Source organism: Pseudomonas sp. NPDC089407 (genome assembly GCF_044900445.1).
Taxonomy (GTDB): Bacteria; Pseudomonadota; Gammaproteobacteria; order Pseudomonadales; family Pseudomonadaceae; genus Aquipseudomonas.
Map to the genome: position 1 here is coordinate 1 of NZ_JBJDNB010000040.1, position 56,374 is coordinate 56,374.

Sequence of the window (56,374 nt, forward strand, 5' to 3'; positions counted from 1 at the left end):
GTCTGGCACCGGCTTTGCCGGTGTTCGCGGGACAAGCCCGCTCCCACAAGTTTCGCTAAATCAATAAGTTAGAGTTTGTTCTATGAGAGCGGGTTTACCCGCGAAGAGGTCGGTACAGATCTACTCAGTTCCCCATGGCCAACTTGGCACTGGTTTGCCGGCGACGGTAAGCGCTGTCACGGCTGGCCAGCCACCAGTACAGCGGTGAAGTCACCGCCAGCCCCACCAGCCACGACAGGTCAGCGCCATTGATGTGCTCAGAAATCGGCCCGACATACAGCGGCGTGTTCATGAACGGGATCTGCACCACGATACCCACGGCGTAGGCGATCAGCGCCTGCGGGTTGTAACGCCCGTAGATACCGCCATCAACCTGGAAGATCGACTGGATGTCATAGTCCCCCTTGTGAATGGCATAGAAGTCGATCAGGTTGATTGCCGTCCATGGCACCAGCACCACCAGCAGCACCAGTACCATGTCGACGAAGTGGCCGATGAAGTCTGCCGAGGCGAACACTGCCACCACGCAGCAGGCCGACAGTACGATCAGCGACAGCACGGCACGGCTTTTGGCGGTAGGGATCCAGCGGTAGGCGAAGGTTTGCACCAGGGTAATGATCGACAGCACCGCGCCATACAGGTTGAGGGCGTTGTGGCTGATCACGCTGAGCAGGAACAGCACCAGCATGATCGGGCCAAGGGTGCCGGTGGCCAGCTTGACCGCGTCCATGGTGTCCATACCGGCAGGGATTGCCAGCACCGCCACGGCGCCGAAGATGAACGACAGGCTCGAACCCAGGGCCGAGCCGAGGTAGGTGGTCCAGAAGGTCGAGCTGACTTTCACGTCTGCCGGCAGGTAGCGTGAGTAGTCCGACACATAGGGCGCAAAGGCGATCTGCCACAGCGCCGCCAGCGACACCGTGGCCAGCCAGCCGGCCAGGTTGAAGCCGCCGCGGGTAAGGAAGTCGTCGCTCTGTACGTGGGTGAAGATGTAGCCGAAGCCGACCACGATACCGATGCCCAGCACCCAGGTGCCGATGCGGTTGAGGACATGGATGAAGCGGTAGCCGATGATGCCGATGATGCCCGAACCCAGCGCACCGATGACGATGCCCACCGGTACCGGCACGGCATCGACCACGCCATGCAGCGACTTGCCGGCAAGCACGATGTTGGAGGCAAAGAAACCGATGTACATCACACCGGCAATCACCACCACCAGCAGCGCGCCGAGGGTACCGAACTGGGCGCGGCTCTGGATCATTTGCGGGATGCCCATCTGTGGGCCCTGGGCCGAGTGCAGGGCCATCAGCACGCCACCGACCAGGTGGCCAACCAAGATGGCGACGATGCCCCACACCAGGTTCAGGTGAAACAATTGCACGCCGAGCGCGCCGGTAACGATGGGCAGCGGCGCGATGTTGCCGCCGAACCACAGTGTGAACAGATCCCTTACCTTTCCATGGCGGTCTTCCGGCGGCACATAGCCGATCGTGTGTTTTTCTATCAGGGGTGCCGAATTGGCTGCACTGGTCATGACTGACTCCAAGGCAAGGTAGGGCATCGGGAATTGCCCGGGGGCGTGCCGGCGAAGGGCGACGCGTTCTTGTTGGAGCGATGATGCGGGGCGCGGGGATAACGAGAAATTAGTAAATATGTACCCATAAACCTTAAAAAACCTAAGGCTGACAAAAGCTTAAGCGGGTGACGATAGCAAGGAGGGTGCCAGTTGGCTGGAGGGCTTGGGGTAGAGGGGTTGGCGGGTTTAAGGGTTGTTCTTGGTGGGCAGTGGTGGTGCGATGTGCGCGTTTTCAGGGCAGATGAAAATGTTGCCTGTGCCGGCCTCTTCGCGGGTAAACCCGCTCCTGCAACGGGCTGCGTTGCTGTTGTAGGAGCGGGTTTACCCGCGAAGAGGCCAGCACAGGAGAAAACAGCTACATCGGCAACAACCGATCCTGAATCACTTCTTTCATCACCAATGTCGAACTCAGGCGCTTCACATTGGGAATGCTGGTCAGCTGCTCGTCATACAGTTTCTGAAACGCCGGCAGGTCCTTGGCCACCACATGCAGTAGGTAATCCGGGTCACCGAACAGCCGCTGCGCCTCGACAATCTGAGGTATTTCGGCCAATGCCGCTTCAAAGTCCGCCACCGGCTGGCGGGTCACTTCGCGCAGGGTGACGAACACCAGCGCGGCGAAGTTCAGCCCCAGCGCGCTCGGCGCCAGGCGGGCGTGGTAACCCAGAATCGCCCCGCATTCCTCCAGTGCCTTCAAGCGCCGATGGCAGGGCGACAGGCTAAGCCCCACCCGGTCGGCCAGTTCGGTCACCGACAGCCGACCGTCTTTTTGCAGCTCGGCAAGGATTTTTCGATCAGTTCTGTCCAAGAGGAAGAATCTTCCATTAAATGAATGCTCAGGGGGAATATACGAAAGAAAATCCCCGGAAGGAATCCGTAATCTTTCGCTATCGCAAAGCAGTAGATAAGGAAGATTCAAGTGGCTATCAGTGTGCTGACGGCATTTTGGGCCGTGTCGATGCTGTTCGTGATTACCCCCGGTGCCGATTGGGCCTATGCCATTTCGGCAGGGATGCGCGGGCGCTGGGTGATGCCCGCGGTGGCGGGGATGTTGTCGGGGCATTTCCTTGCCACCCTGGTGGTAGCGGCCGGGGTTGGCAGCCTGCTGGCGGGCCATCCGCTGGCGCTGACGTTGCTGACCCTGGCGGGGTGCAGCTACCTGCTGTGGCTGGGCGGCAACCTGTTGCTGAGCCCGGCATTGCCGTCGGCCGGGCAGAGTGGGGCTGGGGAGTCGGGCTCGCGCTGGGCAATGAAGGGGTTCTGCGTCAGCGGCCTGAACCCCAAAGTGTTCCTGCTGTTCCTGGCTTTGCTGCCGCAATTCACCGACCCGCAATCGAGCTGGCCGGTGCCGGTGCAGATCTTGCTGCTGGGGCTGGTGCACCTGTGCAGTTCCCTGGTGATCTATTCGCTGGTGGGGTATGGCGCCAAGGCTGTGCTGAGCACCCGGCCGGGCGCGGCCAGGCTGGTCGGGCGGGTGTCGGGGGTGGCGATGATTACTGTGGCATTGGGACTGATAGCCGGGCAAATGGGTTGACCTCAGGGGCCTATCGCCGGCAAGCCAGCTCCCACAGGTAACGCACAGACGCTGGGCATTGTGGTAACCCTGTGGGAGCTGGCTTGCCGGCGATGAGGCCAGTACAGACGGAATGAAAAGCCTGGGATAAACTCGCTCGACCCAAACGCACAACCAGGATGTGCTTCATGCCCGAAACTACCCAACTGCTCACCTTCGCCCTGATCTGCCTGGGCATGGTCCTGACCCCGGGGCCGAACATGATCTACCTGATCTCTCGCTCGATCTGCCAGGGCCGCAAGGCCGGGTTGATATCGTTGGGCGGTGTAGCCCTGGGTTTTGTCATCTACATGTTCTGTGCCGCATTGGGCATTACCGCGCTGGTAATGGCGGTGCCTTTTGCCTACGACGCGCTGCGCATCGGTGGCGCGCTGTACCTGTTGTACCTGGCCTGGCAGGCGCTGCGCCCCGGTGGTCGTTTACCTTTCCAGGTCCGTGACTTGCCCGCCGACAGCCCACGGCGGCTGTTCACCATGGGCTTTGCCACCAGCCTGCTCAACCCCAAGATTGCCGTCATGTACCTGTCGCTGATGCCGCAATTCATCGAGCCGGGCCATGGCAGCGTACTGCTGCAGTCGCTGGTACTGGGTTCGACACAGATTGCCATCAGCGTCTCGGTCAACGCGCTGATCGCGGTCATGGCCGGGTCGGTCGCCGTGTTCCTGGCTGGCAGGCCGCTGTGGCAACAGGTTCAGCGCTGGCTGATGGGTACGGTGCTGGCAGGGCTGGCAGTGCGTATGCTGGCAGAGGGGCGCCGTTGAGCGCCTCCCGGCTTCAGTTGCCCAGTATTTTGCCGAGCATCTGGCACACCTGCTCTGCCGAATAGGGTTTAGCCAGAAAGGCGAACCCCTGATGGCCACCTTCGGCAATCGCTTCGCTATACCCCGAAGTCAGGATAATCGGCAGCTGCGGACGTTGGCGGCGCAGCTCACGGGCCAGCGCCAGCCCACCCATACCGGGCATGACCACATCGGTAAACACCGCATCAAAATTGCCTGCCGGGCCGGTCAGTTGTGCCAGAGCCTCTTCCGCCGAACGCGCGTAGCTGATCCGGTAGCCATGGTCTTCAAGGATTTGCGCAGTGAAGTTGCCCAGTTCGGGGGTGTCTTCTACCACCAGTATCCGCCGCCGTTCGCCCTGTGCGTGCGGCTGGCAGCTGGTTGAGGCTGCTTCGGGCGCTGCGGCAGGTGGGTCCTCCTGCGGCAGGTACAAGGTAAAGGTGGTGCCTTGGCCGGGGAGGCTGTTCACCTGCACATCGCCGCCGGACTGCTTGGCAAAACCGAACACCTGCGACAGGCCAAGGCCAGTGCCTTCGCCCGGCGCCTTGGTGGTGAAGAACGGGTCGAAGATGCGCTCAAGCAATTCGGCGGCGATGCCGGTGCCACTGTCGCTGACCGAAATCGCTGCGAACTGGCCAGGTTGTGATGGTTGGCCGCGCAGGGCCGGCAAGCGCTGGTCGGCTTGCAGGCGCAGTTGCAAGGTGCCCTCGCCAGCCATGGCATCGCGGCCATTGAGCATCAGGTTGATCACCGCGGTTTCCAGCTGACTGAGGTCGGCGCGGATGTGGCAGGGCGCATGCGGCAACTGCAACTCGATCTGGATGCGCGCGCCCGTGGCGGTGTCGAGCATGTCGGCCATGGCCTCCAGCCGCGGCCCGGCCTCGAACAGCTGCGGGCTGAGGGCCTGGCGGCGGGCAAACGCCAGTAACTGGCCGGTCAGCTTGGCGCCACGGTCGACGGTGTCGGACATGGTCTTGAGGTAGCGCTCACGGCGTTTGTCGTCGAGGCTTGGGCGGCGCAGGAAGTGCAGTGACGAGCGAATGATGGTCAGCAGGTTGTTGAAGTCATGGGCCACGCCGCCGGTCAGCTGGCCGATGGCTTCCAGCTTCTGCGTCTGGCGCAGCACGGCTTCGGTGTGCAGCAACTGGGCGGTGCGCTCGTCGACACGGTGTTCCAGGGTGGCATTCAGTGCTTCCAGCGCAGCCACCGCCTCACGGGCGGCGGCGTGTGCCTGCACCCGCTGTATATGCGCCCAGGAGCGTTCGGTGACTTCGCTGATCAGCGTCTGTTCATAGTGCGTCCATGCACGGGGCGCCTTGTCGTGGATGGCCATCAGCGCGGTCAGCCGGCCGCCCTTGATCAGTGGCATGCATATGGTTGAGGTGATACCGATCGCCTGGAAGGTGGCGGCCTCCTCGGAGGCCAGCTCGCGCAGGTTGTCATTGATTACCAGGGCCAGGCCGCTGCGCAGGCGGCTGAGTGCCAGCTTGCCGAAGTCGTGCAACTGGTATTGCCCGACCAAGTGCGGCGAGCCGGGTGCTACGGCGTCGCCACAAATGGTGAAGCCGTCTTCGTCGGGCTCCATCACTGCGTACGCGCAACTCGACAGGTGCAGGTGCTCGAGCAGCCGGCGAGTGGTGATGGCCAGAATCTGGTCCGGGTCAGTGGCGTCGGCAACGGCGCGGCCGAGGTCGTCGAGGAACTTCAGGCGCTGGTTGGCCAGCACGCTGGCCGTGGTTTCGGTAACCGTGTCGAGCATGCCCAGCACCTTGCCGTCGTGGCCGCGGATGGGGCTGTAGCAGAAGGTGAAATAGGCGCGCTCTGGGCTGCCATTACGGTTGATGATGAGCGGGAAGTCTTCGATGTACACGGCCTCGCCAGCCAGTGCACGGTCGGCCATGCTGGCGATGTCGGACCAGGCTTCTTGCCACACCTCACTGAATGGCCTGCCCAGGGCCATTGGCTTTTGCCCGAGGATCTGGGCGAAGGCATCATTGTGCAGGGTAAGCAGTTGCGGGCCCCAGAGCACGGCCTGCGGAAAGCGCGAGGCCAGGCACAGGGCCACGCTGGTTTTCAGGGCGTCGGGCCAGTGCTCCAGCGGGCCAAGGGCGGTGGTGGCCCAGTCGTGGTTGCGGATGTGTTCGGCCATCAATCCGCCGCCGTCTAGCCATTTAACCATGTGCGCTGCCGGTCCTTTTGCTCAAGGCCATTAGGGTGCACCGAGAATAGCCGGTTGGCGAGGGATTTGTGCTGGCTTCAGTGGCCCTATCGCCGGCAAGCCAGCTCCCACAGGGTCACCACAATGGCCAGCGCCTGTGCAGTACCTGTGGGAGCTGGCTTGCCGGCGATAGGGCCGGCACAGGCTAACGCATGAAGTGCACCTTGCCAGTGTCGTCATTACCCATGTAGATGCCATACACCCCAGCCTGCCGCTCGAGGATGTAACGCTCGAGAATCTGCCGGATGGCCGGGTAATAGATCTCGTCCCACGGGATTTCATCCGGCTCGAAAAACTTGTACGCCAGCGTTTCCGGCCCATACTGCCCGGTTTCTTCGGTGGCGATGGCGCGGAAGATGATGTACACCTCGGAGATCTTGGGCACGCTGAAGATCGAGTACGGCGAGACGATATCCGCGCGCACGCCGCTTTCTTCCCACACTTCGCGCAGGGCCGCCTGCTCGGTGGTCTCGCCTGCCTCCATGAACCCTGCCGGCAAGGTCCAGGTGCCCGGGCGCGGCGGGATGGCGCGCTGGCACAGCAGGTACTTGCCTTCGCGTTCGATGATGCAGCCGGCGATGATCTTCGGGTTGATATAGTGGATAAAACCGCAGCCGGTGCAGTGCAGGCGTTCGTGGGTATCGCCTGTGGGAACGCCCCGGGCCAGTTCCGTGGTGCAGTGCGGGCAGTAGCGCGGGGCGTTGGGCATGATCAGCGGCCTATACGGTGTTTATATACGTGGATCCTTGAGGGCCAGAGGCTCGACAATGTCGCGCACCTTGGCGTTGTCATCCTGCTTCTGGCGCAGGTAGTCCAGGGCCACCTTGGCGGCGGCGCGGACGTGGTCGACCGAGGCCTGGTGGGCCACCAGCGGATCCCCGCCCTTGATCGCCTCGACGATTTTTTCCATTTCGCGGTTGCTGGCGCCGCGGCGGTTTTCCTGCGACACCGAGGTGGCGCGCAGGTAGCTGATGCGTGCCTGCAACTGGCGCAGCTGTTGCGCCGCCACCTGGTTGCCGGAGCCTTCCAGCAGCACGTCGTAGAAGCCTTGCACCGAATCCAGCACCTGTTGCAGCTCGCCTTCTTCCAGGGCTTCGCGGTTGACCTCCAGCGCGCGTTCCAGGGCACGGATGTCCTTGGCCTTGGCGTTGAGGGTGAACAGCTGCACGATCAGGCCTTCGAGCACGCAACGCAGCTCGTAGATGTCGCGGGCGTCTTCCAGGGTGATGATGGCCACGCGCGGGCCCTTGGCGTCGGCGAATTCCACCAGGCCTTCGGATTCCAGGTGGCGCAGGGCTTCGCGTACCGAGGTGCGGCTGACGCCGAGGCGGTCGCAGAGGTCGCGCTCGACCAGGCGGTCGCCGGGCAGCAGGTGGAAGTTCATGATCGCGGCGCGCAGCTTGTCGAGCACGATTTCGCGCAGGGTAACGGGGTTGCGGTTGACCTTGAAGCTGTCGTCGAGTGGCTGGCGTTTCATCAAGTGCGCTCTTAAAGAGGCGGCTCGGCCGCAACCGCAACAGCACCACGAACCTTGGGTGCTCCTTGCGTGGGTTCGAACAGCCCGGTGTTAACGGGTTGACTCCGCATCGGCTTCAGCGAACGCTTCGCGGGCCAGGCGGAAGCTGTCCACCGCCGCGGGTACGCCGCAATAAATGCCGACCTGGAGCAGGATCTCGCGAATCTGTTCACGGCTCAGGCCATTACGCAATGCGCCGCGAATGTGCAGCTTGAGCTCGTGGGGCCGGTTGAGCGCGGAAATCATGGCCAAGTTTATCATGCTGCGCTCTTTGAGCGAGAGGCCTTCGCGGCCCCAGACGTGGCCCCAGCAGTATTCGGTGACCAGCTCCTGCAGCGGCTTGGTGAACGCGTCGGCGTTCTGGATCGAGCGGTTGACGTACTCCTCGCCCAGCACCTGGGTGCGGATCTGCAGGCCTTTTTCGTACTTTTCATTGCTCATGCGCAGTACTCCGGAATAAAACAGGGGCCGCAACCGAGGGTGAGACGATTAGCGCGGCCCCTGAAAAATGGGGTGTTGCTGAAATTCTGGGGCTGCTGTGCAGCCCTTTCGCGACACAAGGCCGCTCCTACAAGTGACCGCGATCTCCTGTAGGAGCGGCCTTGCGTCGCGAAAGGGCCGCGCAGCGGCCCCAAAATCTCGAAGGTCAGCCCAAAGGCGGCAGGGCGCCGAGCTTGCCTTTGTGGTAAACCATCGGTGTCACCGGCTCGGCCGGTAACACCAGGTTCTTCACCGCACCGACGATGATCGCGTGGTCACCGCCGTCGTACTCGCGCCACAGTTCGCACTCGATGATCGCCGTGGCCTTGGTCAGCAGCGGGTTGCCCAGCTCGCTCAGTTGCCACTCGACGCCTTTGGCCTTGTCCTTGCCCTTGCCGGCAAAGGCATAGGCTTCGGCAGTCTGGTCGGCGGACAGCAGGTGAATCGCAAACTGCTTGCTGTCCCGCAGGATCGGGTAGGTGTCCGAGGCATAGTTGGGGCAGAACAGCACCAGTGCCGGGTCGATCGACAACGCGCTGAACGCGCTGGCGGTGATGCCGACGATGCCGCCGTCGGCGTCCAGGGTGGTGACAACCGTGACGCCGGACGGGAAGGAGCCCATCACGTCTTTGTAGATGCCGGGTTCGATCATCTCGTGCTACCTCTTAACGCATCACAAACGGGTCGGGCATCGGCGCGGTGGACAGGTTGATCCACACGGTCTTCAGCTCGGTATAGGCCAGCACCGAATCGATGCCGCTTTCACGGCCGTAGCCGCTGTTCTTGAAACCACCAATCGGCGCCATGGCCGACACGGCGCGGTAGGTGTTGACCCAAATGATCCCCGAGCGCACGTCACGGGCCAGGCGGTGGGCGCGGCCCAGGTCGCGGGTCCAGATGCCGGCCGCCAGGCCAAACTGCGAGTCGTTGGCCATTTCCAGGGCCTCCTCCTCGGTCTTGAAGCGGATCACCGCGGCCACCGGGCCGAAGACTTCTTCCTGCATGATGGTCATCGAGTTGCTGTCGCACTCGAACAGGGTCGGCTCGTAGAACCAGCCGTCACCCTCCACCTCGGCACGTTTGCCGCCCATGTGCAGCTTGGCGCCTTCGGCCTTGGCTGCGGCGACCAGGCCTTCGACCACGGCCAGTTGCTGTGCGGTGGCCATCGGGCCCATTTCGCTGGCGTCGTCCTGCGGGTTGCCGATGCGGATGCGCTTGGCGCGGGCGATGAGGCGCTCGACGAACGCGTCGAAGATCTCGTCCTGCACCAGCAGGCGTGAGCCGGCCACGCAGCTTTGCCCGGAGGCGGCATAGATGCCGGCCACGGCGCCGTTGATGGCGCTGTCCAGGTCGGCGTCGGCGAAGATGATGTTCGGCGACTTGCCGCCCAGCTCCAGCGACAGCTTGGCGAAGTTCTCGGCACTGCTGCGCACCACGTGGCGGGCGGTGGCGGCGCCGCCAGTGAAGGCGATCTTGCGCACCAGCGGGTGGCGGGTCAGCGCCGCGCCGGTGCTTGGGCCGTAACCGGTGACCACGTTGACCACGCCGGCCGGGAAGCCGGCCTCAAGGGCCAGGCGCGCCAGTTCGAGGATGGTCGCCGAGGCGTGCTCGGAAGGCTTGAGCACGATGGTGTTGCCGGCGGCCAGGGCAGGGGCCAGCTTGATTGCGGTGAGGTACAGCGGGCTGTTCCACGGGATGATCCCGGCGACCACGCCGATCGGCTCGTGCACGGTGTAGGCGAACAGATCGGGCTTGTCCAGCGGCAGGGTGCCGCCTTCGATCTTGTCGGCCAGGCCTGCGGTGTAGTGGAAGAACTCGGGCAGGTAGCCGACCTGGCCGCGGGTTTCGCGGATCAGCTTGCCGTTGTCACGGCTTTCCAGCTGGGCCAGGTGTTCCTTGTTTTCGGCAATCAGGTCGCCCAGGCGACGCAGCAGCTTGCCGCGCGCGGTGGCGGTGATGCTGCGCCATTGCTTGCTGTCAAAGGCACGCTGGGCGGCCTGTACCGCCAGCTCGACATCGGCTTCGTCGGCGTCGGGCAGTTGCGCCCAGGCCTGGGCGGTGGCCGGGTTGAGGCTGTCGAAGGTCTTGCCGCTCTGGGCATCGCGCCATTGGCCGTCGATGCACATCTGGAAACGAACGAGGGTCATGCAACAATCCCCTTGGCGGATTCGGTGAGGGTGCGGGCTTGCGCGAGGAAGTCCAGCAGCATCTTGTTGACTTCACGGGGGGCTTCCACCGGCATCATATGCCGTTGCTCGGCGAGGACCACACTGTGCGCACCCGGAATGCTGGCGGCGAGCTGGCGGGTCATGGCCGGGGTGGAGCCAGCGTCGAGTTCGCCGGTGGCGATCAACGTAGGCACCTGAATGCTGCCCAGGTCGCCTGCGCGGTACATGTCCTGGGTGGCGAACAGCGAGTAAGTGGTGTGGTAACCCTGCGGGTCGTTGCTCGCCAGCACCTGGCGAATGGCGGCGACCTGCGCCGGGTTGGCAGCCTTGTATTCACGGCTGAACCAGCGGTCGAGGGCAGCATCGACGTTGGCGTCGGGGCCAAGCTCTGCAGCCTGTGCGGCACGGGCGATGACGCCGGCACTCTGCTCGGGGCTGCGGTTGAACACGCTGTTGAGCACTACCAGCGCAGCCAGGCGCTGCGGGTAGTTGAGGGCGAATGCACGGGCAACCAGGCCGCCCATGGAGAAGCCGATCACCGTGGCCTGCGCAATCTGCAGGTGGTCGAGCAGTTCGGCGAGCTGGTCGGCGTAGCCTTCCAGCGGGGTGTCGGCGGCCGGTACGCGGCTTTGGCCGTGGCCGAGCATGTCGTAGGCGATGACGCGGTAGCCATTGGCCAGGCCAACGATCTGGCCGCCCCACATTTCTTTATTAAGGCCGACGCCGTGGATCAGTACCACGGGTTGGCCCTGGCCGACGGACAGGTAGCTGGTGCCGGCAGGTGTGCGTTCAGCGACAGGCTGAATCATGGAGGGCGCTCCTTGAAGGTCGGGCGCGGCGGGTAAGCACGCCACGCCCCGGCCCGTCTTGGTTGTTGTTATTGAGCGTTGGCTTTTTCGGCAGCCAGTTCTTCCAGGTCGATGTAGCGGTTGCCGATACGCGGGTGCAGGCGGCCGCCGTCGGCAGCGCCCAGGACCACGACGATTTCATCGGCACGCGGGGCGTCTTCGATCTGCATTTCCAGGGTGATGTAGTGCGAGCGCAGGCCTTCGTCGTCCTTCTGCATCATCGGGATCTGGATCGAAGTGCCTGGGCCGCCGCGCTTGTTGGTGAAGCTCAGGTAGCTCTTGGCCTGGACCGCTTCGCGGTAGTGGTTGCCGAAGCGCAGGGTGTGGATCACTGCCGAGGCGTGTTCGATTTCGCCGTCGGCGCCGACCACAGCAGCTTTGCCGTAGGCCTCGATCTTGTCGGCACCGCCGATGGCAGCAGTCAGGCGCTCGACCATCAGGGCACCCAGCTCCGAGCAGTTGGCACGGATTTCCGGCTTCAGATCGTCAACAAAACCGCGACCGGCCCATGGGTTCTTGATCACGACGGCCAGGCCGACCATGGTCACCGGCTTGTCGGTGGCCTTGCCGCCTTCGATGCGGGTCTCTTCGGAGTAGGTGACGATCTTGCGGATTTCGAAACTCATGGGTGGCTCCTGGTGAGGGTTATCAGCTCTTGTTGTCTGATGGTATACCATAATATTTGTTGTGCAAGAGGTGGCTGAAAATTTCTCTTGCTGGGGGACGAAAGGTGGGTGGGGCGCTGGGGTATGCCGCAGGTGTTGTGGTGTTTTTGAGATCGAGCGCCGCCCGCGCGGCGCTTCGCGGGGCAAGCCCGCTCCCACAGTTTGTTTCGGGCCAGTCATTCCTGTGAGGTCACCACTGTCCGCCTTGGTGCATGCCTCAGAACAAGTGGAGTAGCATCAGCGCCCACCGAGATACACCGGCATGCCAACAAGGCGGTCCCTGTTGGCTTCACAGGAGTAATTGGCCCGAAACAAATGTGGGAGCGGGCTTGCCCCGCGAAGCGCCGCGCGGGCGGCGCTCGATCTCGAAAACCCCAAAAACCTCAAGGTATACACCCGCAAAAAAAAGCCCGCTCACGCAGGCCACAAGGGCCCACGTGAGCGGGCTGCGTCCCGCAATGTTTCAGGCAATGGGAATTCAGGCGAACGCCGGCACCACTTCCTTGATGAACAGCTCGAGCGACTTTTTCTTCTCGGCATGTGGCAGGCTGTTGTCGCACCAGAAGCTGAACTCGTCGACGCCCAGTTCCTGGTAGTACTTGATGCGCGCGATGATTTCTTCCGGGGTACCGATCATGGTGTTCTTGCGAATGTTGTCCAGCTGGAACGCCGGCACTTCAGCAAACTTCGACTCCGGGCTTGGCTCAAGGAAGCCGTTGACCGGCATAGTCTTGTTGCCGAACCAAGCGTCGAAGGTGCGGTAGAAGCGCGAGATGGCCTGCGCACCGATCTTCCAGCCTTCCGGCTCGGCCGGGCTGTGCACGTGGGTGTGGCGCAGCACCATCAGTTGCGGGCGCGGTACATCCGGGTTGTTGTCCAGGGCAGCCTGGAACTTGTTCTTCAGGTCCAGCACCTCTTCGTCACCCTTCATCAGCGGGGTGACCATGACGTTGCAGCCGTTGGCCACGGCAAAGTTGTGCGAGTCCGGGTCGCGCGCGGCAATCCACATCGGCGGCGTGGCGTTGAACGGCTTAGGTACGCTGGTGGAAGTAGGGAACTTGTAGACTTCGCCCTCATGGGCGTAGTCGCCTTCCCACAGCTTGCGCACTACCGGCACCATCTCGCGCAGCGCCTTGCCGCCGTCGGTGGCCGGCATGCCATTGGCCATGCGGTCGAATTCGAACTGGTAGGCGCCGCGGGCCAGGCCTACTTCCATGCGGCCGTTGCTGATCACGTCGAGCAGGGCGCATTCGCCGGCGACGCGGATCGGGTTCCAGAACGGCGCGATGATGGTGCCGGCACCCAGGCGGATCTTCTCGGTGCGCGCGGCCAGGTAGGCCAGCAGCGGCATCGGGCTTGGCGAAATGGTGTACTCCATGGCGTGGTGTTCGCCGATCCACACGGTGCTGAAACCGCCGTCTTCGGCCATCAGGGTCAGTTCGGTCAGGTCTTCGAACAGCTGGCGGTGGCTGACCTGTTCATCCCAACGTTCCATGTGCACGAACAACGAAAATTTCATGGGGCTTTCCTCAACGCTTGAAAGGGGCTGGCGCCGGGCAGGGGTGGCGCCAGTTGTCTCGATTCAGAACAGGCTTCAGGCAAAGGCCGGCAGGCTGGCCATCTTGCCGCGGCAGTACACCATCGGTCGCGGCGCTTCGGCAGGGACGATCAGGTTGTGTACCTTGCCGACCATGATGGCGTGGTCGCCACCTTCATATTCACGCCACAGTTCGCACTCGATGACGGCAGTGGCGCCGGCCAGGATCGGGTTGCCCAATTCGCTCAGGGTCCACTCGATGCCGCTGGCCTTGTCCTTGCCCTTCTTGGCGAATGCATAGGCTTCAGCCTGCTGTTCACCCGAGAGCAGGTGAATGGCAAAGCGCTTCTGCTTGATCAGCACCGGGTAGGAGTCGGAGGTGTAGTTGGGGCAGAACAGCACCAGCGGCGGGTCCATCGACAGGGAGGAGAAGGCGCTGGCGGTCAGGCCGACGACCGAGCCGTCGTCGTCCAGGGTGGTGATGACAGTAACGCCGGACGGGAAGGAGCCCAGGACGTTCTTGTAGACGGTTGCGTCGATCATCTCGTGTACCTCTAAAGGGCTGCGGTGGTCCGCGGTTTTTATCGTTGATCTGTCTGATGGTATACCGTAATACCTATTTTGCAAGCAGAATTTTCAGCCTTGGGTTTTCGCGATGAATGGCTCAAAGCCACGTAAACCGTGGCCTTGAGTGGTGAGGCGGATTGTCGCAGGGGGTTTGCGAGCGGATCAGTGGCGGTTTTTTCGTGCGGATCAGTGTTGTCAAAAGCTTGGAATACCATAATATGGTCCGCAGCTGAGAGGCCGCCTAGATGCGGTTTCCTTACAAAGATAAAAACGACCTTTCGAGCTGATACCTATGTCCCAACCGTCATCGCAAAACCAGTTTGTCGAGAATCACACGGTCGATTACGTTCCACCTGCCGAGCGCCACGGGAAGGCGCGCGATCTGTTCACCCTCTGGTTCAGTACCAACATTGCGCCACTGCCAATCGTGACCGGCGCCATGGTGGTCCAGGTCTTCCACCTGAACCTGTTGTGGGGGCTGATTGCCATCGTGTTGGGCCACTTGGTCGGGGGCGTGGTCATCGCCCTGGCCTCTGCGCAGGGACCGCAGCTGGGCATTCCACAGATGGTGCAGAGCCGGGGCCAGTTTGGCCGTTACGGCGCCTTGCTGATCGTGTTCTTCACTGCGCTGATCTATGTCGGCTTCTTTATTTCCAACATCGTCCTGGCGGGCAAGACCATCCACGGTATCGCCCCGAGCGTGCCGATGCCCGGCGCGATCGTGATCGGTGCCCTGAGCGCCACGGCCATTGGCGTGATCGGCTACCGCTTTATCCATATCCTCAACCGCATCGGTACCTGGGTGATGGGCTCGGCGTTGCTGGCCGGCTTTATCATGATGTTCGTCCAGGCGCTGCCGGCCGACTTCTTCAGCCGGGGCGCGTTCAACCTGTCGGGCTTCATTGCCACCGTGTCGCTGGGTGTGATCTGGCAGATCAGCTTCTCGCCGTACACGTCCGACTACTCGCGCTACCTGCCGCGTGAAGTGGGCATTGCCAAGCCGTTCTGGGCGACGTACTTCGGCGCCACCCTGGGCACCATCCTGTGCTTCAGCTTTGGCGCGGTGGCGGTGCTGTGCGTACCGGAAGGCACCGACGCGATGGACGCGGTGCGGCAGGCCACCGGCTGGCTGGGCCCGATCCTGACGGTGCTGTTCCTGCTCAACATCATCAGCCACAACGCCCTCAACCTGTATGGCGCGGTGCTGTCGATCGTGACGGCAATCCAGACCTTCATGGCCGAGTGGACACCGAGCATCAAGGTACGGGTGATTTTGGCATCGGTGATTCTGGTGGGCTGCGCGATGGTGGCGCTGAACGCCTCGGCGGACTTCATCGGCCACTTCATCGGCCTGATCCTGGCGCTGCTGCTGGTATTGGTGCCATGGGCTTCGATCAACCTGATCGACTTCTACCTGATCAAGAAGGGCCAGTACGACATCGCCTCGATCTTCAGTGCTGACGGCGGTATCTATGGCCGCTTCAACCACCACGCGATCATTGCCTATGCCTGCGGCATCCTGGTGCAGCTGCCGTTTGCCAACACGTCGCTTTATGTGGGGCCTTACTCGAACATTGTCGAAGGGGCTGACTTGTCGTGGTTGTTTGGTTTGCTGGTGACGGTGCCGCTGTATTACTGCCTGGCGACACGTGGCAAGGCGGCCGAGAAGGCAGGGCGGGTTTTGAGTGTGAATGACTGAGAGATTGGTGTTGCTGTGACAGGGGCCGCTTTGCGGCCCATCGCGACGCAAGGCCGCTCCTACAGGATTGCGCAGACTTCAAATGCTGCGCGGTCTGTGTAGGAGCGGCCTTGTGTCGCGATCGGGCTGCAAAGCAGCCCCGGCTATGTCAGATCAAACCTTGAACTGCGCCACCATGCCATTCAAATCCACTGCCAACCGCGACAGGTCCTGCGCCGCCGCACTGGTCTGATTCGCCCCCGCCGACGTCTGCATCGCCAGATCACGAATATTCACCAGGTTCCGGTCCACCTCACGCGCCACCTGCGCCTGTTCCTCCGAAGCGCTGGCAATCACCAGGTTACGCTGGTTGATCGAAGCAATTGCCTCGGCAATCACCTCCAACGCCTGCCCCGCACCCTGAGCCACCTCCAGCGTGCCCGTGGCACGCCCCTGGCTGCTGTGCATCGCCGTGACTGCTCGCTCGGTGCCGTTCTGGATCCCGGCAATCATCTGCTCGATCTCCGCCGTCGACTGCTGGGTGCGGTGGGCGAGGGCGCGCACTTCGTCTGCCACCACGGCAAACCCACGGCCCGCTTCACCGGCGCGTGCCGCTTCGATGGCGGCGTTCAGCGCCAGCAGGTTGGTCTGCCCGGCAATCGCACCAATCACGTCCAGCACGCGACTGATCTCGTTGGCATTGCTGGCCAACTGTTCGATCTCGGCCGAGGTGCCGGTCACGTCTGCCACCAGGTGTTGAATGGACGCCAGCGCCTGGTTGACCCGGTCGCGGCCATCGCGGGTGGTCTGGTCGGCGCCTTTCGAGGCATCGGCTGTGCTCACGGCGTTGTTGGCCACTTCCTCGACCGCCGCCGTCATCTGGTTCACTGCCGTGGCGGCCTGGTCGATTTCCGCGCTTTGCTGGTGCAGGCCGCGGCTGGTGTCTTCGGTGACGGTGTGCAGCTCTTCCGAGGCCGAGGCCAGTTGGTCGGATGAGGCGGCGATCTTGCGGAGGGTGTCGCGCAAGCGGCCTTGCATGCGGCTCAGGGCACGCAGCAGCAGGGCCGGTTCATCACGACCGATAACCCGAATGTCCTGGGTCAGGTCGCCGGTCGCCACGCGCTCGGCAACGGCCAGCGCATCGGCCAGCGGCACGACGATACTGCGGGTGAGTACGGTAGCAATGGCGGCCAGGGCCAGCATGATCACCAGCAGTGCGGCAATCAGTGCAGTGAGCGCTTCGTCTGCCACATCACTGCTGCGCTGCGAGGCTTGCTCGGCACCCTTGCCGTTGTAGGCGATCAACGCTGCCATGGCCTGCATCATGTTGTCGGCGCGCTGGGTCAACGGGCCGCTGATCTGCTGCTTGGCATCGTCCATGCGGCCAGCAGTAATGTCCTGCAGCACGCGCACTTGCAGTTCCACATATTGCTGGTGGGCCGTGTTGAAGGTATTGAACAGGGCGCGGTCATCGGCAGCGATGATGGTATCGCCATAGTCCTTGAGCCGTCCTTGAGCCGTCCTTGAGCTCGGCATTGAACAGTTATTCACTGTAATCACATGTGCTGACAAAACCGTCAATTGTTGACGGTTTTGTCAGGAAAATGCCGTTAAACGATGGCGATCAACGGGTCGGCTGCAGTCAGGGCCAAGGAGCGGTCAGCCGCAGGCGGGTAGATCCACACCGAGTTGATCTGGCGCTTCAGCTCCTTGCCTTCCTGGCCGTGCAGCTTTAGTTCGCGCTCCCAACCTTCGCTGAAGGCGGCGCCCCAATCGCCCAGGTCCAGGCAGGTGACGTACTTGGGCTGGCGGTACAGCACCGGCTGCAGGCCGAGCAGGTCGGCGGCGGCATTGTTGCCGGAGTGGCGGCCCATGGGGATGGCGTGCTGGCAGGTCATCAGGGCGTGGTTGCCCAGGTCGTCCACCGCAGCCCAGGCCGTATCACCGGTGGCGTAAACGTGGTCCTGGCCCAGTACTTTCAGGTGGCCGTCCACTTTCAGCCGGCCGAAGGTGTCGCGCTCTCCGGCAACTTGCGCCGTCAACGGGCTGGCCTTGACGCCAACGGTCCAGATCACCGTGTTGCTGGGGATGTGCTCGCCGTTGTCCAAAGTGACACCCGCAGCATCGACCGCCACCACCGAAGCACCGGCCAGCCACTCGACCCCGGCCTGTTCACAGGCGGCGACGATCGACGGGGTGATACCAGCACCCAGCGCCGCACCCACATGCGCACCCCGGTCGACCACCACCACCCGCAATGCGGCGTCGGTACCGAGGATCGAGCGCAGGCGGGCAGGCATTTCGGTCGCGGTTTCGATACCGGTGAAGCCGCCGCCGCACACCACTACCGTATTACGGGCTGGCGAAGCGGGCAGGGCAGCCAGGCCAACCAGGTGCTGCTCCAGGCGCATGGCCGATTCCAGCTGGTCGACATCGAACGCATGTTCGGCCAGGCCGGGAACTGCGGGGCGCGCAACCTGGCTGCCGGCGGCCAGAATCAGCCGGTCGTAAACGATGCGCTGAGGTTGGCCGTTGGCATCGGTGTAGCTGACGCTGCGCCCTTCGGTATCGATGCTGTCGGCGTTGCCCGGGATGAAGTGAATACCAACGGCTTCGAACAGTTCACCCAGCGGTGCCTTCATGCTGGACCTGGCCATGCGCTTCGGGCGCAAGGCTCCGGCCGAGTTCGGCCAGCAGGTCGATGCCTGGATGGGGGAGCGGCGGGAGGGTAAAGGGGCTGGGGATATTCCGGTCAGCCAGGTCTGAATCGGTTGCCTGTACCGGCCCTATCGCCGGCAAGCCAGCTCCCACAAGTACGCCAAATTCCACCGACGGTGCAGGACTTGTGGGCGCTGGCTTGCCGGCGATAGGGCCATGACAGGACTGCGGTGATCAACGCCCCTCATGTTGCCGCCGATAAGCCCCCGGCTGCACACCCACCGCCTTGGCAAACGCACGGGTAAATGCTGCCACCGACTGATACCCCACCTGCGCACCCACCTGCTCAACGGTGTGCCCCGCACGCAGCAACTGGCTTGCATGGCGCATGCGCAGCGCCAGCAGCACTTGCCCCGGCGATTGCCCGGCCACTTCGCTGAAGCGCTTGAAAAACGCCGAGCGGGATAACCCGGCGCAAGCGGCCATGCTCTCCAGTGACCAGGCCTGCCCCGGTTGCTCGATCAACTGCTCCAGCAAACCGGCAAACGCTGGCTGGCGAGCGAGGGCGACCAGCCCGCCCAATGATTGCCCCGCGTGTACCTGCTGGCGCAGCACATACAGAAACAACAAATGTGTCAGCCGCTCCAGCAGTGCCTGTGAGGGCCCGGCATCGCGCCGGCATTCCTCCAGAATCAGCTCGAACAGCGCCCGCGCCGCACTGCCGGCGGGGTCTTCGGCGCGCAGCAGGATCCAGTCAGCCAAGCCCTCGACTATCAGCGAAGACAGGCCCGACTGAAAATGAAAGAAACCACAGACCAGCCCGACCCCGTCGCTGGCCTCGCTGTCCAGTGCCTGCATCACCTGGCGCGGTTGCGCGCAAGCGTCGGCCGGGTCCTGGTCGCTGGACAAGCGATAAGCCAGGTCGCGCAACAAGAACACCGCATCACCTTTTTCCAGGCGCACCGGTTGCGGCTGGCCATCGATATGCAGCCAGCAATGACCCTGCACCACCAGGTGAAAGCTGGCCCGGCCCATGCCTTGGGTGCTGGCGTGCCAGCCACCGCAGTAGCGGCCGACGTGAAACAAGCTGGCATCGAGCTGCAGGCCTTCTAATAACCAATCGACAAGCGGGCTGGACGAAATCATCTAATGCAAAGACTCAGGAGCAAGGAAAGGCGACTGACGAATATGGAGGGTAATTCTTATAACCAACAGACTGTAGTGACACCCATCAAGGAGACCACTCCATGTCCTCGCGCATTACTTTACACACCCTGCAGAGCGCCCCGGAAGCGGCACGTCCGTTCCTTGAAAATGCGCAGAAGAATTCCGGCTTCATCCCCAACCTGCTCGGTGTGCTGGCCAATGCCCCGGCGGCGCTGGAAACCTACGTGACCGTTTCGGCACTGAATGGCAAATCCGACTTGAGCCTGGCCGACCGTGAAGTGGTGCAGCTGATTGCCGCTACCCAGCATGGCTGTGATTTCTGCGTGGCCGGCCACACTGCGGTGGCGCTGAACAAGGCCAAGCTGCCGCAGGAGGTAGTCGATGCACTGCGGGCCCGTGGTGAGCTGCCCAATGCCCGCTACGAAACCCTGGCCGCCTTCGCCCGTGAAGTGATCGCCACCCGCGGCAATGTCAGCGAAGCCACCTACCAGGCCTTCCGTGACGCCGGCTTCAGCGAAGGTAACGCGCTGGAGGTGATTCTTGGCGTCAGCCTCGCAACCCTGTGCAACTTTGCTAATGTGTTCGCCCAGACGCCGCTCAATGACGAGCTTGGCAAATACCGCTGGCAGCCTTCTGCTTGATCCTCGTGTGACACCGGCCTTACCACGGCCGTTGTAGAAGCGGCCTGGTGCCGTGAATGGGCCGCCAGGCGGCCCGGCGTTCTCAAAGGAGCAAGACCATGCAAGATTGTGCATTTCGACACTGGCTGGATGCCAATGCCGAGGCCATCGACCGGGGCCTGTGCGAGCCACAGCAGGTGCTGGCGCAGATCGCCGAATCGCAGCTGCTGCGTGTAGGTGTCGACCCGGCCCTGGGCGGCACGGGCGGGCAGGTGACCGACGCAGTCGAGGCCATTGCCGCCATCGCCAGCCGCTCGCTGGCAGCTGCTTTTGTCTGCTGGGGCCAGCGCGCCTTTATCGAATACTTGTTGCACAGCCCCAACCAGTCGCTGCGCGAGCGTTTGCTGCCACGCCTGCTGACCGGCGAACTGGCCGGCGCCACCGGGCTGTCCAACGCCATGAAGTTCCTTTCCGGGATCGAAGCACTGCAGGTGCGTGGCCGCCCGGCGGCGGATGGCTGGCACCTGGAAGGGCGCCTGCACTGGGTGACCAACCTGCGCAAGAGCGGTTTCGTGGTGGCGGCGGCCATCGAAGACGAAGCGGGTGGTACACCCTTCGTGCTGGCCATTCCGTCCGACGCGCAAGGCCTTGAGCGTTCCGATGACTTGCAACTGATGGGCCTGCAGTCGAGCAACACGGCCGCATTGGCCTTCCACCAGGTGCAACTGGCGCGTGACTGGCTGCTGCATGAAAATGCCCGCGAGTTCCTGCCACGGGTACGCCCGGCGTTCCTGGCGCTGCAATGCGGCATGGCCATCGGCTTGGCGCGGCGGGCACTGCAAGAGGTGCAGACGCACCTGCATGGCCGTGCCTCGTTCCTCGATGAAGCCCGCCAGGTGCTCAGCGAACGCTTGGAAAATACCGTCAGCGAGCTCAAGCAGGGCCTGCTCGATGGCCGCTTCCAGCAACAGCCGGCGGCCTTGTTCAAGCTGCGCATTACCCTGGCCGAGAGCGCTGCCGACGCGGTGCAGCTGGAGTTGCAGGCCAGTGGTGGCAAGGCCTACCTCAGCGAGTACGGCGAAGGCTTTGCGCGCCGCTGGCGCGAGTCGGCCTTTGTGCCGATCGTCACGCCCAGCCTGGTGCAACTGCGCGCCGAGCTGCAACGCCAGGCGGGCGCCGCATGAGTGCAGTATTGCTCGAGGCGCGTGATATCAGCCTGGGCTACCCGCGCGAGGGCGGCTGGCAGCAGGTGCTGGCGCAGTTCGACCTGCAATTGGCGCCGGGCGAGGTGGTGAGCATCCTTGGCCCCAGCGGTGTCGGCAAGTCCAGCTTGCTGCGGGTGCTGGCCGGCCTGCAACCGCCAGGTGGCGGCAGCGTGAGCCTGCATGGCCAGCCGCTGCAAGGCCCGCACCCACGCCTGGCGGTGGCCTTTCAGGACCCGAGCCTGCTGCCTTGGCTGAGCCTGGAAAAAAACGTTGCCTTCGGCCTGGACTTCGCCCGCCAGCCCAAGCTGGCCGCTGCCGAACGCCGTGCGCGCATTGACCATGCAATTGCCGCCGTGGGCCTGGCCCACGCCCGTGGCCAGTACCCGGCGCAGCTGTCTGGCGGCATGGCCCAGCGTACCGCGCTGGCCCGCTGCCTGGCGCGCCAGCCGCAAGTGCTATTGCTCGACGAACCGTTTGGCGCGCTGGATGAAGTGACCCGCGCCGACATGCAGCAACTGCTGCTGCAACTGATCGCCACCCATAACACGGCGGCGGTACTGATTACCCACGATATCGACGAAGCCCTGCTGCTGTCCGACCGGGTGCTGCTACTGGGCAACCACCCAGCGCACATCCTCGGGCAGTGGCACATCGACCTGCCGCAACCACGGACGCAGCGGGTCGAAGAGCTGGGCGCCTTGCGCATCGAGATTCTTAAAACCCTTCGGCGGGCAAGCCGCACAGTCGAACCCACTCCAATCCCGTTGCCCTCGGAGGCTGTCCATGTGCATGGATGACTGCTGTTCCACTTCTTCGCGTCGTGATTTCCTCAAGCTCGGTGCCATGCTGACCGCCGCGGGTGCGTTGCCGTTGCTGTCGAGCCTGCAGGCCCGCGCCGCCGCCGAGCCGGACGCGCCGGTGCGCATCGGCTACCTGCCGATCACCGACGCCACGCCATTGCTGGTGGCGCACAATAACGGCCTGTTCGAAGCTGAAGGCATCAAGGCCGAGCGACCGGTGTTGCTGCGCAGCTGGGCTCAAGTGATCGAGGCGTTCATTTCCGGCCAGGTCAATGTCATCCACCTGTTGTCGCCAATGACCGTATGGGCCCGCTACGGCAGTAAGGTACCGGCCAAGGTGGTGGCCTGGAACCACGTCGGCGGTTCGGGCCTGACCGTGGCCCCGGACATCAGCGACATGAAACAGCTCGGTGGCAAGACCGTAGCCATCCCGTTCTGGTACTCGATCCATAATGTGGTGCTGCAGCAGATGCTCAACGACAATGGCCTGACGCCAGTGTCCAGGCCAGCCAATGCGCAGTTGGCCGCCAACGAGGTCAACCTGCTGGTGTTACCGCCCTCCGACATGCCGCCGGCACTGGCCAGCAAGCGCATCGCCGGCTACATCGTCGCCGAACCGTTCAACGCCCTGGCCGAAAACCTCAAGGTCGGCCGCGTGCAACGCTTTACGGGGGATGTGTGGCGCAACCATGCCTGTTGCGTAGTGTTCATGCACGAACACGACTTGAACAACCGCCCGGAGTGGTCCCAGAAGGTGGTCAACGCCATCGTCAAGGCCCAGCATTGGACCCGTGACCACCGCGCCGAAGCTGCCGCCTTGCTGTCCAAAGCCGGCCCCAACAGGTACACGCCGCATGAGCCCGCCGTACTGACCAAGGTCCTGGCCCCGGCGGCAGAAGACCGCGCAGGCTACATTGCCAGTGGTGCGATTCGCCATCAGCAGTGGGATGAAAAGCGCATCGACTTCCAGCCATACCCGTTCCCCAGCTACACCGAAGAGCTGGTCAAGCGCCTGAAGACCACCCTGATCGAAGGCGACAATACGTTCCTCGACGGGCTGGACCCGGCGCATGCCGCTCGCGACCTGGTTGACGACCGTTTCGTACGTAATGCCATTGCTGCAGTGGGTGGGCCGTCGGTGTTCGGCATTGCCGACAACTTCGAGCGTAGCGAGGAGTTTGCTGTCTGATGCGCACGCATGTCGTACATGCCGGGCTTGGCCTGGCTGGGTTATTGGGCTTGTTGCTGTTGTGGTGGGCCGGCGTGGCCGTGTTTGGCCAGGCCGATGGCCTGTCGGCGCGATTTTCGCCGGCAGCCACCTTGGCCAGCCTGGCCGAGTTGCTGGGGCAGGGCGAGGTTTACGGGCATATCTGGGTCAGCCTCAAGCGCATCCTGATCGGGCTGTTGCTGGCGCTGCTGATAGGCGTACCGCTGGGCTTGCTGGTGGGCAGCTACCGGCACCTGGAGGCGGCAACCACGCCGGCGTTTCAGTTCCTGCGCATGATCTCGCCGTTGTCATGGATGCCGGTGGTGGTGATGCTGATGGGCGTGGGTGATCAGCCAATCTACTTTCTACTGGCGTTTGCCGCGTTGTGGCCGATCCTGCTCAACACGGCCGCCGGGGTGCGGCAGTTGGACCCGCGTTGGCTGCAACTGAGCCGCAGCTTGAGCGCCACGCGCTGGGAGACCTTGTGCAAGGTGATCGTGCCGGGCGTGATTGGCCATGTGCTGACCGGTGTGCGGCTGGCTATTGGTATTTTGTGGATCGTGCTGGTGCCGTGCGAAATGCTCGGGGTGAGTGCGGGGCTGGGGTATTTCATTCTCGATACACGTGACCGGCTGGCGTATTCCGAGCTGATGGCGATGGTGCTGCTGATTGGTGTGCTGGGCTTTATGCTCGATGCGCTGGCCCGCGGGTTGCACCGGCGCTGGGTGCATGGCTGACGGGCCAATGGGGCCTCTTCGCGGGTAAACCCGCTCCACAGGTACAACACAGGTCTCGAATTGTGGGAGCGGGTTCACCCGCGAAGAGGCCTTAAGATCAATGCACCGTCTTGCGCTGCCGCACACATTCCTGCGCTTGGGCAGCCAGCTCATCCAGCCGCTCATCTCGCATCTGTTCCGCCTCGATCATCGCATCCTCACCCTGCTGGTTAAGCAGGTAGGTATGAATCTGCAGCACTTCCGCCGTCTGGTAGATCGGCGCAATGTCCAGCCGCCCGATCAATGCACCGCTGGCTTGCCCGGTGCTGCTCATCAGCACCTGCGGGCCATTGGCGGCCACCACTTGCATGCCCATGGCCTCGAACCACGGCACCTGGTTGGCGAAGGCATTTAGTTCCACACAGGCATGACGCGCCTGCAGGTCGCCGAGCAGGGCGCGGGCAATGCCCTGGTGCCGATGGCTGGCGCGTACGGCGAGGAACTCCAGGGCGCAGGCCTGCTGATCGTCTTCGGCTGGCAGCGACAGGGCAAAGCCCAGCAACTGGTCCGGTGCGTCGGCGTCCAGTGCCAGGGTCAGCGCCACGGCCAGGCCGCGGCTGCCGTCCAGGGCTTGCAGGTACTGGTGCACCTCCATGCCGACGCCGTACTGGTACAGCGGATACAGCGGGTTGTCGACCGTGATGGCGACACTGCTCAGGTCGCCGACATTGTGGATTACCAGCTCGCGGATCTGGTTCTGGAAAGATTCGGGCGGCACGCTGTCGAGGCGGCTCAGGATGAACATCGGGGGGCAGGCTCCGGCGGGTGGGAATACAGCCCGCGCCGTGTTGGCGCGGGCTGTACAGTTTAACCGGTTTTGCCGGTTCAGCCTCGTGCCCGTAATGCACCGAGCATCAGGTCGAGGTTTTGCACCGCCGCGCCAGAGGCGCCTTTGCCCAGGTTGTCGAACACCGCGGTGAGCAAGACCTGGCCATGCTCAGGGTTGGCGTACAGCGCCAGGCGCAGGTCGTTACTGCCGTTCAGCGCTTCAGGGTCGAGGTTGGCGGCGATGCCCTGCTGGTGCAGGGGTATCACTTGGACGTGGCGGGCACCTTGGTAATGGTGCTCCAGGCAGGCTTGCAGCTGTTCGGCGCTGACCTGGCCTGGCAACAGGCGCAACTGCACAGGAATGCTCAGTACTATGCCCTGGCGGTAGGCGCCGTAGCCGGGCATGAACATTGGCCGTGCCGACAGCCCGGCGTGCTGCTGGATCTCGGGTACGTGCTTGTGTGCCAGTTCCAGCCCGTACAGTTGCAGGGTAGGCGCTTTGTCGGTGCCGGGTTGCTCATGCCGTTCAACCGCCGCGCGGCCGCCGCCGGAATAGCCAGAGATCGCGTGGATGTTCAGCGGGTAGTCGGCAGGCAGCAGGCCGGCCTTGACCAGTGGCCGAAGCAGGGCAATGGCGCCGGTGGGGTAGCAGCCGGGGTTGCTGACGCGCTTGCTTTGCGCGATGCGCTCGGCCTGCTGATCGTCCAGCTCCGGCAGGCCATAAACCCAGCCTGGGGAGGTGCGGTGCGCGGAGCTGGCGTCGATCACCCGTACCTGTGGGTTGTGGATGGCGGCCGCGGCCTCGCGGGCGGCGTCGTCCGGCAGGCACAGCAGGGCGATGTCGGCGCTGTTGATTGCTTCGCGGCGGCGATGCGGGTCTTTGCGTTCGGCCTCGGGCAGGGTCAGCAGGCGCAGGTCGGTGCGGCCTTGCAGGCGTGCATGGATCTGCAGGCCAGTGGTGCCTTGGTCGCCGTCGATGAAGACAACTGGAGTGAGCATGGTTGGGGTCCAATGGGGGAGGGTTGGCCTATGCTCGCTTGTGGCGTTGGTAATGAAAATTTGAATATGATGATTGTCGTGTTCAGGTTTTCTGAATCTGATCGTGAATCCGCGCCTACAAAGGGCGGCGCTGTTTTGACCAAATGGGGGAACCTGTGGGAGCGGGTTCACCCGCGAACAGGCCTGCACAGACAATGCGAGAAATCAGCCTCGACCGCCTCCGCACCTTGGTGGTTATCACCGACCTCGGCTCGTTTGCCGAGGCCGCCCGCCAGCTCAACCTCGCGCCACCCACCATCAGCCTGCACGTGGCGGAGCTGGAGGCGCGCATTGGCGCGCCGTTGCTTACCCGCACCCGTGGCCAGGTGCGGCCCACGGCCATTGGTGAAACCCTGCTGACCCGTGCCCGCCGCCTGCTGGCCGACGCTGACCTGGCGCTGGACGAAGTACGCCGCCAGGTCGACGGCCTGACCGGCCGAGTGCGCCTGGGGGCTTCTACCGGAGCCATCGCCCATCTGCTGCCACAGGCACTGGCGCGCCTGCGGGTGGAACACCCGGGGATCGACGTGCAAGTACAGGTGCTGACCTCCCAGGCATCACTGGCCGGCTTGCGCGAGGGTACGCTGGATATCGGCCTGGTGGCCTTGCCACAGGTGGCGGGCAAAGGGCTGACGGTCACCCCCTGGCGGCGTGACCCGATCCTGGCGTATGTGCCGGCCGACTGGCAGCCACCGGCTAAGGTCACCCCGGCCTGGCTGGCGCAACGGGCGTTGATCCTAAACGACAACAGCACCCAGCTGTCGCGGGTGACGGGTGAGTGGTTCGCGACGGCAGGGTTGTACCCGCAGCCGCGTATCGAGCTGAACTACAACGATGCGATCAAGAGCCTGGTCGGCGCCGGGTATGGGGCGACGCTGCTGCCGCAGGAGGGCGAGGCGGCAGAGCTGGACCGGCGTATCGCCCGCAGGCCGCTGCGCCCGGGGTTGTGGCGGCAGTTGGGCATTGCCTGCCGGGAAGGGCAGGTGGAGCGGGCCACGGGGTATGTGTTGCAGGCGTTGGAGCGGTTGCGCCAGTAAGGGGAGGCTGCTGTGCAGCCCAATCGCCGGCAAGCCAGCTCCCACAGGATTACCTCAGATGCAAACATTGTGCAGCCCCTGTGGGAGCTGGCATGCCGGCGAATGGGCCGCCCAGCGGCCCCTGCTTCAACCCCGCTCTCGCGCCCGCACTTTGGTCTCCGCCTCGCCCTGCTCTCTTGCCGCTGGGCTGAAGTGCGGCGGGGCAGGCACGGGGCAACTATGCTATTCCTGCGTCGAGACGCATGTACCTCGACGAACCTTAGGGTTTTCCAGGAGAACGCTCCATGAAATCCACGAAATGCATACCCTTGCTGGTGATTGCCTCTGTCCTCAGTTTTGCCGCACACGCAGACCCTGCGAGCAACTGTGCGGCCAAGATCAAGGAGCTTGAGGATTTCCACAAGGCCAGTGGTCAGGCGATGCATGGCGGCATGGCCCATGACTTCAAAGTCCATCTGCAAAATGCAAAGGATGCCCAGAGTAAGGGGGATATGGCTCAGTGTCAGGCCTCAGCGGACCAAGCCAAGTCCATCTATAACAAGGCACGTAGCAAGTAGTGGCATTGTATTTGCGTTGGCCCCATCGCGGGCAAGCCCGCGAAGAGGCCAGCGCAGGACCCAGTCAGAACCAGCGATCGTTCTTCTTCCGCCCACGGGTCAGCGCCGGCAGGATCAACCCTGCCAACAACCCCGCGCCGGCAATGCTGCCGCCATACACCATGTAGCGCATCATCACCTGTTTGTTCTCGTCCCCAAGGCGCGCCTGGGTATCGCGCAGCTCCGACTGGCTTTGATCAAACTGCTCGTTCAATGCCTTGTTGCGCGCCTCCAGCTCGTCGATCAGCTTTTTGCGCGAATCGAGCGTTTCCTGCATGCCCTGCACGCGGTTCTTCCAGCTGTCGTCGATGGTCTTCAACTGGCCGGTCAGTTCTGCGACCTGGGTGTCGAGCATCGGCAAGCGTTCGTTCTGCCCGGGTACCGACTGCAGGTCGTTGCTCAGGATCCACACCACATCACCGTTCTGCCCGCGCACCTGGCTGTAATTGCCCTGGCTGCCGATCAGGGTCAGCTTTTGTCCGGACTTGAGCGTGCCGACAATGCGGTGGCCATCGGTCGGGCCGCTACGCACATAGGTGCTCAGGCTGTCGCTGACCCAGCGCGCATCGCTGGCGGGCTCTTCGGCGTGCACCGGTGCGGCAAGGGCCACCAGGGCGGCAATCAGGCCGCCGCGCAGGGCAGGGAGGGCGGAGGCAGTTGGGCGGGATTCGGGCATGTTGGGTCTTCGCTGAAACAGGACAGAAGTAGGCCCGATGACTGGGCCGATGAACCGGTCGGTGAGTTGACCGTCAGCGAAAGACCGTATTTTTGTCAGCAGGTTCATCACCGGATATCGGAAATGTCTGCAGGATGTTGCAGGACCCGACCCGACCCGGGGCGGTGTGTTGGTGATGGCGCAGTTGTCGAAACCTTCGCGGTCCTTTGTGGGAGCGGCTTTACCCGCGAACGCCGCAAAACTGGCATCTTGTCAGGTGGGCCGATGGTTGCGGTATACACGACGCAGAGGGCTAGACTAGAAAGCCCACTCTCGATCATGGAGCAAGACCATGACTGCCAAAAACAGCATCTGCCTCTGGTACGACCACGATGCCGAAGAGGCGGCGAATTTCTATGCCAGCATATTCCCTGACAGCAAAGTGATTGCCGTGCACCAGGCGCCTGGTGATTACCCCTCTGGCAAGCAAGGTGACGTGATCACCGTAGCGTTCACTGTTATGGGTATTCCCTGCGTTGGGCTCAATGGCGGCAAGGCCTTCAGCCACTGCGAGGCGTTTTCGTTTCAGGTCAGTACCGAAGACCAGGCCGAGACCGACCGCCTGTGGCGTGCGATTGTCGATAACGGCGGCGAGGCCAGTGTGTGCGGCTGGTGCAAGGACAAATGGGGGATTTCCTGGCAGATCACCCCGCGCATCCTTATTGAAGCCATCGGCCACCCGGACCGTGCGGCGGCCAAGCGGGCGTTTGAGGCCATGATGCAGATGGGCAAGATCGATGTGGCCAGGATCGAGGCGGCGTTGAAGGGTTGAGGCCTTATGCTGCCTGCTCCCACGCCTGTGGGAGCTACTGTCCTATATCTCTCTCCTGGCCAGCACTGGCCCTTGTAGGAGCGGCCTTGTGTCGCGATGGGCTGCTTAGCAGCCCCACGGTTTGCGCACAGATGCACAAACTGCCGGGGCTGCTAAGCAGCCGATCGCGACACAAGGCCGCTCCTACAGTTGACTGCGTTAGCCTATCGGGTGAGCGCGGCATAGCCGGTGCCATCCTGATCAGGGCCTGAACGGGCTGGCTGTGCTTGACCATGCGTTTTTGTAATCAATAGGCCGTAGAAAAAGTCGATGTCATACGCTGCGGCCCCCGCCCTAGACTCAGTTGCATGCAGAAGGCTGCGCTGTTCATCGAAATGACCATTCGGATGCGGCCGCATCAAATCGCGATCAGGCCCATAGAGGCCCCGACGCACCGCTGTTTTCCAGATAACAAAAACCAGGAAATCCGCAAGCCATGATGACATCGCCGTTCTCGATCCCCGCCAGCGCCCGCCGTATCGACCCCTCCCGGCAGCGCGCCACCGCACTCAAGGCCGATGGTTCGGTCGATGACAACGACCGCACCGAAATCGGCCCTACGCCGTTGGCCTTTGCCGAGTGGGCCGCGCTTGGCCTGCAGGCGCCGCACCTGCCTACCCTGCGCGAATACCGCCTGCAACGCATCCGCGAGCAACTGGTGGCCCGCGATCTGGGTGGCATCCTGCTGTTCGACCCGCTGAACATCCGTTACGCCACGGACACCACCAACATGCAGCTGTGGACCACCCACAACCCGGCGCGTGCCTGTTTCGTCGCCGCCAGTGGCCATGTGGTGTTGTGGGACTTCCATGGCTGCGACCACCTTTCCGCGCACTTGCCGCTGGTCAGCGAGCTGCGCAGTGGTGCTTCGTTCTTCTACTTCGAAACCGGTGACCGTACCGACGAACATGCCCGGCGCTTCTGCGCCCAGGTCGACGAGCTGCTACGCACACATGCCGGCAACAACCGCCGCCTGGCCGTAGACCGGATTGAAGTCGCCGGGCTGCGTGCCCTCGATGCGCTTGGTGTGCAGGTGCATAACGGCCAGGAGGTCACCGAGTTTGCGCGGTTGATCAAAGGCCCCGACGAAATCCTCGCCATGCGCTGTGCAGTGGCCGCTTGTGACGCTTCCGTCGCGCAGATGCGCCAGGCCATGCGTGCCGGCGCTACCGAAAACGATGTCTGGGCCGCGCTGCACAGCGGCAATATCCGCCGTGGCGGCGAGTGGATCGAAACCCGCATCCTCAGTTCCGGCCCGCGAACCAACCCCTGGTTCCAGGAGTCCGGCCCGCGGGTGCTCAGCGACGGCGACCTGCTGTCATTCGACACCGACCTGATCGGCGTGTATGGCTTTTGTGTGGACATGTCGCGCAGCTGGATCTGCGGCGACCTGGAGCCAACTGCCGAGCAGAAGCGCCTGTACCGCATTGCCCATGAACATATCCATGTCAATGCCGACATGGTCAAACCCGGTGTGCGCTTCACCGAACTCACCCACAACGGCCACCGCCTGCCTGAGCGCTGCCGCGAGCAGCGCTACGGGGTGATGTTCCACGGTGTAGGGTTGTGTGACGAGTACCCGAGCATTCGTTACCCGGAGGACCTGGAGTCCTATGGCTACGAAGGCGAGCTGCAGCCAGGCATGGCGCTGTGCGTGGAGGCGTATGTAGGCGAAGTGGGCGGGCGTGACGGGATCAAGCTGGAGAACCAGTTGCTGGTGACCGAGGATGGCTATGAGCTGTTGACCCATTATCCGTTTGAGGAGAGCTTCTTGCGCGATTGATGGGCACACCGCGCGAGTTGGTGGCGCGGGTCAAGGCGGTGCTGCGCCGCAGTGGCGAGCAGCCAGGCAGCCTTTGCCTGGAGCTGGATGCCAGGGCCTCCCAGGGCCGCTATCGTGGCGTGGCGCTGGCACTCACGCCCGTGGAGTTCCGCATGCTGGCGGTGCGCCCGGGGCAGGTGCTGTCGCGTGACCAGTTGATTAACTACATCTATCAGAACCATCGGGTGGTGGCCGACTGCACCGTGGACAGCCATGTGAAGAACCTGCGGCGCAAGCTGACTGCGATCACGCCGGGGCACGACCCGATTCGCTCGGTGTATGGGGTGGGGTATAGCCTGGAGTTCGAATAGTGAGAATCTGAAAGCCTGCGTGATCCCCTGTAGGAGCGGCCTTGCGTCGCGATGGGCTGCGAAGCAGCCCCCGGCAATTTGTGCTGCGAAGCTGAAAACCTGGGGCTGCTTCACAGCCCATCGCGACGCAAGGCCGCTCCTACAGGGGACCGCGCAGGCCTGGAAGATCAGGTTTCGGATATCTCGCTTGCTGCCGCGGCCGCCTTCACCGAAGCCTTCTTTTCCTGCACCACAATGTAAAACTCCTCCCCATGCTTCACCGCCCCGTACAGCACGGCCTTTTCAATCAGCTCGTTGCCGCGCTGGTGGCGCAGCATCATCGGGTCCTTGCGCAGGTCACGGTACAGCGCCAGGCACAGCAGCACCATCACCACCACGAACGGTAGGGCAACGACGATGGTCAGGTTCTGCAGCCCGGTCAGGGCCTCGCCTGGGTCGCGCGGGTCGCCGATCGCCAGCATGATCGCCGCCACCGTACCGGTCAGCGCGCCCCAGAAAATCACCGTGCGCCTGGATGGCGCAGTGGTGCCGTGCTCCGACAGCGTGCCCATCACCAGCGAGGCTGCGTCGGCACCAGAGACGAAGAAGATGCCCACCAGCACCATCACCAGTACCGAGGTCGCCGAGGCCAGCGGGTAGCTGTCCAGCAACTGGTACAGTGCGTGGTTGCTGTTGACCGCACCGTTGGCCAGCTGGAACGCGCCTTCACGCAGGGCGTCGATGGCCGCCCCGCCGAACACGGTGAACCACACCAGGCTGACCAGGCTCGGTACCAGCAGTACCCCGGTGACGAACTGGCGAATGGTGCGGCCGCGGCTGATGCGGGCGATGAACATGCCCACGAATGGCGTCCAGGAAATCCACCAGGCCCAGTAGAACACGGTCCAGCCGGCCAGCCAGCTGTTCATCTGCTCGCCGCCGCTGGCGTTGGTACGGGCCATCATCTCCGGCAACAGCTTGATGTAGATGCCCAGAGAGGTCGGCAACAGGTTGAGCATCAGCAGGGTCGGCCCGACCATGAACACGAACACCGCCAGCACCAGCGCCAGCACCATGTTGGTGTTGGACAGCCACTGGATGCCCTTGCCGATCCCCGACACCGCCGAGGAGACAAAGGCAATGGTGAGCAGGGTAATGATCGAGATGTAGAACAGCTTGCCGGGGCTCTCGACCCAGCCGTTGTATTCCAGACCACCGGCAATCTGCAGTGCGCCCAGGCCCAGCGAAGCAGCCGAGCCGAACAATGTGGCGAAAATTGCCATCATGTCGATCAGCCGACCGAGCGGGCCATTGGCATGCTTGCCGATCAGCGGCCGAAAGGCGGCGGAAATCAACTGCGAGCGGCCACGGCGGAAGGTGCCATAGGCAATGACCAGACCGACGATGGCGTACATGGCCCAAGGGTGCAGGGTCCAGTGGAACAAGGTGGTGGCCATGGCCACCTGCATCGCTTCGCTGGTCTGCCCGGCAGCCGAGCCGGGCGGCGGCGACACGTAGTGCGACAGCGGTTCGGCGACACCGAAGAACATCAGGCCGATGCCCATGCCGGCGCTGAACATCATTGCCACCCAGGACACCGTGCGGAACTCCGGTTGTTCGCCGTCACGGCCTAGTGGCACCCGGCCATAGCGGCTGGCGGCCAGCCACAGCACAAACACCACGAACAGGGTCGAGGTGAGCACGAAAAACCAGCCGAAATTGAGAATGACCCACGACTGCGCGCTGGAGGCGCTGCTGGCGAGGCTGGCCTGGTTGAGTAGGCCCCAGAGCACGAAGGCGATGGCCAGCAGACTGGTGAAACCAAACACGATCCAGTCCAGCTTGCCCTCGAAACGCCGGTCCTGGCGGGCTTCTGCGGTTTTCGAGGGGTCGGTAACGCCTAGGTCGAGTGTTTCGCTGATGTGTTCCTTTGCCATGAATGCTGAGGCCCCTGTGTGGCTTACCTGCACGCGCAGGCTTGTTGTTGTGTGGGCTACCGAGTCCGCAGGCGAGCTCGGCGGGGTGGACTGCTGGCGCGATTATCCTGTGCCGCAAACGCCGGCTCCTGTCCCGATAACGCCGCGGGGCGTCCCTTGCGCGACCTGGCAAATACTTTTAGTTCTGGGGGCAGTGACCCTTTCTGCCTCGGCTTCTGGTACCCTGATGTGCATTACCCGGGCCCGCACATTCGAGCCGCGTAGAAGCGCTGCTGCTTGTGGGCCTGGACGTACCAGGAAACGGAGATTCGTCAAAATGGCCACTGACCGTGTGAGCCTGATTCATTTCGATAAATTGAGCATGAGCCCTGCCGCTGCCGATCGGTTCCAGAAAGCCCTCGACGCGCTGGAAGCGCTCAAGCTGCAGGACCGTTACGCGTACCTCATCGCTCCTTATCTGGGTGATATTGCTGACGCCTCCGACGCCGAACAATTGGCCACTGCCCTGGATCAGGGTTTGCGCGTGGTCGACGATCTGCTGGCTGCCCACTCGGTAACCAAGGCCAAGGCCGAGGAAGTGCGCCAGGTGTTCAACAACGCCGGCGAGCGGGCGCGGGCAGAGTTGCCTGGCTGAGTAGCGGCATGGCCAAAGACATCGACAACCCCTGCGTTTCGCTCTGCCAGCTCAACAGCGAGCTGTGCGTGAGCTGCGGCCGCACCCGTGACGAAATCCGCAAGTGGCGGGGCATGAAGCGCCCTGAGAAGATGGCCACCGTACAGCGGGCGGCTACGCGTATGAAGGCTATCGCCAAAAAGGTGGCCAAGCGGCAGAATGCCGACTGAGCCTGCGAGCGATGCACGCAACCCGTCCAGATTGTCCGATGAGCATGAAAATGGATTCTCACTCGCTGGTTGCCTTTACCCTGGTTGCCGCCATTGCGATTGCCAGCCCCGGACCCGCCACACTGATGGCCATCAACAACAGCATCGCCCATGGCCAGCGCAGCGCGATCTGGTCGTCGCTGGGCAATGGCACGGGACTGTTCTGCCTGTCGGCGGCAGCCATGCTGGGTTTGGGCGCGCTGCTCGCCAGCTCGGAAATACTGTTCAATGCCGTGAAGATCCTGGGGGCGGGCTACCTGTTCTACCTGGGCGCGCGGCAGTTGCTGAAGAAAAGCCCGATGCTCGAGCCGGACGCTGCCGAAGGGGTGGCCAAGGTGCGGCCTAGGCCCCTGAAGCTGTTCAAGTCAGCCTTCCTTACCGCAGTGACCAACCCCAAGGCGACCATGTTCTTTACTGCGCTGTTTCCGCAGTTCATTGACCAAGGGGCGGCATTGCTGCCGCAGTTTCTGACCCTGACCGGGATTTTCGTGGGGCTATCGCTGACTTCGCTGAGCCTGTATGCGGCCCTGGCGGCGCGGGCTAAAGGTGTGCTGACCCGGCCGTCGCTGTCGCGTTGGGTAAGCCGGGTGGTAGGCACGACGTTTATCGGCTTTGGCGCGGCGATTCTGGCGATGCGCCGGCAGGGGGCTTGAGCGGCCCCGGCTTTTTCTGGCCGATGAAAGGCCGGCCCTTCGTTCATTGATGGTCCAGACTGTCTTTATGCGAGTACCGATGTTTGCTGCAGTCGACCACGGGAGGTGGAGGCCTTTGGCCGCCACGCCGGGTCGGCGTCGGTTACATGTGGCGAGGGTCGTAGATGATCGAGCGTTGCTTGCGCCACGCGTTGTGCCTGTTGTGCCTGTTGCTGCTGCCTCTGACGGCGGTAGCGGATGATGCATGCCGACGGTTGACCGCCACCGGCAACCCCGAATACCCCCCCTATCTGTGGCGTGACCCACAAAACCCTCAGCAACTCATCGGCGCCAATGCCGACTTGCTCAAGTACCTTGGCAGGCAGTTGGGGCTGGAAATCGAGGTGGTCTACGGCGGCCCGTGGTCGCGAGCTCAGGAAGAGGTGCGCACCGGGCGGATCGACCTGCTGGCCGGGTATTTCCTGACCCAGCTGCGTCGACAGCAGATGGACTTTATCGCCCCGCCATTCCTGCATACCCCCAGCGTGGTCTGGGTGCGCCAGGACAATGCCTTTGCCTACCGGCAATGGGCCGACCTCAAGGGCCGCAAGGGTGGAACCTTGGTCAACAACAGCCACGGGCAGCAGTTCGATGAATACGCCCAGGCCAATCTCACCCTCGAAGCGGTACCCGGTGCCCGGCAGGCGTTCGAGAAACTGACGCACAAACGGAGCGATTACGTGGTGTACGAGCAGTACCCCGGCATGGCATTGGCACGAACGTTGGGCATTAGCGGCACGGTGCAGGTGTTGCAGCCGCCGGTGTCCAGCGAAGGTCTGTACCTGGCGATTTCGCATGAATCGCCGTGCAACCAGCCGCAGCTGCGTGAGGCGCTGGCACGGGAAATGGCGAAAATCGTGAGTGGGGCATTGCCTGAGCAGCTGCTGAAGCAGAATTTGGAACGCTGGCAATAGCAGCCTGTACGCGCACCTTTCAGGCGCTCACCCGGCCTTTCCGGGCTGCGCTATCGCGCAGGGAGCTCTGCTCGCAAGCCCGGCCCTTTCGCGGGTTAACCCGCTCTTGCGCCCACCCATGGTCGGCGGGGCAGCCTCTTCACCAATCCCGCCCCTGGCCCAGCAGCTCCAGCGCATGCTGACGCAATTCGAGCAACTGCGGGTCATCCCTATGCCGTGGGTAGCCTTGCTCAATTTTCAACTCGGCCAGCACCCGCGCCGGCCGTGGCGAAAAAACCAGCACCCGGTCACACAGCAACAGCGCCTCTTCCACATCATGGGTCACCAGCAGCGAACTGTAGCCTTGCTGCTGCCACAACCTGATCAGCTCCCCCTGCATGGCGATACGTGTCAGCGAGTCGAGCTTGCCCAACGGCTCGTCAAGCAGCAGCAGGCGCGGCTGGTTGATCAGCGCCCGGGCCAGCGCCACACGCTGGGCCATGCCTCCAGACAACTGGCGCGGGTAGGCATTGCGAAACTGCAGCAGGCCGACTTTGTGCAACGTCTCATCCACCCGCTGGCGCTGTGCCTTGAGCTGGCCGCGCGCCTGCAGGCCAAGGGCAACGTTGTCCCACACCTTGCGCCACGGGTACAGGGTCGGGTCCTGAAACACCAGCACCCGCGAGTGGTGCGGGCTGCCGATGGCCTGGCCGTCCGCCAGCAGGCTGCCGCGCTGCACGGTTTCCAGGCCGGCAATCAGCCGTAGCAGGGTGGACTTGCCGCAACCGGAAGGGCCGAGCAGGGCAACGCTCTCGCCAGGCGCCAGTTGCAGGTAGACCTTGTCCAGCACGGGCAAGCGCTCGCTGCCCAGTTCAAAGGCGTGGCTCAGCCCACGGATATCCAGTGCCATGCCCGTTTCCGCGGCCAAGGTGTGCGCGACACTTACCATTTCACGGCTCCTTTCTGCCACGACAACACACGGTCACGCACCACGAACAGCAGCGTGATCAACCCCGAGCACAGCAGCGCCATGACCAGCAGCGCCGCGTACATGTTGGCGTAGGCCGCCCAGCCCTGGGCCCATTGCAAGTACCAGCCAAGGCCCGCCTTGACCCCCATCATCTCGGCCACCACCAGCACCGAGAATGACGCCCCCAGCCCCATGAACAAACCGACGAACACATGCGGCAGGGCAGCAGGTATCGCCACCCGCCAGACCAGGAAGCGCCCGCTGGCGCCCAAGGTGCGCGCCACTTCGTAATAGGCCTTGTCCACGCTGGCCACCCCGGACCAGGTCAGCACCGTAACCGGGAACCAGGTGGCCAGGGCAATCAGGAACACGCTGGCGCTCCAGCTGGATGGAAAGAAGAAGAAGCAGATCGGCAGCAGCGCCGTCGATGGCACTGGCCCGAGGATGCGCAGTACCGGGTGCACCCAATAACCGATGCGGTGTGACCAGCCAATCGCCACACCGGCGATAAACCCGGCAATGCCACCGATGACCACGCCGTTGAGCAGCAACCACAATGAATGCAGCAAGCTTTCGCCAAGCCGTGCCCAGTCATCGACGAACACTTCGATCAACGCCTGGGGTGGTGCGAAGAACGGCACCGGCAGCAGTACCACCTTGGCCGTGACCAATAGCCAAAGGCTTAACAACAGCGGCAGCGCGGCCAGCCAGGCGCCAGCCGGGCGCAACCGCCGGACCAGGCGCTGAAATGCACCGGGCAACAGGGCGATCAGCGCCAGCAAGGCTCCCGTGCCGGCAGCGGCAAATGCCAGCTCTTGGGTAAAGGGCCAGGGCTTGCCACCGTCCGGATAGAACAGCGCGAACAGGGCAAAGGCGACCCAGGCCAGCGCAGCCATCAGGCCCCCACGCCATACGGCGAAGGCGCGCGCTTTGGCCGTATGACTTTGCTCAAGCGAATACGTCGGCATGTACGCCCTCCGCAAATTCCAGCGGGTCGGTCCGCGGGCGCAAGACTTCGATGTTCTTCAGGTCACGGGCGTAGACGGCAATTTCCTTCACGAAGGTGTTGCCCACCGAGTAATAGCCATGGCTGTGCTCGGTGAGGATGGCGCGCACTTCTTCCTTTGAGGTGTTGATGGCGAACTTGAGGAATTTTTCAGCCACTGCATCGGGGTTGTGCGATGCCCAGGCGTGCGCCTGCAGGATCGAGTGGGTGATGGCTGCGGCCACGGGCGTGTCGTCGCGCGCCAGTTTGCCGCTGACACCCACCACGCAGCAGCTCATGTTGGCGTAATCTTCGATCATGTTGGTGGCCAGTTCGCGAAAGCCTGGTTGCTGCTTGACCCGATACATCAGCGGGTCGGAGCCGCTGGCCGCCTGGATCTCACCCTTTTGCAAAGCAACGCTCAGCAGGTCGATCGGGTAGACCCGCCAGGTCACATCGCGAACCGGGTCGACACCATGGCGCTTGAGCATCAGCGAGAAGAAGTTCTTGTCGGCGGCTGCCATGTCGGTGACACCAATGGTGGTGCCTTTCAAGGCCGCGAAATCCTGCGGGCCGCCGTCCAGCGTCAGCAGGCGTAGGCAGCCGCCGTGGGTGCCGGCGGTAAGTTTCACATCAAAGCCTTGCTCCAGCGCTTTTAGCCAGCGCAGTGCCATGCCAGTGGCAGCGTCGGCCTTGCCCGTGGCCATCGATTCCAGCAGTACCTCGGTGGAGTTACCGAAGTTGACGAACTCCACGTCGAGGTTGTGGCGCTTGAAGATACCCTGGCTGTCGGCCACGGCCACCGGTGCCAGGCACACGGCATTAAGGTTGGTCGCCAACCTGACCTTGCGTGGTTCGGGCAGCACCCAACGGTTGCTGTCCAGGTCCAGGCCACTGCCGACCGGCTGCGCGGCATGGCCGCTGTGGCCAGCGTGGTTGCTGTCGGCGAAGGCCAGGCGGCCGAACAAGCTGGCCGCCGTGGCCGTGCCCGCCAGGGCCAGCAGTTTACGGCGGTTGAGTGAAGCGATGGGCATGGCGCCTCCATGTGCAATCAGGGGGCAGGCACCACGTGGTCGGGTAGCGTGCGGATAAAACCGGCAGCTCGAGGCCGGCACAATGGGCTAGACAATAAAGGGTTTCTGAAGAAGGGCAAAATTCAATTTAGGTATAACTTAATATGCAAATAGTGCATTTAAAGAATGGCTTGCCCGGGTCTGCAGCAGGAGGCGGGCTGCGCAGCAGCCCGGGTAGATCAGGCTTCGCTCACCAATTGACGCGCCAACTGGTTATGGCGCTCCAGCACGCGTGGCAGGTCGACGGTGGCCAGCTGGCCGTCCTTGACCACCACGCGGCCGTTGATCACGCTGGTGTGCACCTGGGTCGGGGTGCAGAACACCAGTGCCGCCAACGGGTCGTGCAGGCCACCGGCATAGGCCACATGGCCCAGGTCGAAGGCAACGAGGTCGGCGACCATGCCCGGGGCCAGGGCGCCGATGTCATTGCGGTTAAGCACCTTGGCGCCGCCGAGGGTGGCAATTTCCAGTGCCTCGCGCGCGGTCATGGCGTCAGGGCCGAAACCCACCCGCTGCAGCAGCAGGGCCTGGCGCACTTCGCCGATCATGCTGGCGCCGTCGTTGGATGCCGAACCGTCGACCCCCAGGCCAACCGGCACCCCGTGGTCACGCATCTTGCGCACCGGTGCGATGCCGGAGGCCAGGCGCATGTTCGAGCACGGGCAATGGGCGACACCGGTGCCGGTACGGGCAAACAGCTCGATGCCATGCTGGTCGAGTTGCACGCAGTGGGCGTGCCAGACGTCGTGGCCGACCCAGCCGAGGTCTTCGGCGTACTCGGCCGGGCTCATGCCGAACTTTTCGCGGCTGTAGGCGATGTCGTTGACATTCTCGGCCAGGTGCGTGTGCAACGACACACCATACTGGCGCGCCAGCACGGCGGCTTCGCGCATCAGGTCGCGGCTGACCGAGAACGGCGAGCAGGGCGCTACCACAATGCGGCGCATCGAGCCGTGGCTGGCGTCGTGGTAGTCCTCGATCAGGCGCTGCGACTCCTTGAGGATGTCGGCTTCCTTTTCCACCACCGAGTCAGGTGGCAGGCCACCCTGGCTTTGGCCCACGCTCATGCTGCCGCGTGCGGCGTGGAAGCGCATGCCGATTTCGGCGGCGGCATGGATGCTGTCGTCGAGCTTGCAGCCGTTGGGGTAGATGTACAGGTGGTCGCTGGAGGTGGTGCAGCCGGACAGGATCAGCTCGGCCATGGCGGTTTGGGTCGACACCGCGATCATTTCCGGGGTCAGGCGCGCCCAGATCGGGTACAGGTTGGTCAGCCAGTTGAACAGCTCACCGTCCTGAGCCGCTGGCACCACACGGGTGAGGCTCTGGTACATGTGGTGGTGGGTGTTGACCAGGCCCGGGATGACCACCTTGCCGGCCATGTCCAGCACCACGTCGGCATGCTGCGGCAGGGTATCGCTGGGGCCGACCTGCTTGATCAGGTTGTCTTCGATAAACAGGCCACCGTTCTTGATCTCACGGCGTTCGCCGTCCATGGTGACCAGAAGCGCGGCGTTCTTGACGAGGAGGGTTTTCTTGCGGGTTGCAGATGACATGGCTAAAGCCCGTCGCAATACGCATCGGCGTTTACCGAGGTCGTAGGCGAGCGCTTATGTAATCAGGATTCTTCAAAGCTGTATACATTGCCTTGCGATTCATGAATCCTGGTCATTTAATTGATGAAATATCACCAAAAATAGGAATTAGTTTTATCAATAGACTGGCAGCCTCTTTTCCTGGAGCCTGTCTTGATGTCTGTCCACGAACCCAGCCCCGAAGCTGCCACTGCTGGCCGAAACGTTGCAATCAGCATCGCCATCCTGGCTTTCTCGGCCTTTCTGATCGTCACCACCGAATTTCTGATCGTCGGGTTGCTGCCCGCGCTAAGCCACGACCTGGGGATTTCGATCTCGGTAGCGGGCCAGCTGGTCACGCTGTTTGCTTTTACCGTCATGCTTGCCGGCCCTGCCTTGACCGCTGCACTGGCGCATCTGGATCGCAAGCGGTTGTTCATTACCATCCTGCTGGTGTTTGCCGCAGCCAATGCGCTGGCTGCGGCATCGAGCAGTTTTTGGGTGCTGGCCATTGCGCGGGTGATTCCGGCACTGGCATTGCCGGTGTTCTGGGGCACGGCCAGCGAAACGGCCGGGCACCTGGCTGGGCGTGACAAAGCGGGGCAGGCCATCTCCAAGGTGTACCTGGGCATCTCGGCGGCCATGCTGCTGGGCATTCCGCTGGGTACCGTGGCGGCCAATGCCGTCGGCTGGCGAGGCGCGTTCTGGATACTGGCGGCGCTGTCGCTGCTGATGGCGCTGGCCATGTGGGTGTGGATGCCGCAAGTCGCCCGCACGGCAAAAATCGATTTCATGCAGCAGGCGCGCATTTTCAAGGAGCGCTACTTCCTCGCCAATGTGCTGCTGTCGGTGGTGGTATTCACCGCGATGTTCACCGGCTACACCTACCTGGCCGATCTGCTGCAGCGGGTTGCGGGCGTCGCACCGGCACATACCGGCTGGTGGCTGATGGGCTTTGGTGCCGTCGGCCTGCTTGGCAACTGGATCGGCGGTCGCGCAGTGGACCGTTCACCACTCAGGGCGACGGCGCTGTTCCTGCTGTTGCTGGCCATTGGCATGGCGGCGCTGGTGCCGCTGGCAGATGCCGGCCTGGCATTCTGCCTGGCACTGGCCGTGTGGGGCATTGCCAACACGGCGCTGTACCCGGTCAGCCAGGTGAGGGTAATGAGTTCGGTGACGCATGCCCAGGCCTTGGCCGGCACCACCAATGTGTCGGCGGCCAACGCCGGTATTGGCTTAGGCGCCGTGCTTGGCGGCATGACCATCCCAGGCTTGGGTATCGAGTACCTGGGCTATGTGGCCGCAGGTGTCGCACTGCTGGCGCTGGGCCTGGTGCCGATGGTCAGCCGCCTTGCCCGTCAGCCTGCGGCGCTGGTTCGGGTGCCGTGAGGCGCCAAGCGGGGTAGCAGGTAGTCGAGCAAGGCGCGCACCTTGGGTAACCCTTCGCGGCTTTTCAGCCACACCAGGTTCATCGGCAGACCGTCGGTGGCCAGCGCGGGCAATACCTCCACCAGCTGCCCCTGGTCGAGGTGTTGCTGGGTTAACCAGGTGGGCAACTGGCCGATGCCATGGCCGGCCAGTACGGCTGCAACTTCCCCCTCGCCATCACCCACTGCGATGCGCGGCTGCACGGTGCGTCGTTCCATCTCGCCAGGCTGGCGGCCCTTGAAAAACCAGGGGCTGACCATGCCGTCGGTGTGGCCATAACCGACGCAGTGATGGTGTTCCAGGTCGCGCTCGTCTTGCGGCACGCCATGTTTTTCCAGGTAGCTGGGGGCGGCGCAGAACATCAGGCGTTGGGCACCGAAGTACTGGTGGCCGAGTGCGGCCGGCCAGGCATCTGGGCCACCGATGCGCACGACGATATCGATACCCTCGTGCACCGGGTCGACGAAGCGGTCGGAAAACGACACATGCGGCTGCAATAGCGGGTGCAGGCGGATGAAGTCGAGGATCAGTGGCAGCACATGCAGGCGACCGTAGGAGGCGGGCAGTTCGATGCGGACTTTGCCGTGGGGTTGGTTATCGCTGGCGACCAGTGCGTGCTCGGCCTCTTCCAGGTCAGCCAGCACTGAGGTGCAGGTACGGTAGAACACCACGCCCGCCTCGCTGAGTGACAGGCTGCGGGTGGTGCGGTTGAACAGGCGTGCGCCCAGGCGAGCCTCGAGCCGGGCCACGCCCTTGCTGATGGCCGAGCTGGTAAGGTTGAGCCGCTCGGCAGCTGCGGTGAAGCTGCCCAGGTCAGCGACGGCGACGAAGACATCAATGCCTTTGAGGCGTTCAGAGGAGTACATGGCCGGCCTTTTGATGAATTGATTTCCAGTGTCAGTGGGGTCTATTGAATGCTGACAAGGAATATTCATCAATGGTGTGTACCTGTGCCGGCCTATTCGCGGGTAAACCCGCTCCTACACAGACAGTGCAAGCGTTGGAGCGGGTTTACACGCGAAGAGACCCGCACAGGCTACCTCAACACCGGATCAAACCGCCTCACGGCTACTAACCCCATCCACCAACCGCGCAATCCCCAACGGGTTGGCGCTTTTCAATGCATCCGGCAGCAGCGCATCCGGGTAGTTCTGGAAGCACACCGGGCGCAGGAAACGGTCAATGGCCAGGGTGCCGACCGAGGTGCCACGGGCATCGGACGTGGCCGGGTAAGGCCCGCCATGCACCATCGCATCGCTCACCTCAACGCCCGTCGGGTAGCCATTCAACAGCAGGCGCCCGGCCTTGCGTTCCAGCAGCGGCACCAACGTGGAAAAGGCATTCAGGTCATCAGGCTCGGCAATCAGCGTGGCCGTCAGCTGGCCTTGCAGGTGGCGCAGGGCTTCGGCCAATTGCTGTGCGTCGGCCACTTCTACCACCACGGTAGTCGGGCCGAACACTTCTTCCTGCAGCAGCGGGTCGCCGTTCAGCAGCAGGCTCACGTCTGCCTTGAACAGCTGTGGCTGGGCCTGATTACCGCTTTGCGGCTGCCCGGCCAGGTGCTGAATGCCCGGGTGCGCCAGCAGGTGCTGCACACCGTTCTGGTAGCTGCGCAGGGTGCCGGCGTTGAGCATGGTTTGTGGCCCTTGATCGGCCATGCGTGCCACCAGCGTGTGCACAAACTGCTCGAACTGCGGCGACTTGATGCCTACCACCAAGCCCGGGTTGGTGCAGAACTGCCCGCAACCCATTACCACCGAGGCAGCCAGCTCGCTGGCCACTTGCTCACCGCGCGCCTGCAGCGCCTGCGGCAGCACGAGCACCGGGTTGATGCTGCTCATTTCAGCAAATACCGGGATGGGTTGCGGGCGCGCTGCGGCCATGTCGCACAAGGCGCGGCCACCGCGCAGCGAACCGGTAAAGCCGACCGCCTGGATGGCGGGGTGCTTGACCAGTGCTTCACCCACACCGGCACCGTAGATCATGTTGAACACGCCGGCTGGCATGTCGCTGCTGGCCACTGCGCGGTCGATGGCCGCCGCTACGTGGGCGGCAGTGAGCATGTGGCCGCTGTGGGCTTTGAATACTACCGGGCAGCCAGCGGCCAGTGCCGAGGCGGTGTCACCGCCAGCGGTAGAGAAGGCCAGCGGGAAGTTGCTGGCGCCGAACACGGCCACCGGGCCCACGCCGATGCGGTACTGGCGCAGGTCGGGGCGGGGCAGTGGGGTGCGCTGGGGCAGGGCGCGGTCGATGCGGGCGCCGTAGAAGTCGCCACGGCGTACCACCTCGGCAAACAGGCGCAGCTGGTTGCTGGTGCGCGCGCGTTCGCCACGGATGCGTGCTTCGGGCAGTGCGGTTTCACGCATTACATGCTGAATGAAATCATCACCAAGGGCGTCCAGTTGGTTGGCGATGGCATCGAGAAAACCCGCACGCTGGGCCGGGCTGGTGCTGCGGTAGGCCGGGTAGGCCGCTTCGGCGGCCTGCACGGCGGCCTCGACTTCGTCGCCGGTCGCCTGGTGGAAGGCGTAGGGCAGAGGCTCGCCGCTGTGGGCGTCGACGCTGTTCAGCAGCACGTCACCGCTGCCGCTGAGCTGGCCGGCGATGTGGTTCAGGCGATGTTCGATGGACATTTCGTCTCCCGTTGGCAATGACAGTCGTTGGGCTGGGACTGTAGGCGGCTGACGGGGGGCTGAATAATGATTAATGCGGATCGGGTGATAACGGATTGTTATCGCTGAGATGGCACAATTGTAGCTCTTTGATTGACGCGGTCTCTGTGGGAGCCGCGCTTGCCGGCGATGGGCTGCGAAGCAGCCCCAATGCAAGCGACACCATCCTGACGGATTGTGAGTGACTTGAAACGTTGGGGCCGCTGCGCGGCCCATCGCCGGCAAGCGCGGCTCCCACACTCAATGCGGCGGGCTTGCGAGCAGAATTCCCGGCGCGACAACGCAGGGCGATCTCTTGCAAGGCATGCGCGCAGGCGTTATTCGGCCATCTGCAACTCTGGCAGCTTCACCCGAAACGCCCGGGTCAGCCCCAGCAACACCAGCAGGCCCATGCCCATCCAGCACAGGCCAATGGTGAACGACAGGCTGGTCAGGCTGCTCCACAGCCACAACGTGCTGAGAAACCCCAGCCCGGGAATGGCGCCATACAGCAGCACGTTGCGGCCACCGCGTAGCTTCTGGTCGACCAGGTAGTGCTTGACCACCGCCAGGTTCACCGCCGAAAAGGCGAACAGCGCGCCGAAGCTGATCATATTGGCCACAGTGTCAAGGGTGATGACCAAGGCGATCAGTGACAGCAGGCTGACCACCAGGATGGCCGTGGCCGGCACGCGCTTCTTCGTCACCAGTTGGCCGAACGCACGCGGTAATGCGCCGTCGCGGCCCATGGCGAACAACACCCGCGACACGCTGGCCTGGGACACCATGGCCGAGGCAAAGCACCCGGCGACGTAGGTGGCGGTGAAGGCGGTGACCAGCAGTTCGCCACCGACCCGGCGCATGACATCGACCGAGGCCGAATCCGGGTCGGCAAAGCTGCCCCAGTCGGGGAACACCATCTGAGCGCAGTACGACACCACCAGGAACAGCAGGCCGCCAATCAGCGACACGGCAAGGATCGCCACCGGAATGCGGTAGGTCGGGTTGCTGGTTTCCTCGGCCATGGTCGATACCGCATCAAAGCCCAGGAACGACAGGCACAGCACCGCTGCGCCGGTCATGATCAACGGCACGCTGAAACCTTCATGGTGGAACGGAGCCAGCAGCGACACCGGCTCCGCCTGGCCGCTGAGTTTGAGCACCGACAAGCTGACGAAGACGATGATAAACACCAGCTGCGCCACCACCAGGATCCAGTTGACCCGGGTGATCGACTCTATGCCGATCAGGTTGAGGAAGGTGACCAGGGCAATGGAACCTGCCACCCACACCCAGGCGTGGATGGCAGGGAAGTATTCCGACATGTAAATGCCGATCAGCAGGTAGCTGAGCAACGGCAGGAAGATGTAGTCGAGCAGCAGGGTCCAGCCGGTGATGAAGCCGATGTGGCTGCCGAAGGCCTTGCGTGTATAGGTGTAGACCGAGCCGGAATAAGGGTGGGCCTGAACCATGCGACCGTAGCTGTAAGCGGTCAGCAGCATGGCGGCGAGGGTCAGGAGATAGGCGGTGGGCAGGTGCCCCTTGGTCATCTGGGTGACCAGCCCGTAGGTGGTGAACACGGCCAGTGGCACCATGTAGGCCAGGCCGAACAACACCAGGGCGGTCATGCTCATGGACTTTCGAAAGCGGCCGTTGGTGGCGCCGGGTTGCGAGGTTGCGGGCGAGGCGGTGCCATGTGCAGGGCGATGGGCTGTACTTGTTGTTGTATGCATTGCTAACTCCTGGAAAGGGATGCAGGACACCGCGGCAGGCGAGCAGGCTCGCTACCGGAGGGCGTTGTGCAAGGAGGTCGAGCGAAAGCTCGCAGCGCTGGGGCGGGTTGATGCTCCCATACCCTGCCGGCACCCGGAATCACCCTTTGGGGTGAGCCCAGGCAGACGCGAACGTGCTCACCCCAAAGGGTGATTTCGGTGTCGGCAATGCCATGGGAGTATCTGCTCAACAACGCACCGCACTGGCGGCGGTGCCTTACTTCATACGGCAGGCCGACAGTGACTAATCAATTGCTTTCAGAACAATGGTTCGAGCACCTGGCCAAGGTCACCGAGGCGATCGGCCGGCCAGGCTTTGCCGCCAACCTGTTTGCGGCACTGGGCGTGATCCGGCCGATCCAGGCCACCACGGTGTACCTGTACCCGCACGACGGCATGCCGTGCGCACTGTTCGAACAGGACGACAAGGCGCCCTGGCAGCCCGAGGGCAACGTCAGCCGCTACCTGTCGGGCTTCTATCTGCTCGACCCGTTCTACGGCGCCTGCGTGGAGCAGGTCGAGTCTGGCTGCTACGGCCTGTTCGAGGTAGCGCCCGACCATTTCGAGGTCAGCGAGTACTACCAGTCGTTCTACCGCCATTCGCACCTGGAGGATGAGCTCAACTACATCCTGCAAGTGGCGCCGGGGCAGAGCCTGGCGGTGTCGTTGGCCTTCACCGACAAACTCGACCCGCAAAGCCGCGCGCTGTTCGGGCGCATCACGCCCTGGGTGCTGGCAGTGCTCAGCAAGCACTTTGCCGGGCTGGACAGCCGCGCCGGGCGCTTCGAGAACATCCTCGAACAACGCATCCATGCTGCGCTGAACAACTTCGGCAGCTCGTTGCTGACCGAGCGTGAATGCCGCATTGCCCAGCTGATTTTGCGCGGCCACTCGACCAAGTCGCTGGCCGAGCGCCTGGGCGTGTCGGAAGACACGATCAAGTCGCACCGCAAGAACGTCTACGCCAAGCTCGACATCGGCACACAGTCCGAGCTGTTTTCCCTGTTCATCGACGCGCTGGCCAATGCCCAAGGCGTGCTGGGCAAGGACCCGCTGGAAAGCTACATGGGCAAGCTGCGCTGAATGCCGGCTGCCTTGCACCCCCACCGCAAAGGAAAACCAACAATGAACGCGCCTTTCGCCCCGCAACGCCAGACCCGTGACTACCAGGCAGCCGACGCCGCGCACCACATCCATGCCTTCCTCGACCAGAAGGCGCTTAACGCCGAAGGGCCGCGGGTGATCGTCGGTGGCGAACGCCTGCACCTGTGGGACAGCGAGGGCAAGCGCTACCTGGATGGCATGTCCGGCCTGTGGTGCACCCAACTGGGTTACGGCCGCCGCGACCTGACCGCCGCCGCTGCCACGCAGATGGACCAGTTGGCCTACTACAACATGTTCTTCCACACCACCCACCCGGCGGTGATCGAACTGTCCGAACTGCTGTTCAGCCTGCTGCCCGGGCACTACAGCCACGCGATCTACACCAACTCCGGCTCCGAGGCCAACGAGGTGCTGATCCGCACCGTGCGCCGCTACTGGCAGGTGGTCGGCCAGCCGAGCAAGAAGATCATGATCGGCCGCTGGAACGGTTACCACGGCTCGACCCTGGCGGCCACGGCGCTGGGCGGCATGAAGTTCATGCACGAAATGGGCGGGCTGATCCCGGATGTGGCGCACATCGACGAGCCGTACTGGTACGCCGAAGGCGGCGAGCTGAGCCCGGCCGAGTTCGGCCGCCGCTGCGCCTTGCAGCTGGAAGAAAAGATCCTTGAGCTGGGCGCCGAAAACGTTGCCGGCTTCATCGCCGAGCCATTCCAGGGCGCAGGCGGCATGATCTTCCCGCCGGAAAGCTACTGGCCGGAAATCCAGCGCATCTGCCGCCAGTACGACGTGCTGCTGTGTGCCGACGAGGTGATTGGTGGCTTTGGCCGCACTGGCGAGTGGTTTGCCCATGAGTACTTCGGCTTCGAGCCCGACACCCTGTCGATTGCCAAGGGCCTGACCAGCGGCTACGTGCCCATGGGCGGCCTGGTGCTCAGCAAGCGCATTGCCGAGGCGCTGGTGGAGCGGGGCGGGGTATTCGCCCACGGCCTGACCTATTCCGGCCACCCGGTGGCAGCGGCGGTGGCCATCGCCAACCTCAAAGCCCTGCGTGACGAAGGCATCGTGCGCCAGGTGAAGGACGACACCGGGCCGTACCTGCAGCGCATTCTGCGCGAGGTATTTGCCGACCACCCGTTGATCGGCCAGGTGCAGGGCGCCGGGCTGGTGGCGGCGCTGCAGTTCGCCGAACACAAGCCGACACGCAAGCGCTTTGCCAACGAGAACGACCTGGCCTGGCAGTGCCGCACTTTTGGTTTCGAGGAAGGGGTGATCATCCGTTCGACCCTGGGGCGGATGATCATGGCCCCGGCCTTGATCGCCAACCACAGCGAGCTGGATGAACTGGTAGAGAAGACCCGCATTGCCGTGGACCGCACGGCACGCCTGGTCGGCAAGCTGTAAAACTTTTGGGGGCGCTTTGCGCCCCATCGCGACACAAGGCCGCTCCTACAGGGACCGCGTTTGTCCGCTAATACGCGGTCTCCTGTAGGAGCGGCCTTGTGTCGCGATAGGGCTGCAAAGCAGCCCCGGCGATCCACCTGTGGGGCGACGCCACTAACAAAAAATCTGCCCAAATGTTCATCAGGAGTACAAATGTACACCCTCGAATTCTGGCAACAACGCGCCTCGGACCTGTACCTCCCGGCCAGTGCGCTGGTCGACGGCAAACCCGTGAATGCCCAGGGCGGCGCCACGTTCGCCGCCATCAACCCCGCCACCAACCGCGTTCTGGCCCAGGTCGCCGCCTGCGGCCCGGCCGAAGTCGACCTGGCCGTCGCCAGTGCCCGCCGGGCCTTCGAGCAAGGCCCATGGCCGCGCATGGCACCGGGCGAACGCAAGAAAGTGCTGCTGCGCCTGGCCGAGCTGATCATGGCCCGGCGCGAAGAACTGGCCCTGCTGGACTCGCTGAACATGGGTAAGCCAGTGAAGGACGCTTACAACATCGACGTGCCGGGTTCGGCACACGTGTTCGCCTGGTACGGCGAGGCACTGGACAAGCTGTACGACCAGGTGGCGCCGACCGCAGCCAACGCACTGGCCACCATCACCCGCCAAGCCCTCGGCGTGGTCGCGGCCGTGGTGCCGTGGAACTTCCCGCTCGACATGGCCGCCTGGAAGCTGGCCCCGGCACTGGCTGCCGGCAACAGCGTGGTGCTCAAGCCCGCCGAGCAGTCACCATTTTCCGCCCTGCGCCTGGCCCAACTGGCACTGGAAGCCGGTTTGCCGGAGGGCGTGCTGAATGTGGTGCCGGGTTTGGGCGAGCAGGCCGGGCAGGCACTGGGCCTGCACCCGGATGTGGATTGCCTGGTGTTCACCGGCTCCACCCAGGTGGGCAAGTACTTCATGCAGTACTCGGCGCAGTCCAACCTCAAGCAGGTGTGGCTGGAGTGCGGCGGCAAAAGCCCTAACCTGGTGTTCGATAACTGCCAGGACCTGGACCTGGCGGCGGAAAAGGCGGCCTTCGGCATTTTCTTCAACCAGGGCGAGGTGTGTTCGGCCAATTCTCGGCTGTACGTGCAGCGTTCCATCCACGATGAGTTCATCGAGCGCCTGCAGGCCAAGGCCCGTCAGTGGCTGCCCGGCAACCCGCTGGACCCGGCGAGCCGTGCCGGGGCGATTGTCGATGCCGAACAGACCGGGCGCATCGAGGCCGCCATCGCCCGTGCCGGTCAACAGGGCGCGCAATTGGTGTCTGGGGGCAAGCGCCTGACCATCGACGGTTCGGACAACTACATCGAGCCGACCATTTTTGCCAGGGTCGATGGCCGCATGAGCCTGGCGCAGGAGGAAGTGTTCGGGCCGGTACTGGCGGTCAGCGCTTTTGATACGGAAGAGCAGGCGGTACGCCTGGCCAACGACAGCATCTATGGCCTGGCGGCCTCGGTGTGGAGCGATGACTTCAACCAGGTCCACCGGGTGGCGCGGGCGCTGAAGGCCGGAACGGTGTCGGTGAACACGGTCGATGCGCTGGATGTGACGGTGCCGTTTGGCGGGGGTAAGCAGTCGGGGTTTGGCCGCGACCTGTCGCTGCATTCGTTTGACAAGTATTCGCAGCTTAAGACTACCTGGTACCAGTTGCGGGGGTGAGTGTCTGGCGAACCATTTGCAGCGCCTGATAGATCGAGCGCCGCCCGCGCGGCGCTTCGCGGGGCAAGCCCGCTCCCACAGTCTGTTTCGGGCCAATCTCTCCTGTGCAAGTACCGATGCCCGCCTTGGTGCATGACTGGAGATCAATGGACAGCAGTTGTGCCCACCTCGATATCGAAGAAACAAAGGCGGACAGTGGAGAGTTCACAGAAGTGACTGGCCCGAAACAGACTGTGGGAGCGGGCTTGCCCCGCGAAGCGCCGCGCGGGCGGCGCTCGATTTCACAGGCCCTGCAAATGTCAAGGCAAGCACCTTCCAGCCCCCAACTCCGTATAAATTTCCCCCCCCCACCGGCAAAACCCCCACCCTCCCTCTACACTGCTGCGGACATCAGCCAAGGCAATGTGCCATGCATGGAGTACCTGGGATGGGCTACGTGTCGAATGGTCGTGCCGCTGGCAACGCCGGGCGGGGCATTTCCCTACAGTGGCTGGTGGCGCTGGCCATCATGTTGGGCATGCTGCTGCTCGGCGCCGCCCTTGCCTGGCAAGGCTATCGCGGCCTGCGCCAGACCTTGATCGCCGCCGCTGGTGATTCCGCCCAGCAGGTTGGCAAGACCCTTGATGAACGCGCCCGGCGGCTGATCGACCCGGCGCAGAGCAGCATCCGCCTGCTGGCCTACAACCCGACCGCACACACCCTGGCGCAGCGCCTGGAGCGCTTGCCACAACTGGTCGAAACGCTTGACGCCAACCGCATGCTCAGCGCCGCCTACTTGGGCTACCCCAACGGCGAATTCCTGCTGATACGTCGGCTGCGTGAGCCGCAATTGTTGCAGCGCTTCGGCGCTCCAGCGGGTACGGCATTCCTGGTGCAGAGCGTCAGCCATGAGGGCGGGGCGTTGCAAGGCGAATGGCGCTTTTACGACCAGGCCCTGAACCTGCTGCAAGCCCAGGCCAGGCCCGAGTACCGCTACGACCCGCGCCAGCGCCCGTGGTTCACCGACGCCTCGGCACACGCCACTACCGTGCTGACCCACCCGTATGTGTTCTTCACCACCCGTGAAATCGGCCTGACCATGGCCCAGCGCAGTGTCGATGGCGGGACCGTGATCGGCATGGACGTTTCGGTCAACGACCTGGCCAGCGAAACCCAGGACTTGCGCATCACCCCTGGCACCGAGATTGCCGTGATCGATGACCAAGGCAGTGTGGTGGCCTACCCGGAGCTGCAACGCGTCATCCTGCATGAAGGGCAGGCGGTGCGCCTGTCGCGGGTTGGCGAGCTGGGCATTGCCAGCCTGCAGCAGCTGTTTGCCGAGCCGCCGCAAGGCACCCGGCCGCAGCATTATCAGGTAAACGGCCGCACCTGGTTCGGCATGCGCGTGCAACTGACCACCCTGGCCGGGCGGGACCTGCACGTGTTGATTGCGGTGCCGGCCCACGAGTTGCTGGCCGGTGCGCGCAAGGTGCTGGTCGAACAGTTGCTCTGGACCGGCGCGCTGATGGCTGTGCTGCTGGTACTCGGCGGTGTGCTGGGCCGGCGCATTGGCCGCCCGCTGCGCCTGCTGGCCGAGCAGGTGCAAGGCCTGGCCGCCTTCGATTTCAGCCGCCAGGTGGGGGTGGGCTCGCAGGTTTCCGAAGTGCGCGAACTGAACCGTGTGCTGAGCCGCATGTCCGGCACCATCCGCAGTTTCCAGGCCATTACCCTCACGCTTAGCCGCGAGCGTGACCTGGAACGCATGCTCGAGGGTGTGCTGACACACCTGGTCGAGGCTGCCGGGCTCAATGCTGGTGTCGTCTACCTGTACGATGCCGAACACGCCTTGCTGCGTCTTGCCGCTTCCTGCCGGGGCGAGCAATACCCCGGCGAGTTGGCGGTGGACGAAGGCGCCCGGCACCAGCTTGCCGCCGCAGTGACCCAGGCCCTGGGCCTGCACGATCAGAGCCTGGCGGTGGTGCTGAATGACCGCAGCCAGGCGTTGTTGGGCATCCTCGTGCTGCAGTTGGCTGACGAGCAGGCCGGTGAACCGTTCAGGCGTTTTGTCGAGGAGCTGTCGGGTGTGGCTGCGGTGGCCATCGAAACCCGTCAACTGGTCGAAGCCCAGCAACACCTGCTGGACGCCATGATCAAGCTGCTGGCCGATGCTATCGACGCCAAGAGCCCGTATACCGGTGGCCACTGTGAACGGGTGCCGCAGCTGGCGCAGATGCTGCTGGACCAGGCGGTGGCGGCCGACAGTGGCCCCTATGCCAGCTTCAGCATGAGCGAGACCGAGCGTTACGAATTCCGCGTGGCCGCCTGGCTGCATGATTGTGGCAAGGTCACCAGCCCCGAATACGTGGTGGACAAGGCGACCAAGCTGGAAACCCTGTACAACCGTATTCACGAAGTGCGCATGCGCTTCGAAGTGCTGTGGCGCGATGCCGAGCTGGCGTATTGGCAAGGCCTGGCCGACGGTGCCGAGCCGCAGGCGCTGAAAGTTGCCCTGGTCCGTCGCCAGGCCGAACTGCAGGACGACTTCGCCTTCGTTGCCCAGGCCAACATTGGCGGTGAATTCATGCAGGACGCTGATATCCAGCGCCTGCAACAGATCGGCCAGGGCCACTGGCAACGCCACTTCGACAACCGCCTGGGCATCTCCCGTGACGAAGCCGAACGCTTTGCCGGTGTGCCGCCACCCGCGCTGCCGGTAGACGAACCGCTGCTGTCCGACCGCCCGGAACACCGTGTGCCGTGGGGTATACGCACGCCGCCGGTGGTCAAGGGCGACCCGCGCAACACCTGGGGCTTCGACATGCGCCTGCCAGCCCACTCCAGCAACCATGGCGAACTGTATAACCTGGCAATCCGCCGTGGCACCTTGAACGACGAAGAGCGCTTCAAGATCAACGAACACATCGTGCAGACCATCATCATGCTTAGCGCGCTGCCGTTCCCGCGCCAGCTCAAGCGGGTACCCGATATCGCTGGCAACCATCACGAGAAGATGGACGGCAGCGGCTACCCACGCCGCCTGGGCGCACAGCAGCTGGGCATTGCCGAGCGGGTAATGGCGATTGCCGACATCTTCGAGGCGCTGACGGCGGCCGACCGGCCTTACAAACCGCCGAAGACCTTGTCCGAATCGGTGAAGATCCTGGTGTTCATGGCCCGCGACGGGCACCTCGACGGCCAGCTGCTGCACCTGTTTCTCAGCAGCGGCGTGTACCGCCAATATGCCGAGCGCTTCCTGCGTGCCGAGCAGATCGACGAGGTGGATGTGAGCTATTGGCTGGCGCAGATGCGCTGCCCGGCCGCTCCCATATGAGGTGCTGCACCCGACAAAGTGTTCGCCGCAGCAGTTGCAGCGCCAGTGAGACCGAGCGCCGCCCGCGCGGCGCTTCGCGGGGCAAGCCCGCTCCCACATCTGTTTCGGGCCAGTCACTCCTGTGAGGCCACCTCTGTCCGCCTTGTTTGCACGACTCGATATCGAGCTGTGCGCCAAGGGGAGCGCGCGAAAATGGCACAGGAGTAATGGGCCCGAAACAGATGTGGGAGCGGGCTTGCCCTAATGCCGGTCAGTTAAGCAATTTGGGGCCGCGTTGCGGCCCATCGCCGGCAAGCCAGGCTCCCACAATATGGCGCATGGCTTGAATCCGATGCGGTCGGTGTGGGAGCTGGCTTGCCGGCGATGGGCTGCACAGCAGCCCCGGCAGTCTTAACTGACTGGCATTAGGGCTTGCCCCGCGAAGCGCCGCGCGGGCGGCGCTCGATCTCACAGGCGCTGAAAACCTTCCGGCGGGCATTACCCATCACTCATACCCCCGAACCCCAGCAATATGCCGCCCAGCCACATAACCAAACGTCAACGCCGGCCCCAGGTTGATACCGCCCGACGGGTACCACCCACCAAACACGCTGGCCATGTCGGTACCCGCCGCATACAGCCCGGCAATCGGCTGCCCGGCCTCATCCAGCACCCGCGCACTGCCGTCGGTGCGCAACCCGGCAAAGGTGCCAAAGCAACCCGGTTTCACCTTCACCGCATAGAACGGCCCATGCTCGATCGGCGCCACGCAAGGGTTGGGGCCCTTGTGCTGCGGGTCACCCTGCTTGCGGTTGAACGGGGTGGAGCCGCGGCCAAATGCCGGGTCCTCGCCATTGCGCGCATGGCTGTTGAACTCGCCAACCGTGGCCCGTAACCCGGCCGGGTCGATGCCACAGGCAATAGCCAACGCTTCCAGCGTGCCGCCTCGCTTCAGGTAGCCACTGCGCACATGCGGCCACACCGGCAGAGGCGCCGGGCGGGCATGGCCCAGGCCATAGCGGCGCAAAAAGCGATGGTCGCAGACCAGCCATGAACACACTTCCTCGTCCGGCGGCACAGCTGCGACCATGGCCGAGACATAATCGTAGTAACCATGCGCTTCATTGACGAAGCGCTTGCCGTTGGCCAGCACGCCGATAATGCCCGGCTTGCCGCGCTCGATGATGTGCGGGAAGTGGCCGACACTGCCATCGCGGTGCGGCACTTGCGAAACCGGCGCCCAGGCCACCGGCGACTTCAGGTCGGTAGCCACCACGCCACCGGCCGACTCACCCAGGCGCAAGCCATCGCCCGAGCAGCCCTTGGGGGGCAGGGCGAGGTTGTCGTGGCCGCTGGCATCGCGCGGGAACAGTTGCCGGCGCCGGGCCGTGTCGTTGGGGAACCCGCCTGCGGCCAGCACCACGGCCTTGGCCCGGATGCGTTGCTCGCCCTGTGGCGTCGCCACCAGCGCCCCGCGCACCTGGCCGTCCTCGACCAGCAAACGCTTGGCGGGCGCCGACGCCTTCAACTGCACGCCCAAGTCTTGCGCCGACTTGGCCAGCCGCGCCACCAGCGCCACGCCGTTGACCAGGTGCATCGCCCGGCCATGGCGGGCCAAGTGGTACAGGTGGCGACCGAAGCGCTTGCACACGTGCAGCAAGGCTTTGGGCGAGCGGGTCATGTTGAGGAACGCGGCAAGGTCGGCCCCAGCCATGATCGGCATGCCCATGAACGAGGTTTCGCGCAGGGTCTTGCGCAAGCGTGGCAGCAGTGCACCCACCTCGCGGGCGTCATAGGGGGCGGCAATCACCTGGTGCCCGCCCTGGGCTGCACCCGGGGTATCGCCATGCATGTCCGGGATGCCATTGCCGTCGGCAAACTGCAGCGCCGTATGCTTTTCGAAAAACGCCACCATGTGCGGGCACGCTTCAAGGAAGGCATCAACGCGCTCGGCGTCGTAATTGGCCCCCAGTTCATTGCGCAGATAGGTACGCGGCTGCTCGATGCTCTCCTCGATGCCTGCCCGGCGCGCCAGCGGGTTGCGCGGTACCCAGGCCCAGCCACCGGACCAGGCCGTGGCGCCGCCGAATACCGGCTCCTTCTCTACCACGATCACCTTCTGCCCATGCCAGGCAGCCGTTACGGCCGCAGCCAGCCCGGCAGCGCCAGAGCCTATGACCAGTACATCGCATTCGGTTTCGAAGGGAGCAGAAGGCATTGCGCAATCCTGTGTTGTTATTGGAACAAGGTTCCACATTCTTGTCAGCGCGGGCTCAATCTGCAAGGGAAGGGTAGGCGAGCTGATAAAGTAGAGGGCGATAATCGGACGTTTCACTAGGGGCTGGGTGCGGATGCTATCGGCAATGTGGAATCATCTTCTAGAATCCGCAAAAGATATCAGGGACCTGTGTCATGGCTGGTAGTCAGATCGAACGCGCCTTCAGTCTTGTAGAAAGCCTTACCGGTGAGCCTCAGGGCCTGCCGTTGCAAACCCTGGCCGAGCGCCTGGACATCCCTAAAAGTGCGGCCCATCGCATGCTCACCGAACTGGTGCGGCTGGGGTACGTGCGGCAGAACCGCGACAACAGCCGCTACCAGCTGTCAGCCAAGCTGGTGGCGCTGGGCTTTCGTTACCTGGCCAGCAGCGGCGCCGACATCATCCAGCCGATTCTCGACCGCCTGGCCCAGGACAGCGGTGAACTGGTGCGCCTTGGCGTGATCGATGGGGCCCGGCAGACCTGGATCGCCAAGTCCCAGGGCGCGCGCTCCGGGCTGCGTTACGACCCCGACATGGGCCGCGACGCACCCTTGTTCTACACCGCGTCCGGGCATGCCTGGCTGGCCAGCCTGGACGATGAACAGGCGCTGCAGATGGTGTTGCGCCAAGGCATCGCCGACCCCACCCAGTTCGGCCCGAAC

The 56,374-nt window shown here is 63.6% G+C and carries 51 protein-coding genes (1 of these 51 cut by a window edge); 23 read left to right on the top strand and 28 right to left on the bottom strand.

Annotated features, from left to right (window positions below; genetic code table 11):
• Positions 1-124 precede the first annotated feature (124 nt).
• Together ACI2KG_RS24700 and ACI2KG_RS24705 are read right to left on the bottom strand one after the other, a co-directional pair.
• On the bottom strand, positions 125-1,537 hold the full coding sequence (locus ACI2KG_RS24700) for a purine-cytosine permease family protein (RefSeq protein ID WP_404663636.1): 1,413 nt from the start codon (positions 1,535-1,537) through the stop codon (positions 125-127).
• Positions 1,538-1,934: 397 nt separating this feature from the next.
• Positions 1,935-2,387, bottom strand: coding sequence for an Lrp/AsnC family transcriptional regulator (locus tag ACI2KG_RS24705; protein WP_404663637.1), 453 nt, complete (start codon positions 2,385-2,387; stop codon positions 1,935-1,937).
• 111 nt (positions 2,388-2,498) lie between these two features.
• Here ACI2KG_RS24705 and ACI2KG_RS24710 point away from each other — a divergent pair, with 111 nt between their 5' ends.
• Together ACI2KG_RS24710 and ACI2KG_RS24715 are read left to right on the top strand one after the other, a co-directional pair.
• Positions 2,499-3,113: a LysE family translocator gene (locus ACI2KG_RS24710; protein WP_404663638.1), complete on the top strand. Its 615-nt coding sequence runs from the start codon at positions 2,499-2,501 to the stop codon at positions 3,111-3,113.
• A 167-nt stretch (positions 3,114-3,280) separates the two neighbouring features.
• Positions 3,281-3,913, top strand: coding sequence for a LysE family translocator (locus tag ACI2KG_RS24715; RefSeq protein WP_404663639.1), 633 nt, complete (start codon positions 3,281-3,283; stop codon positions 3,911-3,913).
• 13 nt (positions 3,914-3,926) lie between these two features.
• On the opposite strand, the gene ACI2KG_RS24720 is transcribed toward ACI2KG_RS24715, so the two are convergent.
• From ACI2KG_RS24720 to ACI2KG_RS24765, 10 genes are all read right to left on the bottom strand, one after another.
• Complete coding sequence (locus tag ACI2KG_RS24720; RefSeq protein WP_404663640.1) at positions 3,927-6,110, bottom strand: ATP-binding protein; 2,184 nt, start codon at positions 6,108-6,110, stop codon at positions 3,927-3,929.
• 184 nt (positions 6,111-6,294) lie between these two features.
• Positions 6,295-6,858: an NUDIX hydrolase gene (locus tag ACI2KG_RS24725; RefSeq protein WP_404663641.1), complete on the bottom strand. Its 564-nt coding sequence runs from the start codon at positions 6,856-6,858 to the stop codon at positions 6,295-6,297.
• Positions 6,859-6,879: 21 nt separating this feature from the next.
• The gene (locus ACI2KG_RS24730) at positions 6,880-7,626 is read right to left on the bottom strand and encodes a GntR family transcriptional regulator (RefSeq protein WP_400622308.1); all 747 of its coding nucleotides are present in this window, start codon (positions 7,624-7,626) and stop codon (positions 6,880-6,882) included.
• Between the two features lie 90 nt (positions 7,627-7,716).
• Positions 7,717-8,106 (bottom strand): carboxymuconolactone decarboxylase family protein, encoded by a 390-nt coding sequence (locus ACI2KG_RS24735; protein WP_404663642.1) that lies wholly within the window; start codon positions 8,104-8,106, stop codon positions 7,717-7,719.
• Between the two features lie 205 nt (positions 8,107-8,311).
• Positions 8,312-8,797: a flavin reductase family protein gene (locus ACI2KG_RS24740; RefSeq protein WP_110743163.1), complete on the bottom strand. Its 486-nt coding sequence runs from the start codon at positions 8,795-8,797 to the stop codon at positions 8,312-8,314.
• Positions 8,798-8,810: 13 nt separating this feature from the next.
• The gene (locus ACI2KG_RS24745; protein ID WP_400622304.1) at positions 8,811-10,292 is read right to left on the bottom strand and encodes an aldehyde dehydrogenase; all 1,482 of its coding nucleotides are present in this window, start codon (positions 10,290-10,292) and stop codon (positions 8,811-8,813) included.
• Entirely contained in the window at positions 10,289-11,122 is an 834-nt protein-coding gene (locus ACI2KG_RS24750) for an alpha/beta fold hydrolase (protein WP_404663643.1), read from the bottom strand. Before ACI2KG_RS24750 ends, ACI2KG_RS24745 begins: the two co-directional genes overlap by 4 nt.
• Positions 11,123-11,190: 68 nt before the next feature.
• Positions 11,191-11,787 (bottom strand): amino acid synthesis family protein, encoded by a 597-nt coding sequence (locus tag ACI2KG_RS24755; RefSeq protein ID WP_404663644.1) that lies wholly within the window; start codon positions 11,785-11,787, stop codon positions 11,191-11,193.
• 517 nt (positions 11,788-12,304) lie between these two features.
• Complete coding sequence (locus ACI2KG_RS24760) at positions 12,305-13,345, bottom strand: LLM class flavin-dependent oxidoreductase (protein ID WP_404663645.1); 1,041 nt, start codon at positions 13,343-13,345, stop codon at positions 12,305-12,307.
• 75 nt (positions 13,346-13,420) lie between these two features.
• A complete protein-coding gene (locus ACI2KG_RS24765) occupies positions 13,421-13,906 on the bottom strand; it encodes a flavin reductase family protein (RefSeq protein WP_110743159.1) in 486 nt (161 codons plus the stop codon).
• Between the two features lie 316 nt (positions 13,907-14,222).
• Here ACI2KG_RS24765 and ACI2KG_RS24770 point away from each other — a divergent pair, with 316 nt between their 5' ends.
• On the top strand, positions 14,223-15,629 hold the full coding sequence (locus ACI2KG_RS24770) for a purine-cytosine permease family protein (protein ID WP_404663646.1): 1,407 nt from the start codon (positions 14,223-14,225) through the stop codon (positions 15,627-15,629).
• A 153-nt stretch (positions 15,630-15,782) separates the two neighbouring features.
• On the opposite strand, the gene ACI2KG_RS24775 is transcribed toward ACI2KG_RS24770, so the two are convergent.
• The 3 genes from ACI2KG_RS24775 to ACI2KG_RS24785 all read right to left on the bottom strand — a co-directional run bounded on the left by ACI2KG_RS24775 (position 15,783) and on the right by ACI2KG_RS24785 (position 19,412).
• Positions 15,783-17,189, bottom strand: coding sequence for a methyl-accepting chemotaxis protein (locus ACI2KG_RS24775; RefSeq protein WP_404663647.1), 1,407 nt, complete (start codon positions 17,187-17,189; stop codon positions 15,783-15,785).
• A 29-nt stretch (positions 17,190-17,218) separates the two neighbouring features.
• Positions 17,219-18,376 (bottom strand): NAD(P)/FAD-dependent oxidoreductase, encoded by a 1,158-nt coding sequence (locus tag ACI2KG_RS24780; protein ID WP_404663682.1) that lies wholly within the window; start codon positions 18,374-18,376, stop codon positions 17,219-17,221.
• Between the two features lie 124 nt (positions 18,377-18,500).
• Positions 18,501-19,412, bottom strand: coding sequence for an AraC family transcriptional regulator (locus tag ACI2KG_RS24785; protein WP_404663648.1), 912 nt, complete (start codon positions 19,410-19,412; stop codon positions 18,501-18,503).
• A gap of 101 nt (positions 19,413-19,513) precedes the next feature.
• Here ACI2KG_RS24785 and ACI2KG_RS24790 point away from each other — a divergent pair, with 101 nt between their 5' ends.
• The 5 genes from ACI2KG_RS24790 (at position 19,514) to ACI2KG_RS24810 (ending at position 24,002) form a co-directional block, all read left to right on the top strand.
• A complete protein-coding gene (locus ACI2KG_RS24790) occupies positions 19,514-20,074 on the top strand; it encodes a carboxymuconolactone decarboxylase family protein (RefSeq protein ID WP_404663649.1) in 561 nt (186 codons plus the stop codon).
• 98 nt (positions 20,075-20,172) lie between these two features.
• A complete protein-coding gene (locus tag ACI2KG_RS24795; RefSeq protein WP_404663650.1) occupies positions 20,173-21,237 on the top strand; it encodes an acyl-CoA dehydrogenase family protein in 1,065 nt (354 codons plus the stop codon).
• Positions 21,234-22,055 carry an ABC transporter ATP-binding protein gene (locus ACI2KG_RS24800; RefSeq protein ID WP_404663651.1) on the top strand — a complete coding sequence of 274 codons (822 nt, stop codon included), beginning with the start codon at positions 21,234-21,236 and terminating at the stop codon, positions 22,053-22,055. Before ACI2KG_RS24795 ends, ACI2KG_RS24800 begins: the two co-directional genes overlap by 4 nt.
• Entirely contained in the window at positions 22,042-23,247 is a 1,206-nt protein-coding gene (locus tag ACI2KG_RS24805) for an ABC transporter substrate-binding protein (RefSeq protein ID WP_404663652.1), read from the top strand. Before ACI2KG_RS24800 ends, ACI2KG_RS24805 begins: the two co-directional genes overlap by 14 nt.
• Positions 23,247-24,002 (top strand): ABC transporter permease, encoded by a 756-nt coding sequence (locus ACI2KG_RS24810; RefSeq protein WP_400622268.1) that lies wholly within the window; start codon positions 23,247-23,249, stop codon positions 24,000-24,002. The genes ACI2KG_RS24805 and ACI2KG_RS24810 overlap by 1 nt, the downstream gene beginning before the upstream one ends.
• Positions 24,003-24,099: 97 nt before the next feature.
• Here the strand turns inward: ACI2KG_RS24810 and ACI2KG_RS24815 are convergent, their stop codons facing one another.
• Complete coding sequence (locus ACI2KG_RS24815; protein ID WP_404663653.1) at positions 24,100-24,786, bottom strand: GNAT family N-acetyltransferase; 687 nt, start codon at positions 24,784-24,786, stop codon at positions 24,100-24,102.
• An 80-nt stretch (positions 24,787-24,866) separates the two neighbouring features.
• Positions 24,867-25,808 (bottom strand): N-acetyl-gamma-glutamyl-phosphate reductase, encoded by a 942-nt coding sequence (gene argC, locus ACI2KG_RS24820; RefSeq protein ID WP_404663654.1) that lies wholly within the window; start codon positions 25,806-25,808, stop codon positions 24,867-24,869.
• Positions 25,809-26,002: 194 nt separating this feature from the next.
• On the opposite strand from argC, the gene ACI2KG_RS24825 reads away from it, so the two are divergent.
• Together ACI2KG_RS24825 and ACI2KG_RS24830 are read left to right on the top strand one after the other, a co-directional pair.
• Positions 26,003-26,884: a LysR family transcriptional regulator gene (locus ACI2KG_RS24825; protein WP_404663655.1), complete on the top strand. Its 882-nt coding sequence runs from the start codon at positions 26,003-26,005 to the stop codon at positions 26,882-26,884.
• A 284-nt stretch (positions 26,885-27,168) separates the two neighbouring features.
• Positions 27,169-27,441, top strand: coding sequence for a hypothetical protein (locus ACI2KG_RS24830; RefSeq protein WP_404663656.1), 273 nt, complete (start codon positions 27,169-27,171; stop codon positions 27,439-27,441).
• 64 nt (positions 27,442-27,505) lie between these two features.
• On the opposite strand, the gene ACI2KG_RS24835 is transcribed toward ACI2KG_RS24830, so the two are convergent.
• Positions 27,506-28,156, bottom strand: a complete 651-nt coding sequence (locus ACI2KG_RS24835; protein WP_404663657.1) for a TIGR04211 family SH3 domain-containing protein — start codon at positions 28,154-28,156, stop codon at positions 27,506-27,508.
• Between the two features lie 331 nt (positions 28,157-28,487).
• Here ACI2KG_RS24835 and ACI2KG_RS24840 point away from each other — a divergent pair, with 331 nt between their 5' ends.
• Complete coding sequence (locus ACI2KG_RS24840) at positions 28,488-28,967, top strand: VOC family protein (protein ID WP_404663658.1); 480 nt, start codon at positions 28,488-28,490, stop codon at positions 28,965-28,967.
• Between the two features lie 203 nt (positions 28,968-29,170).
• Here ACI2KG_RS24840 and ACI2KG_RS24845 read toward each other — a convergent pair whose 3' ends face one another.
• Positions 29,171-29,452: a hypothetical protein gene (locus ACI2KG_RS24845; protein WP_404663659.1), complete on the bottom strand. Its 282-nt coding sequence runs from the start codon at positions 29,450-29,452 to the stop codon at positions 29,171-29,173.
• On the opposite strand from ACI2KG_RS24845, the gene dddP reads away from it, so the two are divergent.
• Both dddP and ACI2KG_RS24855 read left to right on the top strand, forming a co-directional pair.
• Positions 29,443-30,789, top strand: coding sequence for a dimethylsulfonioproprionate lyase DddP (gene dddP, locus ACI2KG_RS24850; RefSeq protein WP_404663660.1), 1,347 nt, complete (start codon positions 29,443-29,445; stop codon positions 30,787-30,789). The genes ACI2KG_RS24845 and dddP overlap by 10 nt on opposite strands.
• Positions 30,789-31,139, top strand: a complete 351-nt coding sequence (locus ACI2KG_RS24855) for a winged helix-turn-helix domain-containing protein (RefSeq protein WP_404663661.1) — start codon at positions 30,789-30,791, stop codon at positions 31,137-31,139. Before dddP ends, ACI2KG_RS24855 begins: the two co-directional genes overlap by 1 nt.
• 167 nt (positions 31,140-31,306) lie before the next feature.
• Here ACI2KG_RS24855 and ACI2KG_RS24860 read toward each other — a convergent pair whose 3' ends face one another.
• Positions 31,307-33,055, bottom strand: a complete 1,749-nt coding sequence (locus tag ACI2KG_RS24860; RefSeq protein WP_404663662.1) for a BCCT family transporter — start codon at positions 33,053-33,055, stop codon at positions 31,307-31,309.
• 316 nt (positions 33,056-33,371) lie between these two features.
• On the opposite strand from ACI2KG_RS24860, the gene ACI2KG_RS24865 reads away from it, so the two are divergent.
• The 4 genes from ACI2KG_RS24865 to ACI2KG_RS24880 all read left to right on the top strand — a co-directional run bounded on the left by ACI2KG_RS24865 (position 33,372) and on the right by ACI2KG_RS24880 (position 35,543).
• The gene (locus tag ACI2KG_RS24865) at positions 33,372-33,689 is read left to right on the top strand and encodes a hypothetical protein (protein WP_404663663.1); all 318 of its coding nucleotides are present in this window, start codon (positions 33,372-33,374) and stop codon (positions 33,687-33,689) included.
• Positions 33,690-33,697: 8 nt separating this feature from the next.
• Positions 33,698-33,898, top strand: coding sequence for a DUF1289 domain-containing protein (locus ACI2KG_RS24870; RefSeq protein ID WP_201207444.1), 201 nt, complete (start codon positions 33,698-33,700; stop codon positions 33,896-33,898).
• A gap of 50 nt (positions 33,899-33,948) precedes the next feature.
• The gene (locus ACI2KG_RS24875) at positions 33,949-34,590 is read left to right on the top strand and encodes a LysE family translocator (RefSeq protein WP_404663664.1); all 642 of its coding nucleotides are present in this window, start codon (positions 33,949-33,951) and stop codon (positions 34,588-34,590) included.
• Between the two features lie 164 nt (positions 34,591-34,754).
• Entirely contained in the window at positions 34,755-35,543 is a 789-nt protein-coding gene (locus ACI2KG_RS24880) for a substrate-binding periplasmic protein (RefSeq protein WP_404663665.1), read from the top strand.
• A 139-nt stretch (positions 35,544-35,682) separates the two neighbouring features.
• Here the strand turns inward: ACI2KG_RS24880 and ACI2KG_RS24885 are convergent, their stop codons facing one another.
• From ACI2KG_RS24885 to ACI2KG_RS24900, 4 genes are all read right to left on the bottom strand, one after another.
• Positions 35,683-36,471, bottom strand: a complete 789-nt coding sequence (locus ACI2KG_RS24885; RefSeq protein WP_404663666.1) for an ABC transporter ATP-binding protein — start codon at positions 36,469-36,471, stop codon at positions 35,683-35,685.
• Positions 36,465-37,460, bottom strand: a complete 996-nt coding sequence (locus tag ACI2KG_RS24890) for an ABC transporter permease (RefSeq protein WP_404663667.1) — start codon at positions 37,458-37,460, stop codon at positions 36,465-36,467. The genes ACI2KG_RS24885 and ACI2KG_RS24890 overlap by 7 nt, the downstream gene beginning before the upstream one ends.
• The gene (locus ACI2KG_RS24895) at positions 37,441-38,511 is read right to left on the bottom strand and encodes an ABC transporter substrate-binding protein (protein WP_404663668.1); all 1,071 of its coding nucleotides are present in this window, start codon (positions 38,509-38,511) and stop codon (positions 37,441-37,443) included. Before ACI2KG_RS24895 ends, ACI2KG_RS24890 begins: the two co-directional genes overlap by 20 nt.
• Before the next feature lie 218 nt (positions 38,512-38,729).
• Positions 38,730-40,103 (bottom strand): 8-oxoguanine deaminase, encoded by a 1,374-nt coding sequence (locus ACI2KG_RS24900; protein WP_404663669.1) that lies wholly within the window; start codon positions 40,101-40,103, stop codon positions 38,730-38,732.
• Between the two features lie 195 nt (positions 40,104-40,298).
• Between ACI2KG_RS24900 and ACI2KG_RS24905 the strand changes: the two genes are divergently transcribed.
• Positions 40,299-41,510, top strand: coding sequence for an MFS transporter (locus ACI2KG_RS24905; protein WP_404663670.1), 1,212 nt, complete (start codon positions 40,299-40,301; stop codon positions 41,508-41,510).
• On the opposite strand, the gene ACI2KG_RS24910 is transcribed toward ACI2KG_RS24905, so the two are convergent.
• The 3 genes from ACI2KG_RS24910 to ACI2KG_RS24920 all read right to left on the bottom strand — a co-directional run bounded on the left by ACI2KG_RS24910 (position 41,480) and on the right by ACI2KG_RS24920 (position 45,933).
• On the bottom strand, positions 41,480-42,415 hold the full coding sequence (locus ACI2KG_RS24910) for a LysR substrate-binding domain-containing protein (protein ID WP_404663671.1): 936 nt from the start codon (positions 42,413-42,415) through the stop codon (positions 41,480-41,482). The genes ACI2KG_RS24905 and ACI2KG_RS24910 overlap by 31 nt on opposite strands.
• 186 nt (positions 42,416-42,601) lie before the next feature.
• Positions 42,602-44,182: an aldehyde dehydrogenase (NADP(+)) gene (locus tag ACI2KG_RS24915; protein ID WP_404663672.1), complete on the bottom strand. Its 1,581-nt coding sequence runs from the start codon at positions 44,180-44,182 to the stop codon at positions 42,602-42,604.
• Between the two features lie 356 nt (positions 44,183-44,538).
• The gene (locus ACI2KG_RS24920) at positions 44,539-45,933 is read right to left on the bottom strand and encodes an APC family permease (protein WP_404663673.1); all 1,395 of its coding nucleotides are present in this window, start codon (positions 45,931-45,933) and stop codon (positions 44,539-44,541) included.
• A 279-nt stretch (positions 45,934-46,212) separates the two neighbouring features.
• Between ACI2KG_RS24920 and ACI2KG_RS24925 the strand changes: the two genes are divergently transcribed.
• The 4 genes from ACI2KG_RS24925 (at position 46,213) to ACI2KG_RS24940 (ending at position 53,476) form a co-directional block, all read left to right on the top strand.
• On the top strand, positions 46,213-47,055 hold the full coding sequence (locus ACI2KG_RS24925) for a LuxR C-terminal-related transcriptional regulator (RefSeq protein ID WP_400622839.1): 843 nt from the start codon (positions 46,213-46,215) through the stop codon (positions 47,053-47,055).
• Positions 47,056-47,097: 42 nt separating this feature from the next.
• The gene (locus ACI2KG_RS24930; RefSeq protein WP_201205347.1) at positions 47,098-48,480 is read left to right on the top strand and encodes an aspartate aminotransferase family protein; all 1,383 of its coding nucleotides are present in this window, start codon (positions 47,098-47,100) and stop codon (positions 48,478-48,480) included.
• Positions 48,481-48,672: 192 nt separating this feature from the next.
• Entirely contained in the window at positions 48,673-50,166 is a 1,494-nt protein-coding gene (locus ACI2KG_RS24935; RefSeq protein WP_404663674.1) for an aldehyde dehydrogenase, read from the top strand.
• A gap of 427 nt (positions 50,167-50,593) precedes the next feature.
• Positions 50,594-53,476 (top strand): HD domain-containing phosphohydrolase, encoded by a 2,883-nt coding sequence (locus ACI2KG_RS24940; RefSeq protein WP_404663683.1) that lies wholly within the window; start codon positions 50,594-50,596, stop codon positions 53,474-53,476.
• A gap of 484 nt (positions 53,477-53,960) precedes the next feature.
• On the opposite strand, the gene ACI2KG_RS24945 is transcribed toward ACI2KG_RS24940, so the two are convergent.
• Positions 53,961-55,673, bottom strand: coding sequence for an FAD-dependent oxidoreductase (locus ACI2KG_RS24945; protein ID WP_404663675.1), 1,713 nt, complete (start codon positions 55,671-55,673; stop codon positions 53,961-53,963).
• 194 nt (positions 55,674-55,867) lie between these two features.
• Here ACI2KG_RS24945 and ACI2KG_RS24950 point away from each other — a divergent pair, with 194 nt between their 5' ends.
• Positions 55,868-56,374: the 5' portion of an IclR family transcriptional regulator gene (locus tag ACI2KG_RS24950; RefSeq protein ID WP_404663676.1), read on the top strand. The gene runs 270 nt beyond the window's last position; the window shows 507 of its 777 coding nt (coding positions 1-507); its start codon is at positions 55,868-55,870; its stop codon lies off the right edge, out of view.

Coding starts and splice junctions, on each gene's coding strand:
- ACI2KG_RS24700 (WP_404663636.1), bottom strand. CDS start 1,537: ATGACCAGTGCAGCCAATTCGGCACCCCTGATAGAAAAACACACGATC.
- ACI2KG_RS24715 (WP_404663639.1), top strand. CDS start 3,281: ATGCCCGAAACTACCCAACTGCTCACCTTCGCCCTGATCTGCCTGGGC.
- ACI2KG_RS24720 (WP_404663640.1), bottom strand. CDS start 6,110: ATGGTTAAATGGCTAGACGGCGGCGGATTGATGGCCGAACACATCCGC.
- ACI2KG_RS24725 (WP_404663641.1), bottom strand. CDS start 6,858: ATGCCCAACGCCCCGCGCTACTGCCCGCACTGCACCACGGAACTGGCC.
- ACI2KG_RS24730 (WP_400622308.1), bottom strand. CDS start 7,626: ATGAAACGCCAGCCACTCGACGACAGCTTCAAGGTCAACCGCAACCCC.
- ACI2KG_RS24735 (WP_404663642.1), bottom strand. CDS start 8,106: ATGAGCAATGAAAAGTACGAAAAAGGCCTGCAGATCCGCACCCAGGTG.
- ACI2KG_RS24740 (WP_110743163.1), bottom strand. CDS start 8,797: ATGATCGAACCCGGCATCTACAAAGACGTGATGGGCTCCTTCCCGTCC.
- ACI2KG_RS24745 (WP_400622304.1), bottom strand. CDS start 10,292: ATGACCCTCGTTCGTTTCCAGATGTGCATCGACGGCCAATGGCGCGAT.
- ACI2KG_RS24750 (WP_404663643.1), bottom strand. CDS start 11,122: ATGATTCAGCCTGTCGCTGAACGCACACCTGCCGGCACCAGCTACCTG.
- ACI2KG_RS24755 (WP_404663644.1), bottom strand. CDS start 11,787: ATGAGTTTCGAAATCCGCAAGATCGTCACCTACTCCGAAGAGACCCGC.
- ACI2KG_RS24760 (WP_404663645.1), bottom strand. CDS start 13,345: ATGAAATTTTCGTTGTTCGTGCACATGGAACGTTGGGATGAACAGGTC.
- ACI2KG_RS24765 (WP_110743159.1), bottom strand. CDS start 13,906: ATGATCGACGCAACCGTCTACAAGAACGTCCTGGGCTCCTTCCCGTCC.
- ACI2KG_RS24770 (WP_404663646.1), top strand. CDS start 14,223: ATGTCCCAACCGTCATCGCAAAACCAGTTTGTCGAGAATCACACGGTC.
- ACI2KG_RS24785 (WP_404663648.1), bottom strand. CDS start 19,412: ATGATTTCGTCCAGCCCGCTTGTCGATTGGTTATTAGAAGGCCTGCAG.
- ACI2KG_RS24790 (WP_404663649.1), top strand. CDS start 19,514: ATGTCCTCGCGCATTACTTTACACACCCTGCAGAGCGCCCCGGAAGCG.
- ACI2KG_RS24795 (WP_404663650.1), top strand. CDS start 20,173: ATGCAAGATTGTGCATTTCGACACTGGCTGGATGCCAATGCCGAGGCC.
- ACI2KG_RS24800 (WP_404663651.1), top strand. CDS start 21,234: ATGAGTGCAGTATTGCTCGAGGCGCGTGATATCAGCCTGGGCTACCCG.
- ACI2KG_RS24805 (WP_404663652.1), top strand. CDS start 22,042: ATGTGCATGGATGACTGCTGTTCCACTTCTTCGCGTCGTGATTTCCTC.
- ACI2KG_RS24810 (WP_400622268.1), top strand. CDS start 23,247: ATGCGCACGCATGTCGTACATGCCGGGCTTGGCCTGGCTGGGTTATTG.
- ACI2KG_RS24815 (WP_404663653.1), bottom strand. CDS start 24,786: ATGTTCATCCTGAGCCGCCTCGACAGCGTGCCGCCCGAATCTTTCCAG.
- argC (WP_404663654.1), bottom strand. CDS start 25,808: ATGCTCACTCCAGTTGTCTTCATCGACGGCGACCAAGGCACCACTGGC.
- ACI2KG_RS24825 (WP_404663655.1), top strand. CDS start 26,003: ATGCGAGAAATCAGCCTCGACCGCCTCCGCACCTTGGTGGTTATCACC.
- ACI2KG_RS24830 (WP_404663656.1), top strand. CDS start 27,169: ATGAAATCCACGAAATGCATACCCTTGCTGGTGATTGCCTCTGTCCTC.
- ACI2KG_RS24835 (WP_404663657.1), bottom strand. CDS start 28,156: ATGCCCGAATCCCGCCCAACTGCCTCCGCCCTCCCTGCCCTGCGCGGC.
- ACI2KG_RS24840 (WP_404663658.1), top strand. CDS start 28,488: ATGACTGCCAAAAACAGCATCTGCCTCTGGTACGACCACGATGCCGAA.
- dddP (WP_404663660.1), top strand. CDS start 29,443: ATGATGACATCGCCGTTCTCGATCCCCGCCAGCGCCCGCCGTATCGAC.
- ACI2KG_RS24845 (WP_404663659.1), bottom strand. CDS start 29,452: ATGTCATCATGGCTTGCGGATTTCCTGGTTTTTGTTATCTGGAAAACA.
- ACI2KG_RS24855 (WP_404663661.1), top strand. CDS start 30,789: ATGGGCACACCGCGCGAGTTGGTGGCGCGGGTCAAGGCGGTGCTGCGC.
- ACI2KG_RS24860 (WP_404663662.1), bottom strand. CDS start 33,055: ATGGCAAAGGAACACATCAGCGAAACACTCGACCTAGGCGTTACCGAC.
- ACI2KG_RS24865 (WP_404663663.1), top strand. CDS start 33,372: ATGGCCACTGACCGTGTGAGCCTGATTCATTTCGATAAATTGAGCATG.
- ACI2KG_RS24870 (WP_201207444.1), top strand. CDS start 33,698: ATGGCCAAAGACATCGACAACCCCTGCGTTTCGCTCTGCCAGCTCAAC.
- ACI2KG_RS24875 (WP_404663664.1), top strand. CDS start 33,949: ATGGATTCTCACTCGCTGGTTGCCTTTACCCTGGTTGCCGCCATTGCG.
- ACI2KG_RS24880 (WP_404663665.1), top strand. CDS start 34,755: ATGATCGAGCGTTGCTTGCGCCACGCGTTGTGCCTGTTGTGCCTGTTG.
- ACI2KG_RS24885 (WP_404663666.1), bottom strand. CDS start 36,471: ATGGTAAGTGTCGCGCACACCTTGGCCGCGGAAACGGGCATGGCACTG.
- ACI2KG_RS24890 (WP_404663667.1), bottom strand. CDS start 37,460: ATGCCGACGTATTCGCTTGAGCAAAGTCATACGGCCAAAGCGCGCGCC.
- ACI2KG_RS24895 (WP_404663668.1), bottom strand. CDS start 38,511: ATGCCCATCGCTTCACTCAACCGCCGTAAACTGCTGGCCCTGGCGGGC.
- ACI2KG_RS24900 (WP_404663669.1), bottom strand. CDS start 40,103: ATGTCATCTGCAACCCGCAAGAAAACCCTCCTCGTCAAGAACGCCGCG.
- ACI2KG_RS24905 (WP_404663670.1), top strand. CDS start 40,299: ATGTCTGTCCACGAACCCAGCCCCGAAGCTGCCACTGCTGGCCGAAAC.
- ACI2KG_RS24910 (WP_404663671.1), bottom strand. CDS start 42,415: ATGTACTCCTCTGAACGCCTCAAAGGCATTGATGTCTTCGTCGCCGTC.
- ACI2KG_RS24915 (WP_404663672.1), bottom strand. CDS start 44,182: ATGTCCATCGAACATCGCCTGAACCACATCGCCGGCCAGCTCAGCGGC.
- ACI2KG_RS24920 (WP_404663673.1), bottom strand. CDS start 45,933: ATGCATACAACAACAAGTACAGCCCATCGCCCTGCACATGGCACCGCC.
- ACI2KG_RS24930 (WP_201205347.1), top strand. CDS start 47,098: ATGAACGCGCCTTTCGCCCCGCAACGCCAGACCCGTGACTACCAGGCA.
- ACI2KG_RS24935 (WP_404663674.1), top strand. CDS start 48,673: ATGTACACCCTCGAATTCTGGCAACAACGCGCCTCGGACCTGTACCTC.
- ACI2KG_RS24940 (WP_404663683.1), top strand. CDS start 50,594: ATGGGCTACGTGTCGAATGGTCGTGCCGCTGGCAACGCCGGGCGGGGC.
- ACI2KG_RS24945 (WP_404663675.1), bottom strand. CDS start 55,673: ATGCCTTCTGCTCCCTTCGAAACCGAATGCGATGTACTGGTCATAGGC.